At 61.9% G+C, this 57,278-nt stretch carries 49 protein-coding genes and 5 tRNA genes (1 of these 54 running past the window's edge); 26 read left to right on the top strand and 28 right to left on the bottom strand.

All coding sequences use genetic code 11. The features are described from left to right. From ACVOLI_RS04850 to ACVOLI_RS04835, 4 genes are all read right to left on the bottom strand, one after another. Nucleotides 1-697, bottom strand: partial view of a sensor histidine kinase gene (locus tag ACVOLI_RS04850; protein WP_481533753.1) — the start only. It extends 722 nt beyond the left edge of the window; the window shows 697 of its 1,419 coding nt (coding positions 1-697); its start codon is at nt 695-697; its stop codon lies beyond the left edge, outside the window. A 101-nt stretch (nt 698-798) separates the two neighbouring features. Beyond that, the gene (locus tag ACVOLI_RS04845) at nt 799-1,506 is read right to left on the bottom strand and encodes a response regulator transcription factor (RefSeq protein ID WP_481533752.1); all 708 of its coding nucleotides are present in this window, start codon (nt 1,504-1,506) and stop codon (nt 799-801) included. Nucleotides 1,507-1,600: 94 nt separating this feature from the next. Next, nucleotides 1,601-2,443, bottom strand: coding sequence for a methylenetetrahydrofolate reductase (locus ACVOLI_RS04840; protein WP_481533751.1), 843 nt, complete (start codon nt 2,441-2,443; stop codon nt 1,601-1,603). Nucleotides 2,444-2,561: 118 nt separating this feature from the next. Then, nucleotides 2,562-3,488 (bottom strand): LysR family transcriptional regulator, encoded by a 927-nt coding sequence (locus ACVOLI_RS04835; protein WP_481533750.1) that lies wholly within the window; start codon nt 3,486-3,488, stop codon nt 2,562-2,564. Nucleotides 3,489-3,616: 128 nt separating this feature from the next. On the opposite strand from ACVOLI_RS04835, the gene msuE reads away from it, so the two are divergent. From msuE to ACVOLI_RS04820, 3 genes are all read left to right on the top strand, one after another. Continuing rightward, nucleotides 3,617-4,204, top strand: a complete 588-nt coding sequence (gene msuE, locus ACVOLI_RS04830; RefSeq protein WP_481533764.1) for an FMN reductase — start codon at nt 3,617-3,619, stop codon at nt 4,202-4,204. 74 nt (nt 4,205-4,278) lie between these two features. Next, nucleotides 4,279-5,262 (top strand): DUF1852 domain-containing protein, encoded by a 984-nt coding sequence (locus ACVOLI_RS04825; RefSeq protein ID WP_481533749.1) that lies wholly within the window; start codon nt 4,279-4,281, stop codon nt 5,260-5,262. A gap of 29 nt (nt 5,263-5,291) precedes the next feature. Beyond that, complete coding sequence (locus ACVOLI_RS04820; protein ID WP_481533748.1) at nt 5,292-6,320, top strand: methionine synthase; 1,029 nt, start codon at nt 5,292-5,294, stop codon at nt 6,318-6,320. A 127-nt stretch (nt 6,321-6,447) separates the two neighbouring features. Here ACVOLI_RS04820 and ACVOLI_RS04815 read toward each other — a convergent pair whose 3' ends face one another. Both ACVOLI_RS04815 and ACVOLI_RS04810 read right to left on the bottom strand, forming a co-directional pair. Next, nucleotides 6,448-7,008: a dihydrofolate reductase family protein gene (locus ACVOLI_RS04815; protein ID WP_481533747.1), complete on the bottom strand. Its 561-nt coding sequence runs from the start codon at nt 7,006-7,008 to the stop codon at nt 6,448-6,450. An 86-nt stretch (nt 7,009-7,094) separates the two neighbouring features. Further along, nucleotides 7,095-7,820 (bottom strand): lysoplasmalogenase, encoded by a 726-nt coding sequence (locus ACVOLI_RS04810; RefSeq protein ID WP_481533746.1) that lies wholly within the window; start codon nt 7,818-7,820, stop codon nt 7,095-7,097. Between the two features lie 199 nt (nt 7,821-8,019). On the opposite strand from ACVOLI_RS04810, the gene fdhD reads away from it, so the two are divergent. Further along, nucleotides 8,020-8,862 carry a formate dehydrogenase accessory sulfurtransferase FdhD gene (gene fdhD, locus ACVOLI_RS04805; protein ID WP_481533745.1) on the top strand — a complete coding sequence of 281 codons (843 nt, stop codon included), beginning with the start codon at nt 8,020-8,022 and terminating at the stop codon, nt 8,860-8,862. A 320-nt stretch (nt 8,863-9,182) separates the two neighbouring features. Continuing rightward, entirely contained in the window at nt 9,183-11,459 is a 2,277-nt protein-coding gene (locus ACVOLI_RS04800; RefSeq protein WP_481533744.1) for an FdhF/YdeP family oxidoreductase, read from the top strand. 81 nt (nt 11,460-11,540) lie between these two features. Here ACVOLI_RS04800 and ACVOLI_RS04795 read toward each other — a convergent pair whose 3' ends face one another. From ACVOLI_RS04795 to ACVOLI_RS04780, 4 genes are all read right to left on the bottom strand, one after another. Further along, nucleotides 11,541-13,103: an EAL domain-containing protein gene (locus tag ACVOLI_RS04795; protein ID WP_481533743.1), complete on the bottom strand. Its 1,563-nt coding sequence runs from the start codon at nt 13,101-13,103 to the stop codon at nt 11,541-11,543. Between the two features lie 390 nt (nt 13,104-13,493). Beyond that, the gene (locus ACVOLI_RS04790) at nt 13,494-20,141 is read right to left on the bottom strand and encodes an IPT/TIG domain-containing protein (protein WP_481533742.1); all 6,648 of its coding nucleotides are present in this window, start codon (nt 20,139-20,141) and stop codon (nt 13,494-13,496) included. Continuing rightward, a complete protein-coding gene (locus ACVOLI_RS04785; RefSeq protein WP_481533741.1) occupies nt 20,080-20,862 on the bottom strand; it encodes a hypothetical protein in 783 nt (260 codons plus the stop codon). The genes ACVOLI_RS04790 and ACVOLI_RS04785 overlap by 62 nt, the downstream gene beginning before the upstream one ends. Nucleotides 20,863-21,435: 573 nt before the next feature. Continuing rightward, nucleotides 21,436-22,242: a TOBE domain-containing protein gene (locus tag ACVOLI_RS04780; protein ID WP_481533740.1), complete on the bottom strand. Its 807-nt coding sequence runs from the start codon at nt 22,240-22,242 to the stop codon at nt 21,436-21,438. A gap of 181 nt (nt 22,243-22,423) precedes the next feature. Between ACVOLI_RS04780 and ACVOLI_RS04775 the strand changes: the two genes are divergently transcribed. The 8 genes from ACVOLI_RS04775 (at nt 22,424) to ACVOLI_RS04740 (ending at nt 31,166) form a co-directional block, all read left to right on the top strand. Next, complete coding sequence (locus tag ACVOLI_RS04775; RefSeq protein ID WP_481533739.1) at nt 22,424-24,409, top strand: TonB-dependent receptor plug domain-containing protein; 1,986 nt, start codon at nt 22,424-22,426, stop codon at nt 24,407-24,409. Between the two features lie 2 nt (nt 24,410-24,411). Continuing rightward, nucleotides 24,412-24,951 carry a DUF2478 domain-containing protein gene (locus ACVOLI_RS04770; protein WP_481533738.1) on the top strand — a complete coding sequence of 180 codons (540 nt, stop codon included), beginning with the start codon at nt 24,412-24,414 and terminating at the stop codon, nt 24,949-24,951. Continuing rightward, nucleotides 24,948-25,985: an ABC transporter substrate-binding protein gene (locus tag ACVOLI_RS04765; RefSeq protein ID WP_481533737.1), complete on the top strand. Its 1,038-nt coding sequence runs from the start codon at nt 24,948-24,950 to the stop codon at nt 25,983-25,985. The genes ACVOLI_RS04770 and ACVOLI_RS04765 overlap by 4 nt, the downstream gene beginning before the upstream one ends. Further along, complete coding sequence (locus ACVOLI_RS04760; RefSeq protein WP_481533736.1) at nt 25,982-27,001, top strand: FecCD family ABC transporter permease; 1,020 nt, start codon at nt 25,982-25,984, stop codon at nt 26,999-27,001. The genes ACVOLI_RS04765 and ACVOLI_RS04760 overlap by 4 nt, the downstream gene beginning before the upstream one ends. Before the next feature lie 2 nt (nt 27,002-27,003). Next, nucleotides 27,004-27,774 (top strand): ABC transporter ATP-binding protein, encoded by a 771-nt coding sequence (locus tag ACVOLI_RS04755; protein WP_481533735.1) that lies wholly within the window; start codon nt 27,004-27,006, stop codon nt 27,772-27,774. Continuing rightward, the gene (locus ACVOLI_RS04750) at nt 27,774-28,580 is read left to right on the top strand and encodes a class I SAM-dependent methyltransferase (protein WP_481533734.1); all 807 of its coding nucleotides are present in this window, start codon (nt 27,774-27,776) and stop codon (nt 28,578-28,580) included. Before ACVOLI_RS04755 ends, ACVOLI_RS04750 begins: the two co-directional genes overlap by 1 nt. A gap of 269 nt (nt 28,581-28,849) precedes the next feature. Further along, nucleotides 28,850-30,421: an SDR family NAD(P)-dependent oxidoreductase gene (locus ACVOLI_RS04745; protein WP_481533733.1), complete on the top strand. Its 1,572-nt coding sequence runs from the start codon at nt 28,850-28,852 to the stop codon at nt 30,419-30,421. Between the two features lie 136 nt (nt 30,422-30,557). After that, a complete protein-coding gene (locus tag ACVOLI_RS04740) occupies nt 30,558-31,166 on the top strand; it encodes a DNA-3-methyladenine glycosylase (RefSeq protein WP_481533732.1) in 609 nt (202 codons plus the stop codon). 55 nt (nt 31,167-31,221) lie between these two features. Here the strand turns inward: ACVOLI_RS04740 and ACVOLI_RS04735 are convergent, their stop codons facing one another. Then, the gene (locus ACVOLI_RS04735; protein ID WP_481533731.1) at nt 31,222-32,199 is read right to left on the bottom strand and encodes a LysR substrate-binding domain-containing protein; all 978 of its coding nucleotides are present in this window, start codon (nt 32,197-32,199) and stop codon (nt 31,222-31,224) included. A 591-nt stretch (nt 32,200-32,790) separates the two neighbouring features. On the opposite strand from ACVOLI_RS04735, the gene ACVOLI_RS04730 reads away from it, so the two are divergent. Then, nucleotides 32,791-33,426, top strand: coding sequence for a glutathione S-transferase family protein (locus tag ACVOLI_RS04730; protein WP_481533730.1), 636 nt, complete (start codon nt 32,791-32,793; stop codon nt 33,424-33,426). Beyond that, nucleotides 33,423-34,490 carry an LLM class oxidoreductase gene (locus ACVOLI_RS04725; RefSeq protein ID WP_481533729.1) on the top strand — a complete coding sequence of 356 codons (1,068 nt, stop codon included), beginning with the start codon at nt 33,423-33,425 and terminating at the stop codon, nt 34,488-34,490. The genes ACVOLI_RS04730 and ACVOLI_RS04725 overlap by 4 nt, the downstream gene beginning before the upstream one ends. 93 nt (nt 34,491-34,583) lie before the next feature. On the opposite strand, the gene ACVOLI_RS04720 is transcribed toward ACVOLI_RS04725, so the two are convergent. From ACVOLI_RS04720 to ACVOLI_RS04710, 3 genes are all read right to left on the bottom strand, one after another. After that, nucleotides 34,584-35,795: an MFS transporter gene (locus ACVOLI_RS04720; protein WP_481533728.1), complete on the bottom strand. Its 1,212-nt coding sequence runs from the start codon at nt 35,793-35,795 to the stop codon at nt 34,584-34,586. 230 nt (nt 35,796-36,025) lie between these two features. Next, complete coding sequence (locus ACVOLI_RS04715; RefSeq protein WP_481533727.1) at nt 36,026-36,520, bottom strand: (R)-mandelonitrile lyase; 495 nt, start codon at nt 36,518-36,520, stop codon at nt 36,026-36,028. A 258-nt stretch (nt 36,521-36,778) separates the two neighbouring features. Continuing rightward, nucleotides 36,779-37,828, bottom strand: a complete 1,050-nt coding sequence (locus ACVOLI_RS04710) for an NAD(P)-dependent alcohol dehydrogenase (RefSeq protein WP_481533726.1) — start codon at nt 37,826-37,828, stop codon at nt 36,779-36,781. A 124-nt stretch (nt 37,829-37,952) separates the two neighbouring features. Between ACVOLI_RS04710 and ACVOLI_RS04705 the strand changes: the two genes are divergently transcribed. Next, nucleotides 37,953-38,840: a LysR family transcriptional regulator gene (locus ACVOLI_RS04705; protein ID WP_481533725.1), complete on the top strand. Its 888-nt coding sequence runs from the start codon at nt 37,953-37,955 to the stop codon at nt 38,838-38,840. A 182-nt stretch (nt 38,841-39,022) separates the two neighbouring features. Here the strand turns inward: ACVOLI_RS04705 and ACVOLI_RS04700 are convergent, their stop codons facing one another. Then, entirely contained in the window at nt 39,023-39,319 is a 297-nt protein-coding gene (locus ACVOLI_RS04700; RefSeq protein WP_481533724.1) for a hypothetical protein, read from the bottom strand. 502 nt (nt 39,320-39,821) lie between these two features. Here ACVOLI_RS04700 and ACVOLI_RS04695 point away from each other — a divergent pair. Together ACVOLI_RS04695 and ACVOLI_RS04690 are read left to right on the top strand one after the other, a co-directional pair. Next, the gene (locus tag ACVOLI_RS04695; protein WP_481533723.1) at nt 39,822-40,499 is read left to right on the top strand and encodes a response regulator; all 678 of its coding nucleotides are present in this window, start codon (nt 39,822-39,824) and stop codon (nt 40,497-40,499) included. A 253-nt stretch (nt 40,500-40,752) separates the two neighbouring features. Further along, nucleotides 40,753-40,929 carry a hypothetical protein gene (locus ACVOLI_RS04690; RefSeq protein WP_481533722.1) on the top strand — a complete coding sequence of 59 codons (177 nt, stop codon included), beginning with the start codon at nt 40,753-40,755 and terminating at the stop codon, nt 40,927-40,929. A 58-nt stretch (nt 40,930-40,987) separates the two neighbouring features. Here the strand turns inward: ACVOLI_RS04690 and ACVOLI_RS04685 are convergent, their stop codons facing one another. Next, on the bottom strand, nt 40,988-41,683 hold the full coding sequence (locus ACVOLI_RS04685) for a response regulator (RefSeq protein ID WP_481533721.1): 696 nt from the start codon (nt 41,681-41,683) through the stop codon (nt 40,988-40,990). A gap of 1,022 nt (nt 41,684-42,705) precedes the next feature. Continuing rightward, nucleotides 42,706-43,935: an EAL domain-containing response regulator gene (locus ACVOLI_RS04680; RefSeq protein WP_481533720.1), complete on the bottom strand. Its 1,230-nt coding sequence runs from the start codon at nt 43,933-43,935 to the stop codon at nt 42,706-42,708. Between the two features lie 192 nt (nt 43,936-44,127). On the opposite strand from ACVOLI_RS04680, the gene ACVOLI_RS04675 reads away from it, so the two are divergent. Further along, nucleotides 44,128-44,631 carry a hypothetical protein gene (locus tag ACVOLI_RS04675; protein WP_481533719.1) on the top strand — a complete coding sequence of 168 codons (504 nt, stop codon included), beginning with the start codon at nt 44,128-44,130 and terminating at the stop codon, nt 44,629-44,631. Nucleotides 44,632-44,800: 169 nt separating this feature from the next. Here ACVOLI_RS04675 and ACVOLI_RS04670 read toward each other — a convergent pair whose 3' ends face one another. Continuing rightward, nucleotides 44,801-44,977 (bottom strand): hypothetical protein, encoded by a 177-nt coding sequence (locus ACVOLI_RS04670; RefSeq protein WP_481533718.1) that lies wholly within the window; start codon nt 44,975-44,977, stop codon nt 44,801-44,803. A gap of 11 nt (nt 44,978-44,988) precedes the next feature. Here ACVOLI_RS04670 and ACVOLI_RS04665 point away from each other — a divergent pair, with 11 nt between their 5' ends. From ACVOLI_RS04665 to ACVOLI_RS04640, 6 genes are all read left to right on the top strand, one after another. Beyond that, complete coding sequence (locus tag ACVOLI_RS04665; RefSeq protein ID WP_481533717.1) at nt 44,989-46,467, top strand: response regulator; 1,479 nt, start codon at nt 44,989-44,991, stop codon at nt 46,465-46,467. 779 nt (nt 46,468-47,246) lie between these two features. Continuing rightward, nucleotides 47,247-47,322: transfer RNA gene (locus tag ACVOLI_RS04660), tRNA-Ala, on the top strand. Nucleotides 47,323-47,373: 51 nt separating this feature from the next. After that, a tRNA-Glu gene (locus tag ACVOLI_RS04655) sits at nt 47,374-47,449 on the top strand. 134 nt (nt 47,450-47,583) lie between these two features. Continuing rightward, nucleotides 47,584-47,659 (top strand) — tRNA-Ala (locus ACVOLI_RS04650). Between the two features lie 51 nt (nt 47,660-47,710). After that, nucleotides 47,711-47,786, top strand: a tRNA-Glu gene (locus tag ACVOLI_RS04645). A gap of 178 nt (nt 47,787-47,964) precedes the next feature. After that, entirely contained in the window at nt 47,965-48,240 is a 276-nt protein-coding gene (locus ACVOLI_RS04640; RefSeq protein WP_481533716.1) for a hypothetical protein, read from the top strand. A 298-nt stretch (nt 48,241-48,538) separates the two neighbouring features. Here the strand turns inward: ACVOLI_RS04640 and ACVOLI_RS04635 are convergent. Continuing rightward, nucleotides 48,539-48,625: transfer RNA gene (locus ACVOLI_RS04635), tRNA-Leu, on the bottom strand. Nucleotides 48,626-48,748: 123 nt separating this feature from the next. Between ACVOLI_RS04635 and ACVOLI_RS04630 the strand changes: the two genes are divergently transcribed. Further along, on the top strand, nt 48,749-49,117 hold the full coding sequence (locus ACVOLI_RS04630; protein WP_296246517.1) for a response regulator: 369 nt from the start codon (nt 48,749-48,751) through the stop codon (nt 49,115-49,117). A gap of 137 nt (nt 49,118-49,254) precedes the next feature. On the opposite strand, the gene ACVOLI_RS04625 is transcribed toward ACVOLI_RS04630, so the two are convergent. From ACVOLI_RS04625 to ACVOLI_RS04585, 9 genes are all read right to left on the bottom strand, one after another. Beyond that, nucleotides 49,255-51,630, bottom strand: a complete 2,376-nt coding sequence (locus ACVOLI_RS04625; protein WP_481533763.1) for a Tex family protein — start codon at nt 51,628-51,630, stop codon at nt 49,255-49,257. Between the two features lie 114 nt (nt 51,631-51,744). Next, the gene (locus ACVOLI_RS04620; RefSeq protein ID WP_282266272.1) at nt 51,745-51,960 is read right to left on the bottom strand and encodes a hypothetical protein; all 216 of its coding nucleotides are present in this window, start codon (nt 51,958-51,960) and stop codon (nt 51,745-51,747) included. A 125-nt stretch (nt 51,961-52,085) separates the two neighbouring features. Next, nucleotides 52,086-52,532, bottom strand: coding sequence for a hypothetical protein (locus tag ACVOLI_RS04615; RefSeq protein WP_481533715.1), 447 nt, complete (start codon nt 52,530-52,532; stop codon nt 52,086-52,088). Nucleotides 52,533-52,575: 43 nt separating this feature from the next. Next, on the bottom strand, nt 52,576-52,950 hold the full coding sequence (locus ACVOLI_RS04610) for a YfeK family protein (protein ID WP_481533714.1): 375 nt from the start codon (nt 52,948-52,950) through the stop codon (nt 52,576-52,578). Further along, nucleotides 52,947-54,014 carry a class III poly(R)-hydroxyalkanoic acid synthase subunit PhaC gene (locus ACVOLI_RS04605; RefSeq protein WP_481533713.1) on the bottom strand — a complete coding sequence of 356 codons (1,068 nt, stop codon included), beginning with the start codon at nt 54,012-54,014 and terminating at the stop codon, nt 52,947-52,949. The genes ACVOLI_RS04610 and ACVOLI_RS04605 overlap by 4 nt, the downstream gene beginning before the upstream one ends. Further along, the gene (gene phaE, locus ACVOLI_RS04600) at nt 54,011-55,168 is read right to left on the bottom strand and encodes a class III poly(R)-hydroxyalkanoic acid synthase subunit PhaE (RefSeq protein WP_481533712.1); all 1,158 of its coding nucleotides are present in this window, start codon (nt 55,166-55,168) and stop codon (nt 54,011-54,013) included. Before phaE ends, ACVOLI_RS04605 begins: the two co-directional genes overlap by 4 nt. A 54-nt stretch (nt 55,169-55,222) precedes the next feature. Next, nucleotides 55,223-55,837, bottom strand: coding sequence for a CDP-alcohol phosphatidyltransferase family protein (locus ACVOLI_RS04595; protein ID WP_296246528.1), 615 nt, complete (start codon nt 55,835-55,837; stop codon nt 55,223-55,225). Nucleotides 55,838-56,034: 197 nt separating this feature from the next. Continuing rightward, nucleotides 56,035-56,523: an NUDIX hydrolase gene (locus ACVOLI_RS04590; protein WP_481533711.1), complete on the bottom strand. Its 489-nt coding sequence runs from the start codon at nt 56,521-56,523 to the stop codon at nt 56,035-56,037. Nucleotides 56,524-56,577: 54 nt separating this feature from the next. Then, nucleotides 56,578-57,084: a DUF1249 domain-containing protein gene (locus ACVOLI_RS04585; protein WP_481533710.1), complete on the bottom strand. Its 507-nt coding sequence runs from the start codon at nt 57,082-57,084 to the stop codon at nt 56,578-56,580. Nucleotides 57,085-57,278 lie beyond the last annotated feature (194 nt).

Genomic DNA, 57,278 nt, shown 5'->3' with positions numbered 1-57,278 from the left:
TCTCGCGCTCAGCCATTTCTTCGCTCAGACGCTGGTTGGCAGTATCCAGCGCGTCCCCGCGCCGTCTTGCCTCGAGAAAGCTCTCACGCAGCGCTGCCGAACTTCGGTCAAGTACGACCGCGATCATCAGGAACATCGCTGTACTGAAGGCAGCGTCGCCCAGAAGCGCAGCCGCTTCCCCCTGACGGCCAATGTCGACCCATATGCCCAGGAAGAAGGCCATGGTGATGCACAGGAACATCAACCACAGCGCCACGCGCCCGACAATCAGCGCCGCGATAGCCAGCCAGATCGCCAGTACGGGTTGATCAAAACGCTGCGCTCCAAAGCCGGAGCTCAAATACGCAGGAATCAAGGTCACGCTGAAGATGCATAGCAATGCATATGCTGCGGCCTCAAACTTCCCCTTGCGAATGAGGAAGAAGCTCATCGCCGAAACGCAGATCACGGACAGGCTCAGCACCATGCTGGTCACTTCACCGGGTCGCCAGGGAATGTCCACCAGGAATGCCCGGTAACACCAGGCCGCCGCCGGCAATGCCGCCAGAAGAAAGGCGATCAGCTGGAGCATGGGCGCATTGCGCCGATTGACCGGATCGGCGATGGGTACGTCACGCAACCATTCCAGCAAGCCCCGCCATAGCCGCGGGCCGACGCCCCACACGCTTTCAGCTGGCACCGACAGTTTCTTGTCCATCCCTGATCTCTTCGCCTTTCTCTCCGTCCGACATTAGGATGGAACAGTTGCCAGCAACTCTGCAAAGGGCGCGGAGCCGGACTGCCGAAGGCAGAGATTGTCTACAGGAGCAGGAGATAGCCGATCCCGCGGACCGTGGTAAGCGGCAACTCGCTTCCGGTCGTGGCGTGGACCTTGCGTCGCAGGCGATGGATCAGCATTTCAAGGCGGTGGAGATCGAAGTCCTCTCCTCCGCTGCCCAGATGCTGGAGGACAAGGTCCCGTGCCACCACGCCTCCGTTGGCGTCATCCAGCATGACAAGGAACAGGCGCTCCCCCTCGGACAAGGCCACCTCTGTCCCCGAAGGCGACAAGAGGCGCCAGCCCTGTGCGATCAAGCCCCATCCTGCCCGGGCTGGATCACGCGGAAGGGGTGTGTGCATACCCGGTGACGTCCGCCGCAGGACGCTGCGCACTGTGGCGGCAAGCACATCGATATTCACCGGCTTGGAGAGATAGGCGTCCGCCCCCTCTTCCAGCCCGCGAACGTGGTCCTCCGAGCCGCGCCGACCGGTCAGCATCACAATGCCCACATCACCAAGCTTGCGCAGATGCTGCGTGACCATGAAGCCACTCTCATCCGGCAGGCCGACGTCCACGATGAACAGATCATGGGGACGGAGACTCAACGCCCGGTACAAGTCCATTGCACAGCTCACGCCATGGACCTCGAAGCCCGCCTGCCTCAGCCCGGGAACAAGGATCTTCTCGCGCAGTTCATCGTCGTCCTCCACCACCATTACGGACAGTTTTTTTGCTTGCTCCTGCATGCCGTCTCTACGCGGTGACAAGCGCGCATGATCGCACCTGCCGTTGGCCACGTCATTTCATCCCGAGAGCCGCAAAGCCGCGTCGTAGCGGCCATCAGCGCTGGTTGCGGTAGTGCTCAACCCATTCCAGGGACTGGTCGATGCCGCCAAACGGGAAGATATGCAGGCTTACGGTTCCATGCGCTTCCGTCAGCCCGCGGGCCAGGCGCTCAACAAACCGATCCGGCCCGGCCGTTCCAAACAGCTTGCCGATCGAGATGCCGTACTTGGACCAGATCGACGCGCTTGCACTGACACCACACATCGCCGCATAGCGCGCGAGCACGGCAATCCCTGCTGGGCCTGGCACCCCTACCCGCACTGGCTGACCGATGCCGCGCTCGCGCAGCGCGGCCAGCCACCTCAACACGATGTCGGCATCAAAGCCAAACTGGGTGACGATCAGCGGTGCCATGCCACGGTTCTCGATGCTGCTGCACTTTCGTTCGAGCACCTGCCAGCGCTGGCTTTCACTCATCACCGGGTGACCTTCAGGATGCCCGGCCACGCCAACAAGCTTGATGCCTGAGCGTTCCAGCACACCGGTTTCAATCAATGACGCGCTATCGGCAAACGGTCCCTTGGGGCTGGGCGAATCCCCGGCAATCACGAAGCAACGCTCCACACCCGCCTCATGGACCGCCCGGGCGATGAACGACTCCAGCTCAGCGAGCGAGGCGATTCGGCGCGCCGGTATATGCAGCTGGGGCTCAAAGCCCAATCCGCGAACTGTCGCGGCAGCGGCCAGTCGGGCGGCATTGTCTTCACCCGGCAGGTAGGGAATGAAAATGGTTGAGCCGGGCGCTATCCGGGCAGCAGCTGCAGTCAGCGCTGGAATGGCCTTGGCGCCAACTTCCAACGAGTAGCCAGCAGTGATGTTGTTCGGAAGGCTATGCATGACGGGATGATTCAAAGGTATTGCAGTGGTGGCTTTCGATTCAGCCCCCCACGCGCTCTGATCGAACGGGCGAGGCAAGGCGTGGTTCCATGACGTTATTGCTCGGGGTTCAACCAACCTATCTGGTTGCTTGCTCCTGCCCAATAGTCGAGGCAGCCACAGCGGTTGAGTGCCGGGCCAGCTCGATGAAGGCGCGCACGTAATCGATGCTGGTGTCCGTTTCACGCGCGCCGAGGAAGATCTGTTTGGCGATCCCGCGTGCGCCCAGCCGCACCGGCACCACGTCCATCCTGCTTGCATATTCTTCCACCAACCAGCGTGGCAGCGCGGCCACGCCGCGGCCACTGGCCACCATCTGCACCATGATGTCGGTGGTTTCGATGGCTTTGTGCCGCAGGGGAGTGATGCCTGCCGGCAGCAGGAACTGGCTGTAGATATCCAGGCGCTCGATGTCCACCGGATAACTGATCAGGACCTCGCGGGCCAACTGCTGCGGCTTCACGTAAGCCGCCGACGCCAATGGATGGTCCTTGGCCACGACCAGCACCTGCTCGTAGTCGAACACAGGCTCGAACTTCAGGCCCGGCTTGAACAAGGGGTCGGGCGTGACCAGCAGATCGATCTCGTAGCCGAACAGCGCACCGATACCACCGAACTGGAACTTCTGCCTGACGTCCACGTCCACGTCCGGCCAATCAGCCAGATAGGGCGATACCACCTTGAGCAGCCACTGGTAGCAGGGGTGGCATTCCATGCCGATGCGCAGTGCACCGCGCTCACCCTGCGCGAACTGACCCAGGCGCTCTTCGGCCAGGTCCAGCTGTGGCAACACCCGGTTGGCCACCGCCAACAGGTACTGCCCGGATTGGGTGAGCCGCAGGCTTCGACCTTCGCGCAGCCAGATGTCGGTACCCAGCTGCTGTTCCAGCTTGCGGATGCTATGGCTGAGGGCTGACTGGGTCAGGTTCAACACGCCCGCGGCCGCAGTCAACGAGCCCTGCTTTTCGACCTGCTGGACGATGCTCAGATGGATGCGCTCAAGCATGTGAATGAATTTTCTTCATGGAATCGTGAAATTAAACCATTTTACCTCATGGAAATCTGTAACTAGGATCGAACCTCACCAGCTGCTCCATTCAGCTGACTGACGATCCAGCCGCCATGAAGGCAGAAATGACACACCCTCCCCCACTTCGCGTCGTCGCCGTTTCCGGCGGGCTGCAGCGCCCCTCCAAGGCCGCAGCCCTGGGCGAGCATCTGTCGAAGCTGATTGCAGCCGAGGTTCACTGCGAAACCCAGCTCGTCGAGCTGGGCCAGCTAGCCCGGCACATGGCCGGCACGGTCAGACGCAGCGAACTGCCCGATACGGTGGAACTCGGACTGGCAGCAGTCGAGCAGGCGGATGTGCTGGTGGTGGCGACGCCGGTCTATCGCGGCTCATACACGGGACTCTTCAAGCACTTCTTCGACTTTATCCATCAGGACGCATTGATCGACACGCCGGTTTTGTTGGCCGCCACCGGCGGTAGCGAGCGCCATGCGCTGATGATCGACCACCAGCTGCGGCCACTTTTCAGCTTCTTCCAGGCACGAACCTTGCCGCTGGGCGTGTACGCGACCGACAGGGACTTTGCCGGTCACACGCTGCACAACGCGGAGCTGCTTGAACGGGCCAGGCTGGCGGTTCAACGCGCGTTGCCGGTCATCGAGCTGACACGCGGCACCGAAGCACGCCCCACCAGAGCCATCGTCGCTGCCTGAAAGCGAACTCCCCTGCCGCATCAGCGCAGCGCTGTGCCGGCCCCTATCCGCAGAACCTACGGTAGTGCACCGCCATGAAAGACAGTTTTGAATTCAGCCTCAAGCGCATCCGCTTCGATGAAAACTACCAGCCATTGGACAGTACGCGGCTGACAACCAACTTCGCCAATCTGGCCAGGGGCAACAGTCGCCAGGAAAACCTGCGCAATACGCTGAGGATGATAGACAACCGGTTCAACAGCCTTGCCGGTTGGGACAACCCGATGGGAGACCGCTATTCCGTTGAGCTTGAGATCATCTCGGCCGAGATGGACGTACCGGGCGCAGGCCAGACCGATGCATTTCCGCTGATCGAGATACTGAAGACAAGCATCGTTGACCGTCAGACCAAGACACGCATCGAAGGAATCGTTGGCAACAATTTCTCGTCCTACGTGCGTGACTATGATTTCAGTGTGCTGTTGCCGGACTACAACAGCAACCGGACAGCTTTTTCCACACCGGATGATTTTGGCGACCTGCACGGAAAGCTGTTCAAGCACTTCGTGAATTCGCGCGCTTACAAGGAGAACTTCAACAAGCTGCCGGTGATCTGCATCAGCGCATCCAGCAGCAAGATCTACCACCGCACCGCCAATCACCACCCCGCGCTCGGCGTGGAGTACCTGCAGAACGAGCTTTCCTCAACCGATCAATACTTCGCGAAGATGGGAATGCAGGTCCGCTTCTTCATGCCGCCGGACAGCGTTGCGCCGCTGGCGTTCTACTTCTTTGGTGACCTGCTGGGCGACTACACCGACCTGGAGCTGATCGGCACCATCAGCACGATGGAGACCTTCCAGAAGATCTACCGGCCCGAGATCTACAACGCCAACTCTGCGGCAGGAAGTGTTTACCAGCCCAGCCTGAAGCACCAGGACTACTCCCTGACAAAGATTGTCTATGACCGTGAAGAACGCAGTCAGCTGGCGATCAAGCAAGGACGCTTCACCGAAGAGCATTTCATCAAGCCGCACCGGCAGACGCTGGAACGGTGGGCCGCTGCCTGCCCGCTCTGATCACTCCAAGGAAAATGAATCTACCCGCCATGAAGAAATTGTTGCCTACCTCAACCGCCGGCAGCCTGCCAAAACCCATCTGGCTTGCCCAGCCCGAGAAGCTCTGGTCACCGTGGAAGCTGCAGGACGAAGAGTTGCTTGAAGGCAAGCAGGATGCCCTGCGTCTATCGCTGCACGAACAGTTGCAGGCAGGAATCGACATCGTCAGCGATGGTGAGCAGACCCGCCAACACTTCGTCACCACCTTCATCGAGCACCTGGATGGTGTTGACTTCGAAAAACGCGAGACGGTACGGATCCGCAACCGCTACGACGCCAGCGTGCCAACCGTCGTGGGCGCCGTCAGCCGGCAGAAGCCGGTCTTCGTCGAAGATGCCAAGTACCTGCGCCAGCAGACCAGGCAGCCGATCAAATGGGCGTTGCCTGGGCCGATGACGATGATCGATACGCTCTACGATGATCACTACAAGAGTCGCGAGAAGCTTGCCTGGGAGTTTGCCAGAATCCTCAATCAAGAAGCCAGGGAGCTGGAGGCAGCGGGCGTCGACATCATCCAGTTCGACGAACCGGCCTTCAATGTCTTCTTCGATGAAGTCAATGACTGGGGCGTTGCCGCACTCGAACGCGCCATCGAAGGACTCAAGTGTGAGACCGCCGTACACATCTGCTACGGCTACGGCATCAAGGCCAACACTGATTGGAAGAAGACCCTGGGCTCGGAGTGGCGTCAGTACGAGGAATCCTTCCCGAAGCTGCAACAGTCCAATATCGACATCATCTCGCTGGAATGCCAGAACTCGCATGTTCCCATTGATCTGATCGAGCTGGTACGCGGCAAGAAGTTGATGGTGGGTGCAATCGACGTGGCCAGCAACATCATTGAAACCCCAGAGGATGTAGCGAGTACCCTGCGCAAGGCACTGCAGTTCGTGGATGCGGACAAGCTCTATCCGTCCACCAATTGCGGTATGGCACCGCTGCCTCGGCAAGTGGCCAGAGGCAAGTTGCATGCACTCAGTGCCGGGGCAGAGATCGTTCGTCGCGAACTAGTGGCCTGAACTACGTAGCCCGGGTAAGCGCAGCGCACCCGGGACAAGGATTTGGCGGCCGCCAAAAGCTGGCTTCCGGGCCAGCTTCGGGTATTCGCCAGATTGCAAAGACTTTGCGTTACGTTGCAGGCCATGGTCAGCCGCGCGCACGCCGGTAGTGCACGGCAACTACGCCGTTGTGCAACGGCGTCGATGAAACCAACTCCAGCCGTCGCGTCTTGGCCAGCCCGCGCTGGTAAAGCGTCGGGCCGTGCCCGGCAATCCTGGGGTGAACGAGGAACTTGTACTCGTCGATCAGATCCAGCCGATCCAACTCGGTAGCGAGCATGCCGCTACCGAGCAGCACGCCAGCCGGCGTCGCCTCCTTGAGCTTCTGCACGCTCGTGCGCAAGTCCCCGCCGATGTGGTGGCTGTTGGTCCAAGGGAACGCTGTTCGCACCGACGACACCACGTACTTCGGCTTGACCTCCAGCCCGATCGCCCAGTCACGCATCGCCTGCGTGGCTTCCACTTCGCCGCGAGCAACTGCCGGCCAGTAGCTCTCCATCATCTCGTAGGTGACCCGTCCCCAGAGCATCGCCCCGGCTTCATCCATAAGGCGACTGAAGAAGGCGTGTGTCTCGTCGTCGGCGATGCCCTCCTGATGGTCGATGCAACCGTCCAGGGTGATGTTCAGGCTGAAGGTCAGAAGTCCCATGCGAGCGTGCTCATGGTTGGGCGTTCCACTGGATTGTCGCTCGTCGGCGGACGCATTGCAGTACCGGGCTGGTATCCCTGTCGCAATCAGCCTGCGCTTGCTTGCACTCCGGCAACTGACGAGGCGAGGATGATCTGGGCAACATAGTAGAGGGGCAGTCCCCAGAGCTTGTTGCTGGCACCCGGTGCGACGAAACGATTGCGGGCAACAGCGATGTCGGAGATCGCGAACATCACCGCACCAACTGCAAGCCGCCACGTTCCGGAGGCAGCGCTTGCGGCGATCGCCAGGGCGCACATGGCAACGATAGCTATCACGTACGCCACAACCGCGACGCGATAAAAGGCTTTCAAATAGCTCCAGAGCCACGCGATTACCGCGATTCCAAGACAGCCGATGACGGCGAACGCTATCGCCAGCGTCGTGCTGGCAAAGGGCAGCGATGCAAACGCTATCGCATAAGCCACATGCGCAAGCAGGAAGCTGGCCAAGCCAAGCAGGAAAAGCTGGCTCTTCTGGGACAGCAGCAAGACGTCCCCTACCCACCCAAGCCCCAGTCCGACCAGGATCAATTGACCATAGGCAGATGCTGTCGCGTCGAGCTGAAGTGCCAAGGCCAGGAATGCCGTACTGGCGAGGATCTTCAGCAAAACTTTGCCAAGCTTCCAGCCACGGTACTCGCAGAGGACCAGGACGGCACAGGCAGCAAGGCAAACGACGATTGTGGAGCCTGTTGTGGTCACCATGGTGGTCTGCGTTTCCCCAACGCTTTTATAAAAGGCGGATGCTGTCGGCTGCTTCATGGCAGCCATGGGGCAAACAATTTCCCCGCCGACGATTCACCAAGCTTGCCTTGGCCAGCACCTGATAGGCAACCGACCCGACCGATGGGCGTTACATGGTGTCGCACCCGCCTGGGCACGCCCATCACATGCTTGCGCTATTCTTCGACCCAGGACGCACGCTCCAGAACTCCACATCGCCCAGCCACGCCGTCAGGTCGCCGCCCGCATGTCCAGAGTCGATCCAACTGCTGCCGACGAAATGCCTCCGGGAGTCGCCGCGAGACGAACACTCCGCTGGTGCAAGGGGGAGCGGAGCACCATCGTCGACAGCGTAGCCGAGGAAGTGCCCGTTGCGATGCATTACAACGGTGTGCCCTTCTCGGTAATGATGACCACACCTTCAGATCTTGAAGACCTGGCGCTGGGCTTCTCGCTGACCGAAGGTCTGATCACCGATGCGGCCGAGTTGATCGAGATCGAGGTAAGCCCCTGCATCGAAGGCGTCGAACTTCGCATGCAGGTGGCCAGCACAGCACCTGCTGCCTCCCTGCAAGCCGCTTCTGCCCGTGCATTACCTGGCCGCAGCGGCTGCGGCTTGTGTGGCGCACGACTGCTGGAGGACGTCATGCGGCTTATACCGCCAATCGAGAGGCCCTCGACCTTTCCGCTTGCTTCACTGCGGTTGGCCCTGTCGTCGCTTCCCAGAATGCAGCCCATGAACGTGGCTACCGGGTCCACCCATGCTGCGGCCTGGGTGCAGGCGGATGGTCGGATCACGCATGTTCGCGAAGATGTCGGCCGGCACAATGCATTGGACAAGCTGGTGGGCGGCCTGCGGCGTGGTTCCGTATCGACCGACGCCGGCCTGGTTCTCATATCGAGCCGGGCCAGTTATGAAATGGTGAGCAAGGCGGCGCACGCTGGCATGGCGGTTGTTGCTGCCGTTTCCGCGCCGACAGCACTTGCCATCGACCTGGCGAGCGCGGCCGGCATCTGCCTGATCGGTTTCGCCCGCCGTGACCGATTCAACGTGTACTCACATCCAGAGCGATTGCTTGGATTTGACTAGGGAATGCCGAGGCATAGGAGGCAGCGAACAGGCCAAAGCCAGAGAAGCCCGTTCTGGAAATCACATGAAGCCAACATTCATACGCTCAGTGTTGCAACCATGGCTCGGAGTGCCGCGTTGACCGGGATGAAGTCCGGTTGCTACCACCCGGGAGGTCCGCTTGATGATCACTTCGTCTCGACTTGATTCTGCGTTGCTGGCCAAAAGCAGCCTTTCAGGCCCGCATCGCAAGTGACCAGATCGGATCGTCCTGGCCGGACCACGGATTCAGGCTGTCCCTCCCCTTCCTTGATGTGCCAATACAAGAGTGAGACATCACCATGAGCGAGAAGGACGTCCCCGGTATTCGCAAATACGATGCTCCGGCAGGCGGCTGGGGGGCGCTGCGGGCAACGGCCAAGGCGATCAGTGATCAGATGGCCGCCCCGGAAGCTGCGATCACGCTGTTCCGGACCAACAAGCCGGAAGGCTTCGATTGCCCCGGCTGCGCGTGGCCTGACCGCAAGCACACCTCGACCTTCCAGTTCTGCGAGAACGGCGCGAAGGCCGTGACCTGGGAAGCCACCAAGAAGCGGGTCACCCCCGAGTTCTTCGCGGCAAATACCGTTTCTTCACTTCTGGAAATGACAGATTTCCAGCTGGAAGACCAAGGGCGCCTGACCCATCCCTTGGCCTATAACCCGGACAAGGACATCTATGAGGCGGTGGAGTGGGATGAGGCGCTCAGCCGGATAGGGCAGATCCTGCGCGAACAGCCAGACCCGAACATGGTCGAGTTCTACACCTCCGGGCGCGCCTCCAACGAGGCTGCTTTCCTCTACCAGATCTTCGCTCGTGAATTCGGGACGAACAATTTCCCTGACTGCTCCAACATGTGTCACGAAGCCACCAGTGTTGGCTTGCCGTCATCGATTGGGATCGGCAAGGGCACCGTCTCCCTGGATGATTTCGACGCCTGCGAGCTGATCATTTCCATCGGACACAATCCGGGGACCAACCACCCCCGCATGATGGGTACGCTGCATGAGGTTGCACGCCGCGGCGCTCCCATCATCGTGCTCAATCCACTGCGCGAACGCGCCCTGGAACGCTTCGCCGATCCGCAGGACCCGCTGGAGATGGCGACGCTCGGGGCAACGGAGATCGCCTCTTCCTATCTGCAGCCGCGCATAGGCGGCGATGCCGCCGCACTGAAAGGCATCATGAAGGCCCTGCTGGAGATGGACGCTGCCGAGGGCGGAAACGCCGGCATTCTGGATCGCGCGTTCATTGAAGAACACACCCGGGGATTCGACGCCCTCGCCAAAGACCTGCAGGCGGCGAGTTGGGACGGAATCGTGTCCGAATCAGGCTTGCTTGAGGACGACCTGCGCAAGGTCGCCCAGGCCTATGCCAAGTCCAACGCCACCATCATCACCTACGGCATGGGGATCACCCAGCACAGCACGGGCACCAGGAATGTCCAGCAGATTGCCAACCTGCTGCTCCTGCGTGGCAACTTCGGCAAGCCCGGCGCGGGAATCTGTCCATTACGTGGGCACTCCAATGTGCAGGGGGACCGCAGCGTCGGCATCACCGAAAAGCCCAGCGTCGCGATGATCGACCGAATCGAAAAGCGGTTCGGCTTCCGCGCGCCAGGCGAGCATGGCCACGATGCCGTTGCTGCGATGCAGGCCATCATCGAAGGCCGCTCGACCGTCCTGATCTGCCTCGGCGGAAATCTGGCAGTCGCGCTACCTGATGGCGACGCCTGTTTTGCTGGCATGCGTAACCTGGAGATGTCGGTACACGTTGCGACCAAGCTCAATCGTAGTCATCTGCTGGTCTGCAAGAACACTTTCATCCTGCCCTGCCTCGGCCGAACCGAGCTGGACATTCAAGCCACCGGGCCGCAGGCGGTCACCGTGGAAGATTCGATGTCGATGGTGCATGCATCGCGGGGCAAGCTGAAACCCGCCTCTGAGCAGTTGCGTTCGGAGCCGGCAATCGTTGCTGGCATCGCCAACGCAACCCTGCCATCGAGTCGCGTGCAGTGGATGGAAATGATGGCCGACTATGACCTGATACGCGAAGCCATCGAAGCGGTGTTCCCCGATTTTTCGGACTACAACGCCAGGATCCGGATTCCCGGTGGCTTCCGCCTGCCTTTGCCACCTACCGAACGCATCTGGCGCACCGCATCGGGCAAGGCCGAGTTCCTCCGCTTCCCGGGACTGGCTGAAGACCCGAAACCCGTCGACAACGCAGTACTGAGGCTGGCCACCATCCGCAGCCACGACCAGTACAACACCACGATCTACAGCCTCGATGATCGCTACCGGGGCGTCTTCGGCCGCCGCGATGTCGTGTTCATGAACGAAGCAGACATGAGCGAGCGCGGGATCCAGCAAGGGGATCGGATCCGTATCAGGACGGCGCTGGACAACGAGGACGACAGGGTTCTGGAAAACGTCATTGCCGTCAGCTACCAGATTTCCCGTGGCTCGGTAGCGACGTATTACCCGGAAGGGAACTGCCTTATCCCATTGAGCTACATCGACCCTGCCAGTGGCACGCCTTCCTACAAATCAGTGCCGGTGCACATCAGCTTGGCGTAGCCACGCTCGCGCCTTCGGACGCGTGATGGTTGAAGACTGTCAGGCCGGCGGCTTCAAGCCGCGTTGCTATTCCGTGCGACGTCAGGTTTCGGCTACCGAAACCCCCTTCACTGCCGTGAAGGCCAGGAACTGGTGGATGGGAAGCGCCTTCGCGTAGAGCCAGCCCTGCCCGAACTGCACACCGGAATGCTTCAGATAGGCTTCTTGCTCCAGCGTCTCGATCCCTTCGGCGATGACCGTCAGCTTCAGTGCATGCGCCATGTTGATGATGTGATCAGCAACGATGCTCTGCGCGGCATCAGCACCGATGACGCAGGTAAAGGACTTGTCGATCTTGAGTGCGTCCAGCGACAGGCCTTCAAGCAGGGAGAGGCTCGAATAGCCGGTGCCGAAGTCATCAATGGTGACCCGATAGCCGAGGGAGCGCGCATTGCCGATTACCGCGGCAGCCGCTGTTGCATTGATGAAGCCGCGTTCGGTGATCTCCAACCAGATCTGCTGCGGCCGGAGACCTGCCTTCGCTACCGCTGCATTCAAACCATGAAGGAAACACCCGCTCTCCATTTCGTTGGCGGGGATATTGATTGAGAGATGGGCATCTTCCTGTCCGCGCAGGTAGTGGCCCATCTCTGCCACACCCACATCGATTACCAGGTCGGTCAGCGGTGAGATGAGACCGGTTGCCTCCGCCAGCGGAATGAACTGGTCCGGGGAAGCTATCGGCGTACCTGGTCGCTGCCACCTGACCAGCGCTTCGGCTCCGATGCACCGTCCATTGGCCAGGTTGATGATGGGCTGGTAATGAACCACGAATTCCCTGTTCCTGATCGCCAACTCCAGCGTCTTCGCCGGCGACAGTTGCTGCCTCGACACCCAGATGATGAGGCCGATCAGTATCAGCGAGATTGCCGCGCCGATGGGAAGCAGGTAACGCCATTCCAAGCCTGCGGTGGCCCCGGTTAGCGCGGTGTCAGTCAACGCAAAGGCAACGAGGCCAGCCACCGGCCGGGAGGAAAATGCGTATTGACCGCCAGTGCCCGGCTGGTTGCCCGCAAGCAGCATCTGAATCACCTGCGGCTGGACGACGCCAGAGGCTTCGAGAACCCGCCCGTCACGACTGGCAATGCCGTACACGACCTGCGTAGTGATCACCAGGTCGGTAAGCCGGCCCGGGGTAATCAGCACCCCGTAATCGCCGCGTCGGACCTCGACCCGGGGCTCCCCCCTGAACAACCTCGGCAACTCGGCATACGAAAGCGTGCTGCCGTCGCCAAGATCCAGGTCCGCATCACCGGCCGGCACCGGCGGCGATATCACGCCAAGCCGGGTGCATACCAGTTCTCCGTCCACGAAATAGCCCAGGTCCTCAATGCTGCGCGCGTCGGCAACCACCTGGCCCATCATCTTCAGGTGTGCGGGCGAGCAGTCGGTAGGACCAATGCTGCCTGCGCGTACAAGTGCGCGCTTGGCATCATCGAGTGTACGTTCGGTGCGCTTTGCAGTGGATGCAGCAACATCGTCCAGGTGCTGTTGCTGTGCGCCCAGCGCCTGCTCGCGCTGCACCCATGACACTCCGATCAATGGAAGAACACCCGCCGCTATTGCCAGGACGCCGGCGGCGAGCAGTACCGATTTCCTTCTCATGCAACTCCGCCGTGTCGGCATGCGTCCAGTTCCGACAGCGTACCGCAAAGGCGCCATGCGGCGCCGGCAGTGGCCTTGTGCGAACAGCGTGCCTCGGTTCGGTCAATAGCGCAGCGCGCACGGTTCCAGCATCTGCCCTGGCACCAGGCCCGAGGCCGCGGGCAACAACGTGTCCAAGCGGGAACTTGTGCCCCCCCGCGGAACGCAATCTGTTGGACCAACCGCAGCCATAGTTTCGGCAAGCAACCTGTCCGACGCAGATCCCGTAGCACCATCCCATCGAGCACATTGCCCGGCCGCTGCGCAGCAAACCGGGAATGGCCAGTCATCCAACCATCGCATTCATGCGTCCGCACCGATGTCCTTCGTTTCATCGGTGCGGACCTGTCATCAGGGCGACGGGCTGCCGCCGATCGAACTTCCGGATGATGTACAACGCGTTGTTGGCCCGCGGCAGTGATTGCGCTGATCCGCAGAGGATCCGCCACTGTACTGATCGCTGTACATCGACTGGGAGGCACCTTGCTGGCCGTAACGTACCTGCAGGCCGATGCTGTTGCTGCGCGTTGCATTGCGCCCCTGTTCGTGGCCAAGCAACAGCGAGAACATCCAGCCGCTGTCAAATTGCAGGTCCATGCCTGCACCCAGTGCGAACATATCGTCGTTGTAGCTGCGCATTGCCAGGATGTAGTCGGTGCCCTGCGGCCGCTGCACGTAGTTCACCGAAACATCGCCGCGGTTCTCCAATGCGCTGCGGTACTCGACGCTCCAATGCGGCCGCCAGTTCAAACGCTCGCGCTTGAATGTAAGGCTGCCTTCCAGACCTACCGCCAACGCACTGTTGTCTACCTGCTGCCGGCCATAGACCAGGTCGTATACGCCAAGGCCAGCCTCTCGGTAACCATCCAACGTAGCGCGGTGGCCATCGTAGCGACCGTAACCCGTGACGCTCATTCCGGAGGGGCTGCGATGCTCATAGCCCAGGGTCAGCGACCCGAACCACTGATCGCCCTTGCGGCTGGCATGCGCGCTCGCAGCAACCGTCTCGCTCCAGCGGGTGAGATCGAAATCCAGCCTGCCATTGGCCAACATGCCATCGACGAACATGTGTTCTCCAAGCCGCCACAAGCCATAAACAGCCAGCGAATGCTGGTCTGCGTCAACCTTGGACGGCGTGCCGTCGAAGTCGGTGCCTTGCTTGCCCCAACTGCCTGCCATGCCGAGCAGTACGTCTTCTCCAACAGCACGGTCAGCGCCAAGCGTGATGCCGCCTGTGTTGAAGTCGAAGCCGCCACCCGCACGTCCACCACGACCGGCGCTACCGAAGGTCGCCGTACCCGCCAACCACAGACCCCAGCCTTCCGGCAGTGCAGGCAGTGCCGCTTCGGCGGCGCGTCCGACCGGCATCGTCAGGCCAGACGCACTTTGGCTACCGGCATAGGCCAGCGCGAAATTGAAGTTGCTGTCATTGCTGCCACCACGTACCTGGCGCAGGCGGTCACGGATGTTGTCACTCTGCACCTGCGCAAACCGCACGGTGGAATCCAGCTGCGCCTGCACGCCGCCACTGACCTGCGCATCACGGGTCGGGTCGGGACGTGAACTCACCGTCAACTGCAGCTGCACCGATGCGGCCGCATAGCTTCCGGATGCCGCCTGGCTGGCAATCAGCATGGCAGTGCCCTCGCCCACCAAGGTGACGGTACGCCCACTCACCGTGGCAACGGCTGGATCGGAACTGGTGAAGCTGAAGGCGCCCGTGCTGTTGCTCTGTGGCTCGGGCAGCTCGAACGTGGGCTCACCGTAGACCTTGGTCATTGCATCCAGCCAGGACAGTTGCGGGATGGCGACAGCAACTGTCACATCCAACCGCACCTGTGCAGCGGCTTGGTACATCGCGTTGCCCGCCTGATCGGCCGTCAGCGAGCAGGTGCCTGCGGCGAGCATGGTCACGCTCGCACCGCCTACGGTGCACACCGTTGGCGTGGTCGAGGCAAACGTCACCGGGTTGCCGGATGCACCGCCGGTGGCGCTCACGGCAAACGTACCGCCCTGCGAATACACCGGTTCGGCCGGGTTGGCGACGAAGTTGCTGATGGTTTGCCCAGCCGCCTGCACGATGAAGCGATAGGCCTGTACGGCGGTAAAGCCATTCGCATCGGCAACCTGCACGCTGAAGTCATAGTTGCCAGCCGCAGTGGGCTCACCGTCTATCTCGCCGGACTCGGTCAAAGCCAGCCCCGGCGGCAAATTGCCGGAAGACAGGGCGAACCGGTACGGCGCAGTGCCGCCACGTGCACCTAGCTGTTGGTGGTAGTTCTGGTCACCGGTCGCCGGCGGCAACTGAGGATCCAGCTGCAGCTGTGGGGCGTTGATGACCAACGTGTAATGCCGGGTGACGGAGAACGGGCCGTTGCCGGTGCTGCTATCCGTTGCGGTGATGTCGAAACTGAAGTTCCCGGAAAGCGTCGGAGTACCAGACAACTCACCGTCGGCGGACAGGCTCAGGCCGGCCGGCAGCGCGGTTGAAGTGTAAATATATGGCGCCGCGCCGCCATCGGCAGATAGCGCCTGCCCATAGGTGTTTGATGCAGTAGCAGCCGGCAGGGTTGCCGGCCCCAGGACCAGCGCCGGGGCAGAGACCGCAATGCTCACTGGCGCCGAAGCGGTGGTGGTGAAAGCATCGGTCGCGGTGTACGTGAAACTGTCGGCACCGGAATACCCGGGGTTCGGGGTGTAGCTGATACCAGTACCGTTGGCGGTCGCCGTTCCATGCGCTGGCGCAGTTACAACTGCGACCGAGGTTGCCTTTCCGGTGATATCCAGATTGATCAGCGCTGCAATGGCACCGTAGTCAACCGACTCGCTCACCGCGCCTACTGCAAGCAACGGTACACCAACCGTGATACTGACCTGCGCCGGTGCCGAGCTGCCGCCCGGACCAGTTGCGGTATAGGTAAAGCTCTCCGGACCGGCATGGTTCGCCGTTGGCACATAGGTCACCACATCACCTGCCACCGTCGCGCTTCCGTGCGTCGGTCCGGCGCTGATTGCAATGCCGCTGTGCACACCGGTAATCGACGTTGATAGATCGATCGCCAGCCCCGTGCTGTTGTGTGGCACTGCGATGCCGCCGAGGTCTGCAGCCACCGGAGCTGCTGGCGTCGCGACGGAGAGGCTCACCGTGGCGACATCGGAAGTACCTCCCGCGCCTGTGGCCGTATACGTGAAACTGTCCGCACCGAAGTAGCCGACAGTCGGCAGATAGGTCACTACGTTGCCGGCAACAGTCGTCGTGCCATGCCCCGGTGCTGTGGCGATCGCGATACTGCTGTGTGGCCCGCCGCTGATCGAGCTGGAGAGATCGATGGGAGTGCTCGTGTTGTAAGCCACGGTGACACCGGACCTGTCGCCCGCGACCGGCTTGGCGATGAAGTTGTAGCTGACGTTGTCCGTGCTTGTCTGTCCAGTGACCACAACAGTCACATTGACCGCACCACTACCTGTAACGGGCGTCGTGACGGTCAGCGAGGTTGCCGATGCGGCCGTCACCGTGCCGGGAACAGAACCAAAAAGCACCTGATTGCCCGCAGCCGTAGCGAGGAAGCCGGTACCGGTGATCGTAACCACCTCCCCCGCCGGACCAGAAGCTGGTGAGATGGCGGTTATCGAAGGCCGCACGTTGATCTGATTGCTTACAGCGCTTCCCAGCGCTGGGTAACCCGGAATCACGCTGCCCGAGTAGATCAATTGCGCACTGCCGGCGCCTGTTGCCTGATAGGTCAGCGTCACGGTACAACCGCCCGCGGGTATCTGCAGGTCATCCAGGTTCACTGTGGACGTTCCCGTACTTGATGCGGAGGCACCACAATTTCCGCCTACCGCCATGCCCGGGAAGAGCAATGAAGCACTCGTCCCCACCGTCGCATTGAAGGAGGGCGTGGTGCTCGCGTTTGGGTTGGTGAAGGCAAGCGTCAGTGTTCCTTCGGAGCCCACAGCCATGGACGCAGGTGCAAAGCTCATGCTGAGACCCAGGCCCTGTGCCTGGTTGATGACGAAACTCTGCTGAGCCTGCGGTGCCGGATTCCAGTTGGTATCACCGGATTGACTGGCATTGATCCGGCAGGTGCCGACGCCGATGAAGGTGACCGTATTGCCAGCCAAGGTGCAGCCGGAGCTGGAGAGATCCAGAGCGTAGTTGACCTGCAACCCTGAGTTCGAGCTGGCCTCGACCGTATATGGTGTGCCTCCTACCGCTGCTGCGGGCGCTTGCGTGGTGAAGCTGATGGTCTGGTCACCCTTGCCAATGGATACCGTGGTGATAGAGGTGTTCGAAGCAGCACTGGCGCCATCAAGAACCCCGACGATGTAGCTGAAGCTACCTGCTACGGTGGGTGTTCCAGACACGATGCCCGTTGCTTGATCAAGCGTGGTCCCAGGCGGGAACGCGCCTGCATACAGGCTGTAGGCGTACGGTGCCACGCCCCCGGAAGCCGGATTGGATTGGTAATAGCTCCCCCCAACCTTCAATCCGGAGGCAGCATCGGCAGTAATGCTCAGTGGGGTTTGATAGGTGAAATCGCCCGCGGAGCTCGCTTGGCTGACGCCACCGAAGGTAGTGACAGTAATACCGGCCACCCCCGCTGCTGCCGCTGGAGTGGAGAAGCTGAGCGTACCAGTGTTGATGACCGTCACCGATCCGGCCGGGATGGTTGCGTTGCCGATCATCACCGAAGTATTGCCAGCGATGAAATCCGTGCCACTGACAGTGACTGTCGTTCCGCCGCTGGTCGACCCGACCGTTGGCGATATCGACGTCAGCGTCGGGGCGTTGAGATAGATGAACTGGTCGGCCGCGCTGGTCGCACTGGTGCCTCCAACAGCAGTCACGGTGACGTCGTAAGTGCCCGCCAGATTGGCCGGTGAGATCGCCGTGATCTGGGTATTGCTGTTGATGGTATAGGTAGCGGCCGTCGCACCAAATTTCACCGCACCGGTAGCGGGGGCTGCGGCAAACCCGGTACCGGTGATGACGACTGCAGTGCCGCCCGCAGTCGGTCCGACGCTTGGCGAAACGGCGCTGACCGTAGGAGGTGCCACATAGGTGAACTGATCCGCCGCGCTGGTAGCACTGGTGCCGCCTGCGCTTGCCACGGTGATGTCGTAGGTACCCGCCAGATTGGCAGGCGCCGTCGCTACGATCTGGGTGTTGCTGATGATGGTGTAGGTCGCGTTGGTACCGCCGAACGCCACCGCGCCCGTCGGGGCCATCACTGCAAAGCCCGTGCCAGTGATAGTGACTGTGGTGCCGCCACCCGTCGGCCCGGCAGTGGGCGAAACCGATGTGACGGTGGGTGCAGCGGCATAAGTGAACTGATCCGCCGCGCTGGTAGCACTGGTGCCGCCTGGGCTCGTCACGGTGATGTCGTAGGTACCTGCCGAGTTGGCGGGCGACGTCGCGGTGATCTGGGTATTGCTGTTGATGGTGTAGGTCGCGTTGGTGGCGCCGAACTTCACTGCACCGGTCGGGGGCACTGCTGCAAACCCGGTACCGGTGATGATCACGGAAATACCACCGCCCGTCGGCCCGGCTGTAGGCGAAACCGAGGTGACCGTGGGCGCAGCGAGATAGGTGAATTGATCCGCCGCGCTGGTAGCACTGGTACCGCCCAAGCTTGTCACGGTGATGTCGTAGGTACCCGCCGAGTTGGCGGGCGACGTCGCGGTGATCTGGGTATTGCTGTTGATGGTGTAGGTCGCGTTGGTGGCGCCGAACTTCACCGCGCCGGTGGGGGACGCTGCTGCAAAGCCAGTGCCGGTGATGGTGACCGTGGTGCCACCGCCCGTCGGCCCGGAAGTGGGCGAAACCGAGGTAACCGTGGGGGCAGCGACATAGGTGAACTGATCCGCCGCGCTGGTAGCACTGGTGCCGCCCACGCTTGTCACTCTGATGTCGTAGGTACCCGCCGAATTGGCAGGCGCCGTCGCCACGATCTGGGTGTTGCTGATGATGGTGTAGGTCGCGTTGGTGGCGCCGAACTTCACTGCGCCGGTCGGGGGCACCGTTGCGAAGCCAGTACCGGTGATGTTGACCGTCGTACCGCCTCCCGTCGGCCCGGCGGTAGGCGAAACCGAGGTGACCGTTGGGGCAGCGGCATAGGTGAATTGATCCGCGGCACTGGTAGCACTGGTACCGCTTGTGCTCGTCACGGTGATGTCGTAGGTACCCGCCGAATTGGCGGGCGACGTCGCGGTGATCTGGGTATTGCTGTTTTTGGTGTAGGTCGCGTTGGTAGCGCCGAATTTCACTGCACCGGTCGGGAGCACCGCTGCAAACCCGGTACCGGTAATGACGACGGAAGTACCGCCGCCCGTCGGCCCGCCAGCAGGCGAAACCGAGGTAACCGTGGGGGGAGCGACATAGGTGAACTGATCCGCCGCGCTGGTGGCACTGGTGCCACCCGGGCTGGTCACGGTGATGTCGTAGGTACCCGCCGAGTTGGCAGGTGCCGTCGCCGCGATCTGGGTGTTGCTGATAACGGTGTAGGTCGCGTTGGTCGCACCGAACTTCACCGCGCCGGTGTGGGGCGCTGCTGCAAAGCCGGTGCCGTTGATGGTGACTGTGGTGCCACCGCCCGTTAGCCCAACGTTGGGGGAAATCCATGTGACCGTGGGGGCATTGACATAGGTAAACCGATCGGCAGCGCTGGTAGCGCTGGTACCGTCCAAGGTCGTGACCGTAATGTCGATCGAACCTGCTGGCAATGCCGGCGAAGTTGCGATGATCTGGGTGTCACTTACGATGGAAAAGCTCGTTGCCAGGGTCGCGCCGAACTTGATGGCCGGCGATGCGGAGCTGAAGCGTGTGCCGGTAATGGTTACCTGCGTGCCTCCAGCGGTGGGGCCGGTGCCGGGTGAAACAGCACTGATTGTTGGTGGCGGAAGATCGTTCACCACCGTTATCTGGAATTCCTTCTCAAGGAACAGCGCATGCGAGTCGGTGGCGCGAACACGCACGGACTTGGTGCCCGCTGCCACCAGCGCGGCATCGTTTATGCGCAGCTCGGAACCGGAGATGTTGAAGCTTGCGTTGTGTGCTGCCAGCCCCGGACACAAGCGTATAAGTGGCCGAATCATTCGGGTCGCTATCAACGGAGGACAGCATGCCGATCAGCGCGTTCACGCCAGCGCTACGGGCCACGGTTGCATTGCCCAGCAAGACGTTGCTCGGAGCAGAAAGGCAGGTCACCTTCGCCTGAACGACGCCGCCCTGCGGCCCGAATGACCAGGCATAGATGGTGAACGTCGGCAGGTTGGTGCTGATGGTATGCGAGTCATGCTGGTTCAGCTCATGACCTGACCACGTGTATTCCTCCAGCAGGATGGCGGAACCTTGCGCGGCGTTGTTCTCATAGAGCGCGAAGCCGGCGCCACTCGCACCATCATTCTGGTTAGCGTTTCCGCTCCCTGAGCTGGTCACGTCATAGGTAATGACATCACCTGGCTCCAAGGCGTACTCCTCCCAGAGATTCTGGTCCACTGGTGTCAGGCCGCCACCCCAATGTGCATTGATTGCGTTGCAACCAGCCGACGCCAAAGCGGGTGCCGACAACGTGATGCCGCTCAGCGCCACCAATAGGCATGCCATCCGGCTGAAGAAGGACCTGTTTGCATATGCGGACAGACTGGGCAGCTGCGCCTGACGCAACGATACGCACACCCAATGCATCAGCCGAAGGACGGCAGTGGCCTGTTTCATTCCATGTTTCCCCTGTCTTGCACACACGAAGAGGCAGTCCACGCATTGGCGGCCTGCCCACTGGATCAACGCTTCAAACCTGCAACATGGAGTGCGACAGGAGCCTGCCACCTTCCCCCTTGGGCTACCCTCAGCCCGGCTGGGCCGAGAGTCATGGTCTGCAGCCCGGCGTAAATCTAGCAGCCCATCAATGCAGGGGAAAGATTTTTTTCAGCCCCCAACACGCGCCCAGTACAGGCAGCTGCCCCGCTGGCCCAGGGAGACTCGGAATGCGCCAGGACGTCCTGAAAGCAGCGATATCAACGTCAGGCGGCCCAACTAGTAATGGGCATCAGACCGGTAGATAAACTCTTACGATCACTGCGCTGGCTTGGACGCGCAACCTGCTGGCAGCTGAGACCCTTGACCCTACGGTTGGGTCTGGGCGCGGAGCAACAACTCCTGGCGCAGGGTGTTACGCAGCTGGCTTCGGGTGGGGTTCTTGGCAGGTTGATAGGGACACCTCCCCATCGCATACCCTTCACTGCTTCCTGCCAAGGGACCGGAGGATCAAGAATCAGGGCTGTTCGCCGATCAGGTCGACACTCCCACAATCACGCTTGAAGCATTGAACAGCACCACCACCGGTTCGCTTTCCCGAAGTTCCAGCGAACTGGTGCTATCACTGGTAATGACTGCAACCACACTGCAACCGTGACCAATGTCCACCACAACCTCATCATTCACGGCGCCGCCTGTAATTCTCGCAACCTTGCCACTGAACTGATTCCGGGCGGAGCATCGCGTGCCTTGATCGTGCGCCAGAATCACCGATGAGGCCTTCACCAGTGCGTAGACTGGCATGCCAACCTCCAGCCCCAACGATTCCATGCTGCCGTGGGTGATGGTCGCCACGACCGTGAGCCCAGGCGCGACTTCGATCTGCACTTCGTCGTTCACTGCGCCCGCCGCAACGGCACTGATCCTGCCGTGGAACTGATTGCGCGCACTCGTGATCATGCCGATCCTCCGTATCAACGCCATGTCCTCATCCAATCCGGCGGGAGTCTGCTGGGACTGCAGGAAGGCGCGGTGCGCACGTTCCAGCTGCTCGAAGCGCGCAACCAGTTGGCGTCCGCGCTCGGTCAACTGGGCACCGCCGCCGCCACGCCCGCCAACGCTGCGTGCCACCAAGGGTTCGCCGGCTGCCGTGTTCATGGCGTCCACGGCGTCCCAGGCGTTCTTGTAGGTCATGCCCATCCGCTTGGCGGCCTGGCTGATCGAACCGCAGGCGTCAATGAACCCCAGCAAGGCGAAGCGGCCACGGCCGCCCAGACTTTGCCCCGCAACCTTCAGCCATAGGCTGCCTTTCAGCTCAAGCATGGGGTCGGTCTCGCTCATCTGGTCTGGTCCATGCGGCGGAAGCAGTGCCCAGTGTAAGCCGCGCGCCATCTCCACCCGGCTTGACATCGATCAAGGACGCTCCGGCACTCCCCCCCTGAGAATCCCCGCATCGGTCACGAAGTTGACCTCACCGTACCGTTATATCATCTTGGATATAACGAACCCGAGGAATGCGAGTATGCGCACCTGCCGTTTCGTTCTGCCGCTGTCAGCCCTTCTGCTCCCCCTGTCGGCCGCAGCTGCCGATACAGCGACTGCCCCGCCGGTTTTCACCTTGGGCAGTGTCGATGTCCACGCCGAGCGCGGCACCTCTCCCACTGTCGCCGAGCGCAACCTGGACGCGGAACGCATCCAGCAGCTGGACCGCAACACTGTCGGAGAGGCAGTCAGCGTGCTGCCGGGCGTCAGCCTGGCACGCAATTCGCGCAACGAGGACATGGTCTACCTGCGTGGCTTCGATCACCGCCAGGTGCCGGTATTCCTCGACGGCGTCCCGCTGTACGTGCCTTACGACGGCTATGTCGACTTCGGTCGGTTCACCACCTTCGACCTGGCCCGGATCGACGTCGCCAGTGGCGCTGCTTCACTGCTCTATGGGCCCAACATCCTCGGCGGGGCGATCAACCTGATCAGCCGGCGGCCGGAGCGTCCATTCGAGGCTGACCTGCGGCTGGGCGTCGCTGATGGCGGCGAGCGCAAGGCGGCGGTCAACCTCGGCGGTCGCCAGGGTGATTGGTACTACCAGCTCGGCTGGTCAATCCTGAAGGCGGATGAGTTCCCACTCCCGGACGGGTTCGTCGATTACAAGCGCGTACCTACCGACACCGGTGATGACCGCCGTAATGCCGACCGCGAAGATCGCCGCCTGTCATTCAAGCTCGGCTATACGCCGCGTGAGGGCGATGAATATGCCATCGGCTACGCGCGCCAGGATGGCGAGAAGGGCAACCCGGTGTACACGGGAACCGCACGCAGCGGCATCCGTTACTGGCGCTGGCCATGGTGGGACAAGGACAGCCTGTACTTCATCGGCAATACCCAGCTCGGTCAGCACACGACCTTGCGCACCCGCCTCTACCGCGACACCTACGGCAACGGACTGGAGGCCTACACCGACGGCAGCTATCAAACCGCGCTGGACAACACCAGTTTCCCCAGCATCTACGACGACAAGACAATCGGCGGCTCGCTGACCTTGGCAAGCGACGCCCTGCCCCGCCAGCAGCTGCAGCTTGCATTGCATTACAAGGAAGACCAGCACAGCGAGCGCAACCCACACTCGCCGACCAAGGACTTCCGCGATGTCACCACCTCGGTGGCAATCGAAGACCGTATCGCACTGACTGACACCGCGCACCTGCGCGCAGGCCTCGGCCATGACCGTCGCGAGGCCAAGCGTGTCTACTACTGGCCGACCGGCAGTGCCGATGCCACCAATGCCGTTCTGGAGTACGTGCAGCAATTGGCACCGGAGCAGCAGTGGTATGCCAGCGCCGCACGTCGCATGCGCTTCCCCACCATCAAGGATCGCTACTCGGCACGCATGGGGGCCGCACTGCCCAACCCTGACCTCGCCCCCGAGCATGCCACCCATCTCGAACTGGGCCTGCGCGGTAGCTGGTGGCAAGGCAGCCAACTGCAGGCAGCTATGTTCCACAGCCGCATTGATGACCTGATCCAGACCGCCGTTGTTGCCTCGCCTGAGTGCGGCGGGCGCACCTGCAACCAGGCGCAGAACATTGGCCGCGCCCGCAACGTCGGCATGGAGCTGGGCTTGCAGCAGCGCATCGGCGGCGACTGGGACCTGCAGGGAAGCTACACCTGGTTGCGGCGCACCAACCTCGAGAACCGGGATGTGGCCCTGCTCGACAGCCCGCGCCAGCGCCTGTTCATGGCCGTTGGCTGGCAGCTGCTGCCGCAGTTGCGTCTGCAGGCCAGCCTGGAAGCCGAACAAGGGCGCAAGGTCAGCTATGCCGATACCACTCGTCCGGTGCGTGCCCTGCCTGGCTTCGGCATCGGCGGCCTGAAGGCGAGCTGGTCGCCGCGTGGCAACGTCGGCTTTGACCTGGGCGTGCGCAATATCGGCGACAAATGGTATGAGCTGGCCGATGGCTACCCCATGCCTGGCCGCACCTGGTTTGCCAATGCCAACTGGAGGTACTGAGCATGAGCAGCGCGCAGCCCGCACGCATCGCCGCCATCGTGCACGACGGCAACGGTGAGCCAGATGGACTGCTGGCGGCTTTTGCTGCCCGCCAGCTCGCAGCCGGGCACCGCGTCCGCGGGCTGGTGCACCTGCCTCATGCGCCAACAGCCACGGGCAAGCGCATGGTACTGATGGACGTAACCGATCCGCAGTCCCGCTACCCCATCAGCCAGGCGCTGGGCGCTGCTGCCTGTGGCTGCAATCTCGATCCGCGCGGCATTGCCGATGCCAGTGTCGTACTACGTCGTGCCGCGCAGGAACCGGCGGCGCTGGCGATTGCCAATCGGTTCGGCACGCTCGAGTCGCAAGGCGGCGGCATGGCCGACGAACTGTTGGCGCTGATGCTGGCCGGCATCCCGCTGCTCACCGCAGTGAAGCTTCCCTATCTGGAAGCCTGGCGCGCGTTCACCGGTGGCATGGCGGTTGAGCTTCCCGCCACCGACGCGGCCCTGCAGCACTGGTGGGATGGCTGCCGCCAGCAAGATCAGGAGGCGATATGAAACGTCGCGCCCTGTTGCAGGCCTTCGCGCTGGCTCCACTGCTGTTTGCAGGAGGCCGACTATTGGCAATGCCCGCACAACGCGTGCTGCGCCTGGGCGAACCGAAGGGCACGCCGCAGCGCGTGTTTGCCGCCGGTGCCCCGGCAGCGGTGCTGGTTGCGGCGATCGCGCCGCAGCGATTGCTGGGCTGGCCCATGCGGGTTTCACCAAGCGCGCTGGCGCTGCTGCCCACGGCACTCCGCGGCCTGCCGATGGTCGGCCGTCTTGCCGGACGCGGCAGCACCGTCAGCCTGGAACGCCTGCTTGAGCTGCAGCCGGATCTGGTGCTGGATGCCGGTGATTTCGACGCGAGCTACCGTGACTCCGCCGAGCGGGTGTGGCAGCAGACCGGAATTCCGGTCGAGCTGGTTGCAGGACGCTTGCCCGATCATCCTGCACAGCTGCGCCATGTCGGCAAGCTGTTTGGTGTGACCGCGCGTGGCGAGGCGCTGGCGCAGGCAGCGGAAGCACAGCTGGCGTTGGTGCGCGAGGTGCTTGCCGCCCGCCCCGCTACCTCGCGTCCGACTGTCTACTACGGGCGCGGCAGCGATGGGCTGGAAAGTGGCCTGTCCGGTTCGATCAACACCGAGGTCATCGAGTTCTGCGGTGGCCGCAATGTTGCTGCCGCGGCTGGCAAAGGGGGGCTGGCACGTGTCTCGCTGGAGCAACTGCTGGCCTGGGACCCGGACGTGATCCTTACCCAGGACGCCGCATTTGCCGCAAGCGCGGCACAGGACGCACGTTGGCGCAGCCTGCGTGCGGTGCGCGAAGGGCGCTTGCATTGCGCACCGTCACTACCGTTCGGTTGGCTGGATGGCCCGCCCGGCGTCAATCGCCTACCAGGCTTGCCGTGGCTGCTGTCGCGGCTGCATCCCGGTGCATCGCCGGCGCTTGCACCTGCCGCACTGCGCACGCGCATCAACGCGCTGCATCAACTGCTTTGGGATCAGCCGCTACCAGCGGACATCGTGCGCAGCCTGGATGGTCGCCAATGAGGGTGCGCCCGATGCCGCGCTGGGCATGGCATGCCGGCGGCTGGGTGCTGCTGGCGGCAATGATCCTGTTGGCATTCTCGGTTGGCCAGTTCCCTGTATCGCCGGCGTGCGTGGTGCAGGCAATAGGCTGGCAGCTGTTTGGCATTGGCGAGCCAAGTCCGCCCGCTGTGCATGCGGCGCTATGGAATATCCGCCTGCCGCGCGTGATCGCGGCGGTGCTGATTGGTGCGGTGCTGTCCGCTGCCGGGGCGGCGTATCAAGCGATGTTCCGCAATCCTCTGGTCTCGCCCGACATTCTTGGTGTCTCCGCGGGTGCCGGGCTAGGTGCGTCGCTGGCATTGTTCCTCGGTCTGCCATTGTTGCTGGTGCAGGGCTTCGCCTTCGCCGGCGGGTTGACTGCGGTCGGTCTGGTCTGTCTGGTGGCAGCGCTGGTGCGTCGACATGAACCGATACTGGTGCTGGTGCTGGCCGGCGTTGCCGTGTCGGCACTGTTGGGCGCCGGCATTTCGCTATTGAAGCTGCTTGCAGACCCTTACACCCAGCTTCCTTCAATCACGTTCTGGCTGCTTGGCGGATTGAATGCCGTTGTCCTTGATGATCTGCGCGTCACCGCACCGCTGCTGCTGGTCGGGTTGTTACCGCTGCTGTTGCTGCGCTGGCGCATCAACCTGCTCAGCCTCGGTGATGAGGAAGCCAGCGCATTGGGAGTAGCGGTCACACCGCTACGCTGGACGCTGATTGCCGCAGCAACACTATGCACAGCGGCTGCTGTGTCACTGGCCGGCATCATCGGCTGGGTCGGGCTGGTGGTGCCACACATCGCGCGCTTGCTGGTGGGCGCCGACTTCCGTCGGCTGTTGCCAACCAGCCTGCTGCTGGGTGCCAGCTTCCTGCTCGCCGCCGACACGCTGGCGCGGACCTTGGCTCCGATAGAGCTGCCGCTCGGCATTCTCACTGCGTTCGTCGGTGTGCCGTGTTTCCTGTTGGTGCTGGCACGCAGCGAGAGCCGGGCATGAGCATGGGCGACGTTCTCCTGCAGGCACGCGGGCTGACGGTAGGCCATCGCCAGCAGCCCCTGGGCGAGCCTTCGGACCTGCACCTTCATGCAGGCGAAGTGCTGTGCCTGCTGGGCCCGAATGGCTGCGGCAAGACCACGCTGTTCCGCACGCTACTTGGCCTGCTCCCCGCCATTTCTGGCGAGATTGCGTTGCAGGGGCAGCCGCTGCATCTGCTTGGCCGCAACCAACGCGCCCGGCAGCTGGCGTACGTTCCACAGTCGGCGCCGTTCGCCTTTGCCTGGCGGGTGCTGGAAGTCGTTGCCATGGGCCGCGCGGCCCATCTTGGTTTATTGGCCACGCCCACGCGTGCGGACGAAAAAATTGCCCTTGACTGCCTGGATCAGCTCGGCATCGCCGCATTGGCGCAACGCGTGGTCAACACCCTCAGTGGCGGTGAACGCCAACTGGTGTTGATAGCGCGCGCACTCACGCAACGTGCACGGATCCTGATCATGGATGAACCTACCGCCAGCCTCGATTTCGGCAACCAGCTGCGCATTCTCGACACCGTGCGCAGCCTCGCCGATCGCGGCATCGGCGTGTTGCTGTCCACACACCAACCGCAGCATGCACTGCAGGTGGCAGACCGCATTGCCTTGATGGCCAACGGAAGCCTGCACGCGCTCGGTCCCGCCCGCGAGGTCGCCACACCCGAACGACTGGCGCAGCTCTACAACGTCGATGCCTCGCGCATAGCCATTGCCCTTCCTGACCTGCAGTCACTGTCCTGATGACCACACCTCCAGCCCCCATCGATCACATGGCCCGCTACCGCCAGCACCTGCTGGCCTGCGGCTTCCAGGCCAAGCCCGCCAGCGCGTGGGATGCGCGGGCGACGCAGTCCAGCTGGAAGCGTCGGCACGACGACTACAGCGAGGCATTCCTGGCGCGGCTCGACCTGAACGGTGTGAACAGCGTGCTGGACGTTGGTTGCGGGCCCGGCCTGCTCAGTTTGCCAATCGCCGCGCAGGTGCAACAGGTCCATGCCCTGGACTACAGCCGGGGCATGCTTGATGGCCTGCATGCCGCCATCCGCGCCCAACAGGTCGACAACATCGAGCCACACCATCTGTCATGGGATGACGACTGGAGCAAGCTGCCCGTCTGCGATGTCGCCATCGCCTCGCGTTCACTGATGGTCCCTGAGCTGGAACGGGCGCTGATGAAACTCGACGCGCACGCAGCGCAGCGCGTCTACGTGACCTGTACCACGCAGCCGCGTACTGGCGTCTTGGAGCTTGCGGCGCTGCTGGGTCGGCAATGGATTCCCATGCCGGACCATCGCTATGTGATGGAGCTGCTTTGGGACTTGGGACGGGAGCCACGGCTCGACTACCTGCCGGTTTCGGCATTGGACCAAGCGCAGACTGCGGAAGAACTTATCCGCCAGGCAGAACAGTTGTTCGGCGAGCTGCAGATGAACGAGCGCAGCAGGATCGCGCAGTGGCACGGGCATTCGCCCCTGAATCGGCTCGGATTGGCACCCACCAGGCGTTGGGCCTTCATCTCCTGGGAAACCACTGCCCAAGCTCGCTGAGGTGGTGCATGGCGCTGATGGCCCAGGTCGGCGAGGCCGGTCCTCGGCGCCGTTCAAGTTGCATCAGCTCCGGTGAGATCGGTCCGGGAAGGCAGCCGTGCAGGCGCCGCCGCCCGTCCATTATCCCGACATTGGCGCCAAGCCCCTGATATCTGGGACAATTGCCACCGGCCGGACGCTCCCGGCCCGCTACAGCATGGACCCGCATCGAGGCGGTCATCGCTCTGCTGTCCATTCACGGCTTGCCGCCGCTCTTCCCGGATCGTCATTTGAACTCCATCGATACCCCTGTTGACCCTGCCCTGCCCTTGGCGGATCGCCTGCGCGACGCGCTGGATCTGCTGGAAGCCATTGAAGCCGATCGCGGCATGCTCGATGCGTTGCCCGAAGCCGACCGCGTGCGCCTGCATCAAGTCGTTGCCAAGGTATTCCACCCCGAACCGAAAGCACGCCGGCAGATGCTCAAGAAGCAGGCCCGTGAGCGCCATCAGGAAAAGGTGCGCAAGTCAGAGGCGCTGCTTGAACAGACCGGCATCCGCGCCCTGCGCCGCAAGCCGGTCTTCAGCACCCCGAACTACTTCCCGCCGCATGCAGCCGGGTTGCACGATGCCAGCAATGGGGAGGGCGCTGCCGCCGCCGAGGAGCCTGTGCATTCGCCCGAGCTGCGCCACTGCTACGTGTGCAAGCAGAAGTTCACCCAGCTGCATCACTTCTACGACCAGATGTGCCCGGCCTGCGCCGACCTGAACTACATCAAGCGCACCGAGACCGCCGACCTGCGTGGACGCGTGGCGTTGCTGACCGGTGGCCGCGTCAAGATCGGCTACCAGGCCGGCCTGAAGCTGCTGCGTGCCGGCGCCGAGCTGATCGTGACCACGCGCTTCCCGCGCGACTCGGCAGCCCGCTATGCCGAAGAACCCGACTTCGCCGTGTGGGGCCACCGCCTGCAGGTCTACGGGTTGGACCTGCGCCATACGCCCAGCGTCGAGGCCTTCTGCAGCGAGCTGTTGGCCACGCGCACGCGCCTGGACTTCATCATCAACAACGCCTGCCAGACCGTGCGTCGTCCGCCGCAGTTCTATGCGCACATGATGGCCGGCGAAACCGCTGCCGTGCAGAGCCTGCCGGAAACCATCCGCAAGCTGATCGGCAATTACGAAGGCCTGCGCAGCGCGGACCTGTTGCCGGTCGCGGCGGCCGCGCTGCCGTCGCCGCAAGCTGTCGGTACTGACGGTTTGACCCGCGCCGCCGAGCTTTCGCAGGTGCCACTGCTGGCTGACGAACTATTGGGCCAGCGCCATCTGTTCCCCGATGGCCGCCTGGACCAGGACCTGCAGCAGGTGGACCTGCGCGACAGCAATTCCTGGCGCCTGCGCATGGCCGAGGTGCCGTCAGTGGAGCTGCTGGAAACCCAGCTGGTCAATGCCATCGCACCGTTCATCATCAACGCACGCCTGAAGCCGCTGATGCTGGCCACGCCAGAGCGCGACAAGCACATCGTCAACGTGTCGGCGATGGAAGGCCAGTTCTACCGCAACTTCAAGACCACCCGCCATCCGCATACCAACATGGCCAAGGCCGCGCTGAACATGATGACGCGCACCTCGGCGGCCGATTACCAGAACGACGGCATCCACATGAACAGCGTGGATACCGGCTGGGTCACCGATGAAGATCCGGCGGGCCTGGCAGCGCGCAAGGTGCAGGAAGAACGTTTCCACCCGCCGTTGGACATCGTTGATGGCGCCGCACGCATCGTCGACCCGATCATCCATGGCTTCAACACCGGTGAACACGTCTGGGGCCAATTCCTTAAGGACTATGCGCCTACCGATTGGTGAGCACGCGGACACTGACTAAAACGATGGTTCTGCCCCGCTGACCGGGTAAGATCCATCGCCGTACAGAAAGCGTATGGAGCGATCCGCCAAACAGACTTACTGGCACGTCACCGCAGGCTACGGCTAGGATCGGCACATGAAGCCCCTTCCTGCAGACTCGATGGTGCTCCCACGCGATTTCTATCGCAGGCATCCCACTGTGGTAGCGCCGGAGCTGCTCAACAAATTGCTGGTTCACGACGATGGCCGCTGTGCACGCATCGTCGAAGTGGAGGCCTATGCCGGTGGTGACGACCCCGCCGCGCATTCGTTCAGAGGCAAAACCGCGCGCAACGCCACCATGTTCGGCCCAGCAGGTCATCTCTATGTCTACTTCACCTATGGCATGCACTGGGGCAGCAATGCGGTCTGCGGAGAGCCCGATGAAGGCGTAGGCGTGCTGCTCAGGGCGGCACAGCCGTTGCAGGGTTTGGATCTGATGCATGCGCTCAGGCCAGCTGCAAAGCGCACCATCGACCTGGCCAACGGCCCCGGCAAGCTGTCCCAGGCATTTGGATTGAACCGTGCGCATGACGGCGCTGACCTGGTAAGCGGTGATCGCGGCATCCGGATTGTCTCCGATGGAACGCCGCCGCCCCTCGTTCCCGGCCAAGGACCGCGCGTTGGCATATCCAAAGCCGTGGACCTGCCATGGCGATGGTGGGTCGCCGGCAACCCGTATGTCTCTGGAAAAAAACAGCGCTGAGACGCTCGCGGGGCATGTCCACCGACAGCTTTGGCAAGGATCCTATCCATTCCCGTCAAAGCAGAGCATTATCGCCGTTGGCCTCGCCCTGCAGCCAGCCGAGGAATGAGGCAATGGCGGGCTTGCCATCCGCCCCCGGAAGGGTCACGGCGTAGTAGGCGAACTCGGAAGGCCACGGCTGATCCAACGCGACCACCAATCGACCACTGGCGACTTCCGCCTGCACGTACACATCGCGCGCCAAAGCAATCCCCTGCCCCGCCTCGGCAGCGCGGATCAACAACACATCATCATCGAACGCGACGCCTCGCTCGATACGGGGATCGTCCGCTACTCCCAGTGCCTTGTACCAAAGTCGCCAATCACTGCGATCGGAGTCCTGCAGAAGTGGGTACTTGAGGCAATCGATTGGCTTACGGATCGGTTTGCCCTTGGCCAGCAAACCAGGACTCGCCACCGGCAGGAACACCGGCGACGCAAGGTGACGCGAGACCAGGCCCGGGTACTCGCCCAGCCCGTGTCGAATCGCTATATCGATGCGGTCGCGGCGCAGATCAACCAGGGCCGATGAAGCTTCAACGCGCACCTCGATGTCCGGATGCTCTTCGGTGAAGCGGCCCAGTCGAGGCACCAACCAGGACGCGGCAAAACCGGGAACTGTGCTGATTGTCAGTGTCTGCCGCCCGTTGATCGCCTCCAGAACAGCCATGCTGTCCTGGATGGTATCGAAGGCGCGAAGCAAGGCTGGATAGACTTGCGCGCCTGCTGGACTGAGCGCGACACCATGCCGATTGCGGATGAAGAGCGTGACGCCGGTACGGTCACTCAACAGTTTGAGTTGCTGGCTCACTGCACCCGGCGTGACCCCCATGACCTCGGCAGCTGCCTTGAGGCTGCCGTGACGACCGGTCTCCACGAATGCACGCAACGCCAACAACGGTAGGACAGCACCCATTGGTTCAATTTCCCGATCTTTCACGCTTGGAAGTGATGGGTCTCTGCTGCGCTTGTGCCCATCAAGCCGGGCCAGCATGGATCATTTTCTGAAATGAGAAAAGCTGAATTCTTCAATGCACGGCTTCCGGCGATCTTCGGTCTGGGTGACAAGGACTGATCACCATGTGCATTCCGGTACTAAACCCAACACTAAACCCACAGAAAGGCGTGAGGTTAGGGCGTCCCTGTTCCCGCAATCGCCGCAGAGCCGGCATAAACAAACATTAGAAAATCTGATGTTGCCGAGCAGATAAGATCGTTTTCCATGGTTGATGCCGCAGCATAGACTGCAAGCATTCCCGGTCGACAGGAGCCCGGTTTCCTGCAGCAGACGATCAGCTTGCGCCACCCCAACAAACCATCAAAACCTAGCAGCGTGCACTGAGATTGCACTGGCAAGAAAACGCACAGCGCGAGTTAAAGCACTCCGGTTTCAGATCGAGCGCAGCAACTGCACCCGACAGTTGCAGGGGTGAGCTGGGCAATCAAGCTCAACACCATGCGGCCGCCCATTGCGGCCTGCAGCAACACGCAGGCCCAACACCTGCTTCTCACTTTCGCCAGCTACGCACCGGGTCTCGCCCCCAGGTGGGTTCGGTGAACTGCATCCCAACGAAAGGACTACTTCGTGCTCAGCCCAACACTTCATCTCCATACCGACAGCTCACCAAACGGCTTCAAGATAAGCATTGCGCTGGAAGAACTTGAACTCCCCTATCAGCTGCATCACGTGCGCATCGCCGAAGGCGCGCACCGGCATCCGGAGTTTCTGAAACTGCACCCTCACGCGCGCATTCCCGTGCTTGTGGACGAATCTGCTGGCATCACTGTCTTCGAGTCGGCTGCCATCCTGTTGTACCTGGCTGAAAAGAGCGGCCGTCTTCTACCCCGGCACGCGACGGCACGATGGGAAGCGATCACCTGGCTGATGTTCCATGCCGCCAGCGTTGGCCCGATCCTTGGCCAGCGCGTTCACTTCGAGATGTTTGCCCACGAAGCACTCCCGGTCGCGATTGAGCGCTACCGGCGCTTGAGCAACGAGTTCTTCGCGACCCTGGATCAGCGTCTGGCTGACCGGCCTTGGCTGGCCGGAGACGAATACTCCATCGCCGACATCGCCGGTTTTGGCTGGACGCATATCGCCCGTGTCATCGACCTGGACTTCAGCGCCTATCCGAACTTGAGCGACTGGCACGCCCGTGTCGCCGAACGACCCGCCGTAAAGCGCGGCGTACTTATCCCCGAACCGGCGACCGGTCCATGATCGAGAACCAGAAAGTGAGCGTATTGAACAACAGCATCGATATGCAGACAGCGCTCAAGGGAGCATCCGCTCCCGCGTTTGCGCACCACCGTGGCTACCAGCGGATGTTCCGCCAAGACGCACTGAGCCTTGGCATCTTCCTGCCGTTGCGCTTCTATCGCGGCGACATGCGAATCCTGGCCGGGCAGTCCGCGCTGGTTGCTCAACTGGATCGCGCTGGATTTGCTGCAGTCTGGGTACGCGACGTTCCCTTGTTCGATCCTTTGTTCGGTGATGCCGGGCAGGTCTTCGACCCGTTCACCTACCTGGCATTCCTTGCTGCACAGACCGAGCACATTGCCTTGGCTACTGGCAGCGCCATTTTCTCGCTGCGGCACCCCATCGACCTGGCCAAGTCGGCAGCCACCATTGACCAGCTGTCTGGTGGGCGCCTGGTGATGGGTATCGCTTCTGGCGACAGGCCGGTTGAGTTTCCGGCGTATGGCATCGAACACGCACAACGTGCCGAACGCTTCGCAGATACGGTCAGCTACGTCCGCGAGTTGATGCAGCCCGGCATGTTGAACATCAACTCGCCTCTGGGTCGTGCGCAAGGCGTTGAGCTGCTGCCCAAGCCGGTGGCAGGTGCGGTGCCGCTGTTGGTGACCGGGACCTCGCGGCAGTCGCTGCAATGGGTTGCCGAACATGCCGATGGTTGGCTGACCTACCCGGATGCCACCCACCACGCCGCTGGCCCAAAGCGTCTGGCCGAGAAGATACGCGCGTGGCGAGCTTTGATCGGGGATGGCGGCTTCCGCCCGCACGTCACCAACGAGTGGATCGATCTGGTGGAAGACCCCAACCATCCCAGAACGGCTGTCGATGGCGGCTACATCTTGCGGACGGGCCGCAACGGCCTGATCGATCTGCTCGGTGAATGGCAGCGTGCGGACGTCAACCATGCGGCCCTGGGAATCCAGTTCAGTCAGCGTCCGGCACAGGACGTCCTGCAGGAGCTGTCGGAATACGTGCTTCCCCTGTTCCCTTCGCACGACTCGCCGGTACCGCCAGCGATTCGTTGGTAGCCCTGTCATCGAGTTGCCGGGTCAGAGCGACGCTTGCCGGCGTGTCCCGCCAGGTGCACATCCTAGCGGGAGGCTCGTTGCAAGGAGGAACACTTACGGCGCGGGTCCAAGAGGCAATCGTGAGATCACCACGGAAAGCAGCGCAGCCGATGCAAGTACTACTGCACTCATGACGAAGGTGCTCTGGTAGCCGCTGTGGTCAAACAACAGTCCTCCAAGCGTAGACCCCAGCGCGATAGCCAACTGGATCACCGCAACCATCAAGCCGCCGCCGGCTTCCGCCTCACCGGGCAGGGTCTGCGCAATCCAGCTCCACCAGCCCACCGGCGCAGCGGTGGCAAGCAGCCCCCACAACCCAAGCAGCACGGCGACGGCTGTCAGCGAGCGCCCCATCGGTATCAGCGCAAGCGCGATCACTGCCATCAGTACCGGTATGAGAATCAGCACCGGATACAGACCTTGCTTGAGTACGCCACCAATCAAGGCAGTGCCGATGAATCCACTCAGACCAATCCCCAGCAACACCCAGGACAGTGCAGACACGTCGAGCTGCGTCACCGTCTCCAGAAAAGGTCGCACGTAGGTGAACAGTGCAAACTGACCCATGAAGAATGCCGCGCAGGCCGCCATGCCAAGCGCCACGGCCCTGCGACTGAGCAGACGAAGCACGCCGCTGGCCGCATCGACACACTCAGCCTTCATCGACGGCAGGCTGCACCACTGCCACACCAGCGCTATCAGTGCGATCGGAACCAGGCAGAAGAAGGCACTGCGCCAGCCCATGACGGCGCCGAGATAGCTGCCGAGCGGCGCCGCAATCACGGTCGCCAATGCGTTGCCGCTGTTGAAGACGGCCAGGGCGCGTGGCACCTGCGCAGCAGGCACCAGCCGCATGGCGGTGGCCGCGGACATCGACCAGAATCCGCCGACAACCACGCCGATAAGTGCGCGCCCGACCAGATAGACAGGGTAGTTTGGTGCCAGTGCCACCACGCTGCCAGACACGGCCATCAACCCGGTCAATGCGAGCAGCAAGGTCCTGCGATCAGTATTGCCTGCCAATCGCGCTATGCGCAGGCTGGTCACCACCGCGAACGCACCCGAGATGGCGATGCCCTGCCCCACCAGGCCTTCGCTGACACCCAGATCGGCAGCCATTGGCGTAAGCAGGCTGACAGGCAGGAACTCGGAGGCGATCAAGGCGAACACGCACAGGGTCATGGCGAACACGCCACTCCAGTGAGATGCAGCCTCGTCCAGCGCCTCACAGGCACGCACGGGCGTGCCGACGATGGGAGTCGACATGGGAAACCTCTTCACATGATGTTTGTATTGATCAGCTGCGCGGTATTGCCGCGGTGCCGACACAGAAGCGGACTCGTTGCGTCCAGAGCCACGGCGGGAGCATCACCGTGTCGCGAGAACCAAACCCTGTACGCAGCCGGCTACTGCCACGTGGTCACAAAGACGCGCGCAGCCTTCGTGCGCGCTATGGACCTTCCCCAGCAAGATGCGAAGACAGGAACGGGGTGTGCCTATTGAGCGGCGTCATACTGCTCATCACTCACCTGCTCCATCCACTCGACATTGTTGCCATCGAGTACACCAGTGACCGCCAGATGGGTCATGGCGGTTGTCGGCCCGGCACCATGCCAGTGTTTGACACCCGCCGGGCAGGTGATCACATCGCCCGGCCGGATCTGCTGCACAGGCTTGCCCCATTCCTGGGTAAGCCCCACCCCGGACATCACCACCAGACGCTGTCCTGCAGGGTGTGAATGCCAGGCCGAACGCGCGCCAGGCTCGAAGGTCACCCAGGCGCCGGAGGCGGTGAGCGCTGGATCGGCCGACCACACCGGGTCGATGCGTACGCGCCCGGTGAAATGCTCCGCACTGCCTGCGAGCGGTGGCCGGCTGCCAGCTTCCGAAACATGCTGCGTTGTTGAAGCTGCGGATACCGGGACTTCCGTGATCGCGGCCATCGGCACAGCCACCGCAATGAGCCCAAGGCTCTTCAGTGAGTCCTGCATAGGTGTTCCTTGAGAGACCGGTCCCGCCAAGGCTTTGGACGGCCGGGAAGCGCCCAGCAACCATCAGGACGATGGGCTGGCTGGATTCCATGGAAGATACGGGGCCCTGAGCTGATCCGCTTGATCAGCACTACCTGCCGGGCGACGTGGCATAGCGGCAACAGCAGTGAAAGCCGCCAGCAGGCCATGCGGCGCCTTCACTGCAGCGCTGGCCGTCAGGGCCAACGCTGCAGGCAACTATCGACTCGGCAAGCCGCCTCAACCGCCCATGGTGGCGTTATCGATCACGAAACGATACTTGATGTCGCCCTTGAGCATGCGCTCGTAGGCTTCGTTGATCTCCTCGGCACGGATCAACTCGATATCCGCCACGATCTGGTGCTTCGCGCAGAAATCCAGCATCTCCTGGGTTTCCGGAATGCCACCAATCATCGAACCGGCCAGGGTGCGGCGCTTGGTGATCATGTTGAACACATTCGGCGACGGGTGTGGCGTCGCCGGCGCCCCAACCAGCACCATCGCACCGTCACGCTTGAGCAGTGCAAGGAAAGCATCCAGGTCGTGCGGCGCGGCAACCGTGTTGACGATCAGGTCGAAGCGCTTGCCCTGTGCTGCCATCGCTGCAGCGTCACGCGACACCACCACTTCATCCGCACCCAGTGCCAGGGCGGCCTCGCGCTTGGACTCGGACGTGGTGAAGGCGATGACATGTGCGCCCATCGCATGGGCCAGCTTGATGCCCATATGGCCCAGACCGCCAATGCCGACCACGCCTACCGTCTTGCCGGGACCGGCATTCCAGTGCTTGAGCGGCGAATAGGTGGTGATGCCGGCGCACAGCAGGGGCGCGACCGCGGCCAGCTGGTCTTCGGGGTGGCCGATGCGCAGCACATAACGCTCATGAACCACGATTTCCTGCGAATAGCCGCCCAGCGTCCAACCCGGCGCATCCGCGGTAGCACCGTTGTAGGTGCCGACCATGCCGTCACAATAGTTTTCCAGCCCGGCATCGCAGTCTTCGCACTGCTTGCAGCTGTCGACGATGCAGCCGATACCCACCAGATCGCCGGGCTTGAAGCCACTCACGTGCGCGCCGACCGCGGCTACGCGGCCGACGATTTCATGGCCCGGCACGCAAGGGAACTGGGTACCCGCCCATTCTGCACGCACCTGGTGCAGGTCGGAGTGGCAGATGCCGCAATAGGCGATGTCGATCTGCACATCGTGCGGCCCCGGCGCGCGACGGCTGATGTCCATCGACTCCAGCGGCTTGTCGGCGGCATAGGCGCCATAGGCTTTGACAGACATGGGAACTCCGGCGGTGTTTGGGGAAGGTGGCCATTGTCCACCGCGATGACTCGGCTGATAAGGTAATCAATGCTTCTAGCCACTATTAGCTGAACTAATCAATCAGCCGTGCCACACTGCGGCCATGGCACGACGCAACCTCAATGATCTACTGGCCTTCGTCACCGTGGCGCGTGAAGGGAATTTCACCCGCGCGGGTGCGCTGCTGGGCGTCTCGCAGTCCGCGCTCAGCCAGGCCATCAAGGCACTGGAAGAGCGGCTGCAGATCCGCCTGCTCACCCGCACCACCCGTAGCGTCTCGCCCACTCCGGCAGGCGAGCGCCTGTTGCTGGCCATTGGCAACCGCTTCGACGAGATCGAAGCGGAGCTGGATGCACTCACCGAGCTGCGCGACAAGCCTGCCGGCTCCCTGCGCCTGACCTGCGGTGATCACTCGTTGCAGACCATCCTGCTACCCAAGCTGTTGCCGTTGATGCACCGCTATCCGGACATCCGCATCGAGTTCGACGTCAGCTACGCGCTGCGCGACATCGTCGCCGATCGCTTCGACGCGGGTGTGCGGCTGGGCGAGAGCATCGACAAGGACATGATCGCCCTGCCGATCAGCCCCAAGGTACGGATGGCAGCAGCCGCTTCACCGGCCTACTTCGACAAACACCCGATACCCAAGGTCCCTGCAGACCTGACCCGGCACAGTTGCATCAACATCCGCTTCGCCACCTCGGGCGGCTTGTACGTATGGGAATTCGAGCGCAACGGCAGGCAGGTGAACGTGCGGGTCGAAAGCCAGGCGGTGTTCAACACCTCGCCGCCGATGGTGCAGGCGGCGCTGGATGGTCTTGGTATCACCTTCCTGCCGGAGGAAGAGTTCGGCGATCACATCGAGCAAGGTCGGCTGGTGCGTGTGCTGCAGAACTGGTGCCCGCCCTTCCCCGGCTATCACCTGTATTACCCCAGTCGCCGCCAGCATTCGGCTGCGTTCGCACTGGTGGTGGATGCGCTGCGGATCTGAGTACTTTCCTGTTGGATACCAAGGCAGAGCCGGCGTGCAGCTACCCGCAAGAGTCCAATTGCATATCGCCGTTTGTGATGGCCAGCCCGGGCACGTCCAGTCTGGATCCTTGCCTGCAGCGCTATCAGCGCGGCAGGGCCTTACTGGTCCAGTACGCCGCCCTGAATCCAAGGCGGCCCGGATCACTTGAAGGCGAGCTTGCCTTTGCTATGGTGCCGGCGCACCAGCTCCTCCAGATAGATATCCAACGCAGCCTTGGCGTCCTCGGATGTATCCTTGTGCTTCAACGCCCAACTCAGTCGATCCATCAATACCGGGTCGCGGCAGTCGTCCAGACTGCTCTCATCCCATCGCCTGGCCTTGCGGTAGCGCTTTGCGCGCTCAGCCTGCGATAGCGGCGTGTCGTAAAGCCGAGGCCGGCCTCGTCGTTTCGCTGGCGCCGGCCCGGTTTCGTCCGTTACCCGATGATCATCAACCATGTCCATATCCAAAACAGATCGCGCCCAATCATAGTGTGATACGTCACTTTTTGCGCACTGATCTGCAGAGAACGAAGTCCGTCGCTGGATAATCGTGCAACACCCTTCGATCATGCGGTGATTTCCGCGATGGAACGGGCGAACAGGTTAAACCGACGATCTTCCAGAAGCTGGTCGCAAATTGGCTGCCAGCATCCATAGAATTGCTTGCAAGATCAACGCATTCGCAAGCAACTAGCGTGATACTTCAAGCAGGTGATTGCCCGCGCGACTGTGCCGCTTCACCCACCACACGAGACGAGCTTCAGACTTGTCTTACAAAGCCAATGCATCGAATAGGACCCGTGGTGCTTACTTTGCTGACACTACGCCAATAAAGTAACAGCAGACGCATAGCAAGCCACAGCCTCTTCGCCCCCTCATGCCATGCGCCAGCGATGTGCGGCGCTACTGACTGCAATGTAGAGGTTTCTTCCCGTTCAACAACTGAAGCCGATTCGCCATGAAGCCACTCAGCCTCCGCGTTGTCCTCGCGGACGATCACTCAGCCGTGCGTGCCGGCCTTCAGTACGTACTCACCGCTGCCGGCACTATCTCCGTAACAGGTTCAGCGCGCAACTCGACCGAGCTCTTGGACGTGCTCTCGCGCAGTCCGTGCGACGTCCTCATCTCCGACTACTCCATGCCGGGTGGCCGCTATGGTGACGGCATTGCGCTGTTCAAACTGATCAAGAAGCGCTATCCGTCAATCAAGATCGTTGTACTGACCATGCTGGAGAACCCCGGCATCGTGCACTCGCTATTGAGCTTGGGCATCTCCTGCATCCTGAGCAAGTCCGACTCCCTGAATCACCTCATGCCAGCCGTTCACGGCGCCTTCGCCAATGGTCGCTATCTGTCGCCCACCATCACCGAGATAGCCGGCTCCGTCACTGCCGGCAACTCCGGTGTGCAGACACTCACCACCCGCGAACTGGAGGTCATCCGCTTCTTCGTCTCCGGCTTGACCGTCAACGAGATTGCCGAGCGCTTGAGTCGCAGCAAGAAGACCATCAGCACGCAGAAAGGCGCAGCCATGCTCAAGCTTGGGCTGAAACGCGACGTCGACCTGTTGAGATACGGCATCGAATCCGGCTTGGCCGATGCCGAGGCAGGCCCGTCCATTGCACGCGCCTGCTAAACCGATCGTGCGAGGCACGTAGCCGCTGACCTCCAGTCTGCCGCTACGGCACACACGCAACAAAAGGACAGTCCTCCCCCCCAATTCCGAAGTCTATCGGCCAAGTAAAAGGCAAGATATCTCCGGCTTATTGGGACAGGTCCTATGGCTGCGCTAGGCCGCTTGTCACAACATGAGCAAATTCCTTGTGCGGCGCCAATGTGGCGCTCGCATGCGTGCATTGCTTTTGAGCTGCGGCTGAGAACATACAAAGATGGACAAGAAAACCGCAGACGTAAGACGGCTGCTGATCGATTTCGCGCGCCTATCCACCCTCCAGAAGAATCAGTTCCTGGAGACACTCAACATGTTCATGTACGCCTCACCACAGCGGAGGCGGAAGATCATGCTGCAGTGGGAGTCGGGAAAGAACGGGCTGGACCTTGATTGACCCAGCCCAGGGCTGAGTCAGCAGCCCCCTCCCTTGCAGGGCTCCAATATCAGCATCCTCAACTCTCGCTTGCCTCGGAAGCAGCTGGACTACCCCCTGACGAGGTCACCAATCCGTTTTCCATGGCATAGCGCAGCAAGTCAACATCCTTCTCGATGGACAGTTTCTCCATTGCGCTGGCCTTCTGGGTGCTGATCGTTTTCTTGCTTCGATGCAGACGCTCGGCGATCTCGTTGACCGTCAACCCAGAGGCATAAAGCCGCACCACTTCTGACTCACGGATGCTGAGTACCCCATTAGGATTTCGGCTGCGGCGGTTGAGTTCGATGCCCTGCACCACCTTCTCGATGGTGGGCGAGTAATAGCGCCCGCCGCTCTGTGCTGCGTGAACCGCAGGCACCAGGTGTGTCAGCGCATCCGATTTACTGACGATACACATAACCCCTTGGGCAAGCAGCGTGTGCAACACCGCAGGGTTATCGAGCATCGTCAGCACCACCAGTTTCACCTGCGGGTAGCGCCTGGCAATCATCCCGAATAGCGCGATCCCGTCGCCGAAGTCGCCTGCCGGCATCGCATAGTCGGAGATGACCACATCACATGCAACGCTGCCCAGCAGCGCCATCAACTCAGTTGAGTCCGCCGCTGTCCCGACGAGGTCGAGGGTGGCCACGGTTGAAAGCTCGTACTTCACCCCGGCGATCATGCCCGGGTGATCGTCAGCCAAGATCACCCGGATCTTGAAACCACTCATGGCATGGCTCTCCCTGAAGTGCGCTGGCAGCTGGCCAATCCAGGCTGAGGAGGCATCCCCTACCCTGCGAGGCACGTCAGGACAGAATTTATGTCACATCGCGCTCAAAGACAAAGACTTATGAAAGATATCTGGGGTGGCCTGGCCGGTGCAGGCCCCTTCGGCCAACGGACGCTGCTTTCCCACCCTACCTGCAGCGCCAACGCGTGCTCGGTGCAACCATCTACCTGCACGCTGGAAACGTGGCCGTTCCGTCAATCCCTTTGCTGCAGGAAAGCCGCGACCAGCAACCAGCGGCACTTTCATCCAATGACGTCTGCATGCAAGCCACATTCAGGCGCACTCCAGGTTTCCCTCTGCCCTCATCATTCCGATCCGGCGCGGCGCCAACAAAAAGAAGATTGCGGTCACAGTCCAAACCCGGCGCCGAACAAGCCGAAACGGGCAGGAGCCGGGTTCCGGTCTCAGCCACGAGGCCAGGCTTCTCCCGCCATCTGCAATCTCCATCCCTCCATCACAGCTCAGCGTTGGCGCAACGAGCTGAATACCTTCTTTGAAGCGCGTGATTCATCGAGGGAACGAGGGACCCGCCCCTCCTTCACGATCTCTGGCCAACCCATCGCACCTCTGGGTCGTCTAGCATTCGCGTTCATCAGCCATAAGACTTCTGCATACCATCTGACAATTCAGCGGCTGGTTGCCCGAATCCAACGCCAGCCGAGTAACCCACACTTACCCCACTCGCACGCGGATCCATTATGGGCGCTGTCGGCCATCACACCGATCCAGCCGGATTCGCAGCGTTGAGCTCGGTGGGCCTTGTGGTCGGCGTTACGTCTTGCATCGCATCGACGTGGTGAACGCCACCACGACGCAGAGCGCCGGAACACGAAAGCCCCCGCCTGTTACAGCCGGGGGCTTTCAAGAACACTTGCATCCGCAGTAGCAGCCGATGCAGGGCGCCATAGCTACCCCGCATCGTCCCTGTCATGCACCATGCCAAGGACCCCGTCACCACCACATCAGTTCTGCTCCGCCACGTACTGCACGTAGTCCTTTTTGGTCATGGCTCGCCCGTGCAGATAACCCTGGGTCGTGTGGCAGCCAAGGCTGCGCACCATATCCAGGTCCAGATAACTCTCCACGCCCTCCATGACCACCGTGGCAACCATCTGTCTGGCCATCGCAATCGTGCTGGCCAGCAGGCTGCGAGCATGCGGGTGATCGCGCGCCTCGACCAACATGCTGCGGTTGATCTTCAGTTCATTGAAGGGTACGTGCAGCAACCTGTCCAAGGAAGAATCACCACTTCCAAAATCGTCGATGGCACAGTTGAAGCCACGCAAGCGCAACTGGGTAACAGCCCCGGCAAGCGCTGGATTGCACAGCTCACCGCCATCTTCAGTGATCTCGATGACCACCCGGGCCGGGTCGACGCCAGCATGGTAAGCATGGTCAGCAACGCTTTGTGCCCAGTGCACACCCGTTGCAACCCTTGCCGGCACGTTTATCGCAATCAACAGTGGCGAGCTGGAGTCCTCGGCAGCGATGTGGTCAAAGGCACAGGACAGCATGTAATTGGTAAAGGCTTCAAGCAGCCCGGCGCGCTCAATCGCCGGGAGAAAGTCCGCCGGTGCCAGAACCGAGCCGTCGCGCCGATGCCAGCGCGCCAATACCTCGGCACCACGCAACAGGCCTGTGATGGCACAGTGCTGTGGCTGGTAATACGCATGGATCTCCTGGTCCAGCAACGCACCGCGCAGATCTTCCGGAGAGAACTCCTGCACCGCCTGCCTGCTTGCAACCACGGTTCCCTGCACCTGCGCTGCCAGCTCCAACGACCCAGCGATGATGCCACGGATCTGCTCCGCCTTCAGCGGCTTGCGCAGCGCAGCCATCACACTCAGACCGCGGTGCGTAGCGTACGCCGACGCAGCGCTCAGGATCCGACTTGGCTGACTGCTGATGATGGCCAGACGAGCAGACCGACAACGTTCTGCCAGCAGATCGATGACCTGCAGGCCGGTCAGGTCCGCGGTATCCAGATCAAGGATCACCAGATCCCAGCTGCGGTCCCTCAAGGCCGCGACTGCGCGGGCACCATCCAAGGCAGAGAGTACTTCAGACACCCCTGATTGACGCAGTACTTTGGCCATTGGAACATGCTGCAGTTCATTACCATCAACCACCAGCGCGTTCTGGATCATCTGGGTTTCCGGTCGTGGTGACACGAATTTTGCTAGAGCGTTCATGGGTGCTGTCTCCATGCCAGAAGCGGCGGTATCGGGGAAGAGGCTGCTTTCGATGAAGTCATTGTTCCAGTAGCGCCGCCAGGCCTACATCGGCCTAGTCCGAATATTCCCCCTCATCCCTTCAGACAAGCCCCGGTAGCGGCACTTCTCCCCGCCACAACAGGTAATCCCCAACCGTGAATTGAGTCTCAAATGGTCTCCGACAACTCGCTGTCGAAGGGCCAGCCAGGCACGCAGCCACCTGCCCGAGCAAATACCTTGAGACTGCTGAGCCGGCACCAATGCGCGCTGTTCGGTGCAGGCGGCATCATCACGACGCTGATCCTTGGCACGGTGACTACTGTAGTGATCCCCTCGAAGAGGGAATACATTGCGGAGGGGCACGCGAACCGGACCAGTCCTCGTGGCGAGCTGCTCCCCGGCGCCCGGCAACCGAACGCACGCAAGACCGCACTTCTCCCGATCAGCCGCTTGTCTGCGGGTACACCCGCAGACAAGCGCGGCAGATTCGAGAAGAAGGATGTCCACTTCTTCGCAACTGACCCGATCTCGGCTGCCAACCATGGCTGGCAGCTGATCCACACCTTCCCATGGCGGACGATCATCACCGCGTTGCGGCCCACCTTGCTGGCGGACGTCGCGCCTATGCTGCTTGCGATTGGCTGTGTCTGGGCGGTACTGCTTTTGATTGAATGAAAGGTTTTCCGTCCAGGTTATGTACGCTCCGAACGCATCATCGAAAGCGATGATCTCAACCGAACGATGGTAGAGGCCGTCGCATTCGGCCAGGCCTTCCTCACTGCCAACGGGCGAAATCCTTCTTCATAACGACGTCATGGCGCCATAGTCGGATGCCGTGGCAGATTCAGCACGCCACCTGCATGTTGAATTCTTCGATGCGTTCCGCAAACATGATGTCGAAGCCATGGCTACGCTCGGCATTGAACTGAACATCCAGGCCGCTGCCGGGCCAAGCAGATCGAGCAGGAACTGGACAATGCGCGCCCGGCATCGGAAGCTGCAAACGAGGCAAAGTCGACACTCCTGGCCATCATGAGCCACGAAACCCGCACACCACTCGATGCGATCCTCGGCAATCATGAGCTGCTTGAACGCACAACGTTGACAGTGAGCCAGAGCAATCGACTACATGCGGCCACCTCATCATCCGCTGCCAGGTTGAATACCATCAATGACATTCTGGACTTCTCCAAGGTCGAGTCCGGGCAGATGACGATCGAGTCGATACCATTCGACCTCAAGGAAGTCGCACGACAATGCATCGACCTGTTCTCACCCATGGCCCAAGCCAAAGGGCTGGGAATCGACCTGATTCTGGACGATGGCCTGCGCGCCAATTACCTCGGCGACCCGACTGGAGTCCGTCAGATAATCTTCAACCTGCTCAGCAACGCAATCAAATTCACCGAAACCGGCGATGTCCTGCTTGAGGTTTACCTGAAGGATGATGCCGCTAGCGACTCCGCCATCATCCTCGGCGTCAGTGATACAGGCACCGGCATAAGCGCGGCGCAGCAAGCTACGCTGTTCGGTACGTTTTCCCAAGCCGACTCCACGATCCCTCACCGCTACGGCGGCACCGGGCTTGGGCTTGCACTTTGCAGACACCTGGCGGAGCTGATGCACGGCAACATCCAGGTCAAGAGTGCTCCAGGTAACGGCAGCACGTTCATCGTCACCTTGCCGCTGCAGGACGCCGGAGTTGCAGAACAACCGGAAAGCGCCATGGAGGCAAGTACTGCTGCACAGCAACGCGCTCCCATGCACGTTCTCGTGGTCGACGACCATCCGGCCAATAGGAAGCTGCTGCAGCTGCAATTGGAAGCGCTCGGCTACACCGCCAATATGTTTGAGGACTGTGCCGCCGCAATCGCCACCTTTGCCAATCACAGCTATGACTTGATACTGACCGATCTGAACATGCCGGGCATGGATGGCTTTACCTTCGCCACATACCTTCGCAACCTCCGGGTTACCGCACCTATCATCGCAGTTACCGCACATGCCTCTGAGCGCGATCACGCGCACAGCATGGATGCTGGCATCAACAGCATTCTGATCAAACCTGTTCTGTTTGAGGCGCTGCGAACCACCTTGGCGCAGCTCGGCAAAGGCACACCCGCCGACGCAGGCGCAAAGGAACCCTGGGACATCGCCATCGGGGCGCTGCCACCAGAAATCCACGTTCCGCTTCTGTCCTCTCTGGAGGCATCCGTTGCGGCCATTGGGGAAGCCATGCTCGCCAAGCCAGTGAACAGCACCACCGCGGCGGCCACGGACGAAGTCGAACTGATTGGCAAGCACTTGCATTCCCTACGCGGCGCCTTCGCCTTCATACATGAAACCGCTCTGGCACAGAGATGCGCCGCAATGGAATTGCTACTGCGGGAACACAAGCTGAGCGAGCTGCAGGCAGAGCTGGGAGCGTTTGATCTAGCCGCTCACACAGCGCTGGAGCGCAGACGTCAGAAACCCGCACTTGATATGGATCCAGATCAGCATCGCGTGTGACCACTTCCTTGTCGCAACAACCAAAGTACCTAGGCACTACGCGTTCCCCAACCCGTTTTGGCAACTGCAGGGATCATCAAGCGCTCAGCCGCCTTACCAACATGCCTCATGAACCCTGTTGTCCCAGAAACTCGACATCGCAAAGTCGCGTTTCAACCCTGCCTTGGAATAGGCACGCTCACGCCCCGCTCGAGCCTGCGCGCAGGTGTCGATCTTCGCATTCCCCTGGTTTTGCCGGCGCACACCTTGTGCCCTCGGTCTCGGCGATCGCACCTTCAGTCGCGATTGACGATGCTGCGGGGCCATTCCTTCCGCAGAAACGCCGACAACGTCCTCTGGCCGCAGAGTCCAATGCTTCAGTTCAACGCCCGTGCATGGCGTGGACTGATAGGCATGCTGCTCACCCACCAGGCATTTGTAGACCGTGGGCTCCCGCGCCTCTCCACCCTCAGCGATCAATCCCAGCAGCGTTACCAGAAGCAAGCCTCTCAAGGGCGGCGGTCCTGTTTGTCTTCACGGACTACAAGGTGCCAGACCCCTGAACGGCGGGATGTCCGCTATCCGAGCGTGATCGCGTCAGTGTTCACCGTTGCCTTGCTACTGCAGGCGTTCCGGATGCCACTGCGCATGCCATCAGCGCATCTGAGCTGTTGAGGACGCCCGAGGGCATTTTTCAGCCCCGTCTCATTGGATGAAGAAATTTCTTCACAAATCGCTTGCGGGAAATGTGAAGCCCCGCTATTATTTCTTTCTCGGCAACGACGTAACAACGTTCCACCGGGGCCATAGCTCAGCTGGGAGAGCGCCTGCATGGCATGCAGGAGGTCAGCGGTTCGATCCCGCTTGGCTCCACCAAATCCGGACATTAGGCCGTCTGGATTGTCGACAATTTGATGAGTATAACGCGTCCCCATCGTCTAGAGGCCTAGGACATCACCCTTTCACGGTGGCGACCGGGGTTCGAATCCCCGTGGGGACGCCATTCATCAGGTACAAACGGACCCAGCCGTATCGGGTCTTTTTTTATCGAAGCAATCTTCCCAAGAGATTGCACGGAAGAAGAAAAAGCTTCCAATTTGATAAAAAACCGTTATCATAACGGGCTAGCAACAACGTGGGGCCATAGCTCAGCTGGGAGAGCGCCTGCATGGCATGCAGGAGGTCAGCGGTTCGATCCCGCTTGGCTCCACCAATTCAGGCCTTAGGCCGCCTGAATCTACAACTTGAGATTTGAAGAATACGCGTCCCCATCGTCTAGAGGCCTAGGACATCACCCTTTCACGGTGGCGACCGGGGTTCGAATCCCCGTGGGGACGCCATTTCTAAAAAGCTCCGAGCAATCGGGGCTTTTTTCTTGCCCGGTTTTTGCAGCAATGCAGCCCCGCCCTCGCTGACGGGAAAGCAGTGAGCAGCCAATCAAGCCGTCATCGACAGCCGGCCTGGCTGGTCAGCAAACTGAGATGCTTGAGGCTGCCAGCCAGTGGCTTGGAGAATTCAATGAACATGAAAGCACTTGCCATCCTGCTGGCTGGAGCACTCCTGACGTTCGCCGGGACCACACTACACGCCAACCATCTCTTTGCCGAACGCTCGCAAGTACCCGACCAAGCCAAGGGAGAGATCATCGCGTTCAAGGTGAAAGGATCGGATCGCACGGCTTACATCACCCGCAGCGATCAACTTCAACACTGGACGATTTTTGGCGCCGGGATTCTATTGTTCCTTCTGGGCGCAAAAGGCGGAGCCCTGAAGCGGAACCGCGCACAGCCCTGAGATTGGCAGCGCCAACGCGGGCAACACCATCCTTTTTGCGCGAGCAGCGCAAGCCGCGAAACCCAGGCTTCAGCAGATGAGTGACATCACGTCCGCTGCCCCTTTGTACTGCAAGCTTCGCCACCTTCGCTGTTTCCGCATTGCAGCTGAAGCTTGAAGTGCTGCGGGACAACTCCTGCCGAGCATGGCTCGGCCCTACACGCCAGGCCTCTGCAGGGGAGCGATGCGACTCGCAAACCCGCACGCGCCTGACAAACTCCGGGCAAAGAAAAAGGCACCCAAGGGTGCCTGTTTTCTCTGGTGCCGAAGGGGGGACTCGAACCCCCACGCTTTTAAGGGCGGCGGATTTTGAATCCGCTGCGTCTACCGATTCCGCCACTTCGGCTGGCAGGAGCGGAATTATAGCGGAGCTTTGTCTACTTGGGCAGGCCTTGGCTGAAAAATTTTTGTGTAATGCCTGTTTCGGCGACTGGCTATACTTCGACCGATCCAGATACAGGGGAAAACGATGGGCTCGCTCGAAGGTACGAGGGTGCTGGTCGTGGAGAACGACGAGTTGAATGCCATGCTGCTACAGATGCAGCTGGAGATGGAAGGCATGCTGGTCGGCGGCGTAGCTGCCACGGTCAGTGCTGCCCTGCAGATGATCGATGAGCTGCAGCCCCAGCTTGTGTTCCTGGACTATTGGCTGGCATGCAATGAGAACAGCAGCCCGGTTGCCGAGCGCCTGAGGCAGCGCGGCATCCCATTCCTGGTCGCCACCGGGATGGAAATCGATCAGCTGCCTGCAGTGTTCGATGCCGGCGTGAAGCTGTCCAAGCCTTACACCGGCGCCGATCTCAGCCAGGCACTGCAACGCGCGCTTGCTCCGGCTTGAGATTCCAGGTTTGTGGGAGCGGCGTAAGCCGCGAAGCAGACACTGCTGAAGCTCCGGGCAGCGCGTTGCCCGATGGACCATCTGCTTCGCGGCTTACGCCGCTCCTACAAGAGTGATGCGATCTAGCGGCAGCTGACTCAGCTGCCGCGTTTTGCCCTTGCGAATGCATCGGCCAGCGCATTGTTGGCCGGCGCCGCAGACACTGCCGATCGGCCGCCGCCATTGCCGGGATTGCGCTGACCGCGCTGATCCCGGTCGCGCCCGCCGCCAGCAGCACGCCCCTGCCCTGCACCACGCTCGTCACGCTCTGGCTTTTTGGCCGGTGCAGGTGAATCTTCCAGGCGTCGGGTCAATGCGATGCGCTTGCGCGGCACGTCCACCTCCAGCACCTTGACCTTGACGATGTCGCCCGCCTTGACCACATCGCGCGGATCTTTGACGAAGGTGTCGGACAAGGCGGAGATATGGATCAGGCCGTCCTGGTGCACACCGATATCGACGAACGCACCGAACGCGGCAACGTTGCTGACGACGCCTTCGAGGATCATGCCTTCACGCAGGTCCTTGATGTCTTCAATGCCCTCGGCAAAACGTGCGGCCTTGAACTCCGGACGCGGATCCCGGCCTGGCTTTTCCATCTCCTTGAGGATGTCGCGCACGGTCGGCACGCCAAACTTGTCGTCGGTGAACTGCTCGGCCTTCAGGCTGCGCAGGTAGCTGCCGTCGCCCAGCAGCGCCTTGATCGGCTTTGCGGCGGCAGCGACGATGCGCTCGACCACGGGATACGCCTCAGGGTGAACCGCCGAGGCATCAAGCGGCTCGTCGCCATCTGCAATCCGCAGAAAGCCGGCGCATTGTTCAAAGGTCTTGTCGCCCAGGCGCGGCACTTTCAGCAGGTCCTTGCGGCGCTTGAACGGGCCGTTCTCGTCGCGGTGACGAACGATGTTCTCGGCTACCGTCGCCGACAAACCCGAAACCCGGGTCAGCAACGCAGCCGACGCGGTGTTCACGAAAACGCCGACGGCATTGACGCAGTCCTCGACACGCGCATCCAGTGCCTTGGCCAGGCGAAACTGGTCGACGTCGTGCTGGTACTGGCCAACACCAATCGCCTTGGGCTCGATCTTGACCAGTTCGGCCAGTGGATCCTGCAGGCGGCGCGCAATCGACACCGCACCACGCAGCGACACATCCAAGTCCGGGAACTCCTTGGCGGCAAATTCGGAGGCCGAGTACACCGAGGCACCGGCCTCGCTGACCACCACCTTCTGCAGCTTGGGATTGGCACAGGCGGCGATTGCCTCGCCTGCCAGCTTGTCGGTCTCGCGGCTTGCAGTGCCGTTCCCGATCGCGATCAACTCGACGTTGTGCTTGATGCACAGCTGCTTGATCGTCTGCAGCGACTGCTCCCACTGCCGGCGCGGCTCGTGCGGGTACACCGTATCGGTGGCCAGCAGCTTACCGGTGGCATCGACGACGGCGATCTTGCAACCGGTGCGGATGCCCGGATCCAGTCCGAGCACCGCCTTGGGACCGGCTGGCGCTGCCAGCATCAAGTCCTTCAGATTGTCGCCGAATACCGCAATCGCCTCAGCCTCGGCTTTCTCGCGGGCCTGGTTGAACAGGTCCAGCAGCAGGTGCATATGCAGCTTGGCGCGCCAGGTCAGGCGGCAGGCGTCCAACAACCAGCGATCGGCCGGGCGCTCCTTGTTGGCGATGCCTGCGTTGAGCGCTACCCGACCTTCCGCATACTGGTGGCCGGCTTCGGCGTCGCTGCCCGGGTCCAGTTCGAGGAAGATGAACTCCTCGCGGCGCGCACGGAACAAGGCCAGCAGGCGGTGCGAAGGAATCTTCGCCAATGCCTCGGCATGATCGAAATAGTCACGATACTTGGCGCCTTCGGCCTCCTTGCCCTCGGCAACGCGGGCACGGATGATGCCGTTCCCCGCCAGCCAGTTGCGCAATTCGCCAACCAGCGCAGCGTCTTCACCCCAGCGCTCCATCAAGATGGCGCGCGCACCTTCCAGTGCGGCCTTGGTATCAGCAACGCCCTTTTCAGCATTCACAAAACCGGCGGCGAAGACCTGTGGGTCCAACATTGGATCGCCGAGCAGGCCATCGGCCAGAGGCTCCAGCCCCGCCTCGCGGGCAATCTGCGCACGGGTGCGGCGCTTCTGCTTATAGGGCAGATACAGATCTTCCAGACGCGACTTGGTATCGGCGCCCATGATCTGCTCACGCAGCGCATCGGTCAGCTTGCCTTGTTCGTCGATGCTGGACAGCACGGCGCGGCGACGATCTTCGAGTTCGCGCAGGTAGGTCAAACGACTTTCGAGATTACGCAGCTGGGTATCGTCCAGACCGCCAGTCACTTCCTTGCGGTAGCGGGCGATGAACGGAACGCTGGCGCCCTCATCCAGCAGCGCGATGGCCGCCTTGGTCTGAGTAGTTTCTGCGCCGATCTCGTCGGCGATGGTCTGCGCGATCTGCTGCGCGAGCTTGATGTCTTGCATTGCCGGTGCGGTAGCCACAGTGACGGAAGCTGCCATTCTGGCAATGCGCGCGCCCGGGGGAAAGCCGTTGACAGCACGCGCCGGACCTGCCGCCCGGCGCGCGCGCCTGAATACTCAGGCCAGATGCTGATACAGCCGTTGGCTGGCGACGTCGTCACGCAGGTCTTCCAGCACCATGACCCGCATCGAGCCCCTGCCGGAGACGTTCATCGTCCGTTCTACGTAAATTTCCGGGCCATGCTCGGTATCTGCGCGGGTTTTGCTGAAGCCGTACGGCAACACACCCTTATCGCCATCCTTGCTGCCACCGATATAAAGAACAATTGCCATGGTGGTTCGTGCTCCTGTTGGATCTGTAACAGGTGCAACGATACGCGGGGTCACGTTACAGAGATGTACATAAAAGGTTGTCGTTTGATGTCAGCATTCAGCGCGCCGGCTTCAATGACTGCATTTCAGGTACGGCCAGGCCACCAACCGCGGCCATGCATGGCGTAGTAATCCGCCGCACGCTCGAACGGATTACGTACGCTCACACCGCCGCACAACAGGTAGACCGGCAGGAACAGCGGCCCCAGCACCAGGTATTGGAAAACATGCGCACGCTCGTGGTCGCCCAGGCGCACGCGCGGGTGTTCACAGCGGCCGGCGCGGTGTTCATAGGTCTGGCACAAACCATCCAGGTCGTCGCCGGTGTGCAGGATCACCATGCCAAAGGTGATCGCCCCACCCGGCCCCCATGGCCAGCTTCGGAACACCAGTGCGTTTTCCCTGCGGCTCCAGTACAGGCGTGCGCCAGCGAGGCTGCCGAGCGCACCCGCGATCAGGCCAATCAAGGTATTGGGCGAGGTCCAGACCCCGCCCAGGATGCGCAACCACATCGGCGCCATTTCGAGTCGCATGGGACTCAGGCCTGCACTATTGATCTGGCGGCCAGCACGGACATCAGCGTGCCGGCGTGCGCAGGCGGCGCAGCTGCTGCAGGAACCACGCCGAGGCATCCTGCTCTTGCGCGCCGCTGCAGGAGACCTTGTACGCCTTGCCGCTCATGCTGCTGCGGCTGGCGGCCCGCTCGATGAACTGCTCACTGCTGTCGACCATGTCGCGCTTGAGCAGGTAGTCGTATTTGCGCTGCAGATGACCACGTGCAGCCGCCGCGTCATACCAGCTGCCATTGCGCTGGAAGCGGCAGCCAGAGGTTTCCAGCGCCTGCATCAAGCCACTGATCTCACGCTGGGTTGCCGCACTGGGGGCAGCACCGGCCGGCAAGGCAATCAGCGTCATGCTGGCAGCGAACAAAAATCTGCCGATCAGCTTCATGCGCGTTTACTCAACCAGTCGTTGATGGCACCGGGCACTTCACGCTGCGCGCGCCCGGAAACATAGATACCGATGTGGCCACCACGGAAACCGAGCTCGGTGTAATCCGTGCTGCCGACCTGGCCCCGCATGGCCTTGGATGCAGCCGGCGGTACAAGGTGGTCCTGCTCGGCGTAGATGTTGAGGATAGGCATTTGTACCTGGGCCAGATCGACCGTTTCCTCGCCGATGCGGATGCTGCCGTTCATCAGGCCATTGGCCTGATAGAACTGCTTGACGAACTGCCGGAAGGTTTCGCCTGCCAGATCGGGGGAATCGAAGATCCACTTCTCCATGCGCAGGAAGTCTTCCAGGGCCTGCTTGTCGTCGAGGATGTCCATCAAGCCCACGTACTTCTGCACGTTCAAGCGGAACGGCTTGAGCATGAGGTAGCTGGCATTCATCAGGTCGGCCGGGATATTGCCCAGGGTATCGACGAACAGGTCCACGTCCACGTGCCGCGCCCAATGCGAGAGCATGTTGTCCGAGGTGTGGAAGTCGACCGGCGTCACCATGCTGATCAGGTTCTGCACCTTGTGCGGGCGCAGCGCGCTGTAGCACAGCGCGAATACGCCGCCCTGGCAGATGCCGAGCAGGTTGACCGGCGCACCATCGCGCTGTGCACGCAGGTGATCCACCGCACCGTCGATGTAGCGCAGCAGATAGTCTTCCAGGGTCAGGAAGCGCTCGGAACGATCCGGGTAGCCCCAGTCCAGCACGTAGACATCCTGGCCAAGCGCCAGCAGCTTCTGTACCAGCGAACGACCGTCCTGCAGGTCGACCATGTAGGGCCGGTTGACCAGCGCATAGACGATCAACAACGGCGGCTTGCTGGCATCGGCTTGATCGCTGACGAAGCGATACAACTTGACCTTGCCGTCGCTCCACACTTCCTGACGCTCGGTGACGCCATAATCCACGTCTTCGACACCGGGCAGCAGCTTCAGGCCATCGACCAGCTTGCGTTGCCACTGCAGGGTTTCCTGCAACAGGTCATCGTTGCCAAAACCCAGCGGGCCCTTCATTTGGAACTCCTGCGACGGGCCGGTGCGGACTTCTGTTTGCTGGCGACCACTGCCTTCTTGGCTGCCGGCTTCCTGGCGGCCGGCTTGTTCGCCGTGACTTTCTTCGGCGCAGCCTTCTGCACGATTTCTTTCACAGCCTTCCTGGTGGCTTTCTTCGCCGCTTTCTTCGCCGCACGTTGCGGCGCCGGCTTCGCTGGCCTGGCAGCTGTTTTTCCTACCGATGGCTTTGCCGATTGATCCGCCGACTCGGACTGCGCTGGTGTGCTGGTCTGCTGGGCTGCCGCCATCAAGCGCCGCACCTGCCGTTCCAACTCGGCGATGCGCCGATGCGCCGCATCCATCTCCGTGCGGGTAGGCACGCCCATCGCGTCGCAGGCACGTTCCAGTTCACTCTGCGACGCTGCGCGCAGACGCATCTGGGCATTGGCCAGCTCACCATAGATGCGCTGGAAATCTTCGGAAAGCGCCACCTTGGCATACGCTTCTTCGGCGGCATCAATCCACAGATCGAACATCGCCCGCGCACTGGTCAGCTGGCTACCGGGCACTTCATGCTCGGCCAGCTTGGCCTCGAAACGTTTAAAGGCATCATCGAGGACGCTGCGGATCGTATCCACATAGGCTTCGGCGCGCGTTTGGTATTCCTGCTGGACCTTGAGCAAGGCCTGCCATCGCGCCTGATGCTCACGGGCTGGACCGAATGCCGGTGCATTCAACCAATCGCCGCCACCAAAGCCACTTTGTGCGGCCTTGGCAAACTCACGCAACCAGGGTTGATCGTTCAGGGCATTGCCACCGCGTGCAGCACCCAGCATCCACTGCAGCAGATCATCGCCCTGCCCCACCTGCACGGCCTCGCGCCACGCCCCGGCCACTTCGGCGGCCGAGGTATCACGACCGGCAAAGCGTGCAGCCACCTGCTGCATCATGCCCAGCCAATCGCCGGCCTGATGCTGGAAACGGGCGCCCAGCGCCTGTACTTCCGGGGGCGTATCGGTACTGACCAGGCGGGTCCATTGGGCAATGCTCTCAGCCCATGGGAAATCGCCGCCTGCGGCTGCGCCCTGGCCCTGCATGGCCTGTGACCATGCCTCCCAGGCAGCGCGCATGCTGGCCTCGAAATCCGCGTTGTCGTTGTTGCCTGCCGCCGCCATTGCCTTACTCCCGGGATGCCCGGTGATGATAGCAATGCGATTGCCCTACCGGCGTCAGGGCTTGGGAATCCGCAGCGTCTTGCTGATCATCAGCGAGCCGGACAGTGCAAACAGCAGCACCAGCGGATGCAGCTGCCACGGGCCCAGCTGCCAGCTGCCGCCCCACAGCGCCGGGCCGATCGCATTGAAGTGGGCCGCCAAGGCCAACACGATGACCAGCGCCAGACTGGTCGGAATCGGCGTGCCTTCGAAGTATGGCACCTTGTCGGACTCACCGGCGATCTCCTCGGCGGTAACGTTGTAACGCGCCAGCCGGCTGACGCCGCAGCAGACGAAGTAGCTCAGGATCAGCCAGTCCCAACCGCCCTGCATGCCGCAGGCATAGGCCAATGCAGCCGGCGCCACGCCAAAGGAAATGATGTCGGCCAGCGAATCCAGCTCGCGCCCCAGCGTGGACGAGGACTGGCGCCAGCGCGCAACCCGGCCATCCAGCGCATCGAAGATGAACGCCAGCGGGATCAAGGCCATGCCGAACATCAGGAAGCCGCGCTCGCCGTCCTGCAGGAAGCGCATCGCCGCGAACACCGCGCCGGTGCCGCAGAACGCGTTGCCGAGGGTGAACCAATCCGCGAGCTGGAACTCACGGAGCATCGAGAAATGGCGTTTCATGGGAACTCACGGTGCATGGACCGGAACAGGGTACCGCGAGCACCTGAACAGTGGACAGTACCCGCGCCTGGCCAGCTTGCCCGGTGTGCGACACGCCAGCGCTGGACCCGGACACGTTCGTGTCCGGATCACTCCATCGGCCTCGAAGCCAGTGCTGCTCGCCGGAGCGGGCTGCATGACACCACTGCAGCAAGCCATTACAGGCGCGTGTAACTCCAGGACTGCATGCGTCCGTCGCGGTACGGCATCACGCCATGGAACGGGCGCGGGTCCGCGTCGAACACCAGTGGCAGGAAGTGGCGGTCGCCCTCCCACAACGGCAGCGATTCCAGCTCGTCGACCGCAACCCACTCCAGCGTGCCCTCCCGGTTAACCTCCATTGGCGTGCCGGTGTAGTCGTCGATGACGAAGATGAAGGCGAACCAGTCCTCGCCATTCTTGCCGAAGCCCGGCCAGCTGATGCTGCCGCGCAGGCGCGTCGTGCCGCATTCAATGCCCGCTTCCTCGCGGATCTCGCGGTGCATGCAGGCAAGGATGTCCTCATCAGCCTCCATCTTGCCGCCCAGTCCGTTGTACTTGCCCAGGTGCATATCACCGGGCCGGGTGTTGCGGTGAATCATCAAGGCCTTGCTGCCATCGGCAGACAGCACATAACCAAGCGTGGCCATAATCGGGGTGTACGGCATAGCGACAACCGGAACCAAGGGGGCGTGCAGTATGACCGATGAACCGCTCGCGCCTCAGCCGGGCATTACATCCATGCGCCGGATTGGCACGACGGTTTCATCGACACGGCGCAAGGTGGCCACGCTGTGCCCGCGCTCGGCCAGGTATTCCAGCCATTTCCCAAGGAAGGTGTTCATGCGCATGCGGTGGCTGATCAGCGCTTCCGGCGGCGGATACATGCCCATCACGTCCTGCCAGCGTCGGCCCACGTAGCAATGCGTGGTTTCTGCCTGACGCGCGTCGCGGTACAGCCGCACGAACGCCGATGGATCCGGCTCGCCGGTGACCGGATCGCACAGGTCGTAGGTCAGGCGCAGCTCCACCGTGTAGCGGTGGCATTCGATCACATCCAGACGCAGGTCCAGACCATCGCCGATGCTGGAGAGGTGGCTGCCCACGTGCAACCGATCCGGCGCGAACAGCCGCATCAGGTGATCGTGGTTTTCCGCATACAAGCCCATCAGCCAGCCGAGACGGCTGAGTCTGGGGATGCGATCAATGCGGGAAAGTGCGCCTGCCATGGGCCGATCCTACACGCCGAGGCGTGCAAGTGGCATCACCGGCAGTGCCGAGCCATGCTCGACAGAGGCTTTACTCAGGAACCCACCTGTAGTGGGGGGGGGGGGGGGGGGGGGGGGGGGGGGGGGGGGGGGGGGGGGGGGGGGGGGGGGGGGGGGGGGGGGGGGGGGGGGGGGGGGGGGGGGGGGGGGGGGGG

The sequence above is a fragment of the Stenotrophomonas sp. STEN029 genome (assembly GCF_056760015.1).
This window is presented reverse-complemented; position numbering and strand designations above follow the sequence as displayed.

Excerpts from the sequence above, each read along its gene's own strand:
- ACVOLI_RS04815 (WP_481533747.1), bottom strand. The coding sequence starts at position 7,008 with ATGGGACTTCTGACCTTCAGCCTGAACATCACCCTGGACGGTTGCATC.
- ACVOLI_RS04785 (WP_481533741.1), bottom strand. The coding sequence starts at position 20,862 with ATGAAACAGGCCACTGCCGTCCTTCGGCTGATGCATTGGGTGTGCGTA.
- ACVOLI_RS04795 (WP_481533743.1), bottom strand. The coding sequence starts at position 13,103 with ATGAGAAGGAAATCGGTACTGCTCGCCGCCGGCGTCCTGGCAATAGCG.
- ACVOLI_RS04740 (WP_481533732.1), top strand. The coding sequence starts at position 30,558 with ATGAAGCCCCTTCCTGCAGACTCGATGGTGCTCCCACGCGATTTCTAT.
- ACVOLI_RS04725 (WP_481533729.1), top strand. The coding sequence starts at position 33,423 with ATGATCGAGAACCAGAAAGTGAGCGTATTGAACAACAGCATCGATATG.
- ACVOLI_RS04585 (WP_481533710.1), bottom strand. The coding sequence starts at position 57,084 with ATGGCAGGCGCACTTTCCCGCATTGATCGCATCCCCAGACTCAGCCGT.
- ACVOLI_RS04705 (WP_481533725.1), top strand. The coding sequence starts at position 37,953 with ATGGCACGACGCAACCTCAATGATCTACTGGCCTTCGTCACCGTGGCG.
- ACVOLI_RS04640 (WP_481533716.1), top strand. The coding sequence starts at position 47,965 with ATGAACATGAAAGCACTTGCCATCCTGCTGGCTGGAGCACTCCTGACG.
- ACVOLI_RS04675 (WP_481533719.1), top strand. The coding sequence starts at position 44,128 with ATGGTCTCCGACAACTCGCTGTCGAAGGGCCAGCCAGGCACGCAGCCA.
- ACVOLI_RS04735 (WP_481533731.1), bottom strand. The coding sequence starts at position 32,199 with ATGCTGGCCCGGCTTGATGGGCACAAGCGCAGCAGAGACCCATCACTT.
- ACVOLI_RS04760 (WP_481533736.1), top strand. The coding sequence starts at position 25,982 with ATGAGGGTGCGCCCGATGCCGCGCTGGGCATGGCATGCCGGCGGCTGG.
- ACVOLI_RS04700 (WP_481533724.1), bottom strand. The coding sequence starts at position 39,319 with ATGGTTGATGATCATCGGGTAACGGACGAAACCGGGCCGGCGCCAGCG.
- ACVOLI_RS04615 (WP_481533715.1), bottom strand. The coding sequence starts at position 52,532 with ATGCGACTCGAAATGGCGCCGATGTGGTTGCGCATCCTGGGCGGGGTC.
- ACVOLI_RS04800 (WP_481533744.1), top strand. The coding sequence starts at position 9,183 with ATGAGCGAGAAGGACGTCCCCGGTATTCGCAAATACGATGCTCCGGCA.
- ACVOLI_RS04775 (WP_481533739.1), top strand. The coding sequence starts at position 22,424 with ATGCGCACCTGCCGTTTCGTTCTGCCGCTGTCAGCCCTTCTGCTCCCC.
- ACVOLI_RS04810 (WP_481533746.1), bottom strand. The coding sequence starts at position 7,820 with ATGGCTGCCATGAAGCAGCCGACAGCATCCGCCTTTTATAAAAGCGTT.
- ACVOLI_RS04720 (WP_481533728.1), bottom strand. The coding sequence starts at position 35,795 with ATGTCGACTCCCATCGTCGGCACGCCCGTGCGTGCCTGTGAGGCGCTG.
- phaE (WP_481533712.1), bottom strand. The coding sequence starts at position 55,168 with ATGGCGGCGGCAGGCAACAACGACAACGCGGATTTCGAGGCCAGCATG.
- ACVOLI_RS04765 (WP_481533737.1), top strand. The coding sequence starts at position 24,948 with ATGAAACGTCGCGCCCTGTTGCAGGCCTTCGCGCTGGCTCCACTGCTG.
- ACVOLI_RS04680 (WP_481533720.1), bottom strand. The coding sequence starts at position 43,935 with ATGAACGCTCTAGCAAAATTCGTGTCACCACGACCGGAAACCCAGATG.
- ACVOLI_RS04590 (WP_481533711.1), bottom strand. The coding sequence starts at position 56,523 with ATGCCGTACACCCCGATTATGGCCACGCTTGGTTATGTGCTGTCTGCC.
- ACVOLI_RS04820 (WP_481533748.1), top strand. The coding sequence starts at position 5,292 with ATGAAGAAATTGTTGCCTACCTCAACCGCCGGCAGCCTGCCAAAACCC.
- ACVOLI_RS04595 (WP_296246528.1), bottom strand. The coding sequence starts at position 55,837 with ATGAAACGCCATTTCTCGATGCTCCGTGAGTTCCAGCTCGCGGATTGG.
- ACVOLI_RS04715 (WP_481533727.1), bottom strand. The coding sequence starts at position 36,520 with ATGCAGGACTCACTGAAGAGCCTTGGGCTCATTGCGGTGGCTGTGCCG.
- ACVOLI_RS04630 (WP_296246517.1), top strand. The coding sequence starts at position 48,749 with ATGGGCTCGCTCGAAGGTACGAGGGTGCTGGTCGTGGAGAACGACGAG.
- ACVOLI_RS04825 (WP_481533749.1), top strand. The coding sequence starts at position 4,279 with ATGAAAGACAGTTTTGAATTCAGCCTCAAGCGCATCCGCTTCGATGAA.
- ACVOLI_RS04665 (WP_481533717.1), top strand. The coding sequence starts at position 44,989 with ATGAGCCACGAAACCCGCACACCACTCGATGCGATCCTCGGCAATCAT.
- ACVOLI_RS04605 (WP_481533713.1), bottom strand. The coding sequence starts at position 54,014 with ATGAAGGGCCCGCTGGGTTTTGGCAACGATGACCTGTTGCAGGAAACC.
- ACVOLI_RS04620 (WP_282266272.1), bottom strand. The coding sequence starts at position 51,960 with ATGGCAATTGTTCTTTATATCGGTGGCAGCAAGGATGGCGATAAGGGT.
- ACVOLI_RS04845 (WP_481533752.1), bottom strand. The coding sequence starts at position 1,506 with ATGCAGGAGCAAGCAAAAAAACTGTCCGTAATGGTGGTGGAGGACGAC.
- ACVOLI_RS04710 (WP_481533726.1), bottom strand. The coding sequence starts at position 37,828 with ATGTCTGTCAAAGCCTATGGCGCCTATGCCGCCGACAAGCCGCTGGAG.
- ACVOLI_RS04755 (WP_481533735.1), top strand. The coding sequence starts at position 27,004 with ATGGGCGACGTTCTCCTGCAGGCACGCGGGCTGACGGTAGGCCATCGC.
- ACVOLI_RS04750 (WP_481533734.1), top strand. The coding sequence starts at position 27,774 with ATGACCACACCTCCAGCCCCCATCGATCACATGGCCCGCTACCGCCAG.
- ACVOLI_RS04695 (WP_481533723.1), top strand. The coding sequence starts at position 39,822 with ATGAAGCCACTCAGCCTCCGCGTTGTCCTCGCGGACGATCACTCAGCC.
- fdhD (WP_481533745.1), top strand. The coding sequence starts at position 8,020 with ATGTCCAGAGTCGATCCAACTGCTGCCGACGAAATGCCTCCGGGAGTC.
- ACVOLI_RS04690 (WP_481533722.1), top strand. The coding sequence starts at position 40,753 with ATGGACAAGAAAACCGCAGACGTAAGACGGCTGCTGATCGATTTCGCG.
- ACVOLI_RS04780 (WP_481533740.1), bottom strand. The coding sequence starts at position 22,242 with ATGAGCGAGACCGACCCCATGCTTGAGCTGAAAGGCAGCCTATGGCTG.
- ACVOLI_RS04770 (WP_481533738.1), top strand. The coding sequence starts at position 24,412 with ATGAGCAGCGCGCAGCCCGCACGCATCGCCGCCATCGTGCACGACGGC.
- ACVOLI_RS04835 (WP_481533750.1), bottom strand. The coding sequence starts at position 3,488 with ATGCTTGAGCGCATCCATCTGAGCATCGTCCAGCAGGTCGAAAAGCAG.
- ACVOLI_RS04685 (WP_481533721.1), bottom strand. The coding sequence starts at position 41,683 with ATGAGTGGTTTCAAGATCCGGGTGATCTTGGCTGACGATCACCCGGGC.
- msuE (WP_481533764.1), top strand. The coding sequence starts at position 3,617 with ATGACACACCCTCCCCCACTTCGCGTCGTCGCCGTTTCCGGCGGGCTG.
- ACVOLI_RS04610 (WP_481533714.1), bottom strand. The coding sequence starts at position 52,950 with ATGAAGCTGATCGGCAGATTTTTGTTCGCTGCCAGCATGACGCTGATT.
- ACVOLI_RS04625 (WP_481533763.1), bottom strand. The coding sequence starts at position 51,630 with ATGCAAGACATCAAGCTCGCGCAGCAGATCGCGCAGACCATCGCCGAC.
- ACVOLI_RS04840 (WP_481533751.1), bottom strand. The coding sequence starts at position 2,443 with ATGCATAGCCTTCCGAACAACATCACTGCTGGCTACTCGTTGGAAGTT.